42 protein-coding genes and 1 pseudogene are annotated in these 50,875 nt (G+C 38.7%); 15 read left to right on the top strand and 28 right to left on the bottom strand.

Annotated features, from left to right (window positions below; all coding sequences use genetic code 11):
* Positions 1-401 precede the first annotated feature (401 nt).
* A complete protein-coding gene (gene gghA, locus AC33VI_RS16875; protein ID WP_491783426.1) occupies positions 402-2,849 on the bottom strand; it encodes a glucosylglycerol hydrolase in 2,448 nt (815 codons plus the stop codon).
* Between the two features lie 528 nt (positions 2,850-3,377).
* Here gghA and ggpS point away from each other — a divergent pair.
* The gene (gene ggpS, locus AC33VI_RS16880) at positions 3,378-4,868 is read left to right on the top strand and encodes a glucosylglycerol-phosphate synthase (protein ID WP_491783427.1); all 1,491 of its coding nucleotides are present in this window, start codon (positions 3,378-3,380) and stop codon (positions 4,866-4,868) included.
* 197 nt (positions 4,869-5,065) lie between these two features.
* On the opposite strand, the gene AC33VI_RS16885 is transcribed toward ggpS, so the two are convergent.
* Both AC33VI_RS16885 and AC33VI_RS16890 read right to left on the bottom strand, forming a co-directional pair.
* Complete coding sequence (locus tag AC33VI_RS16885) at positions 5,066-6,121, bottom strand: RNA ligase family protein (RefSeq protein ID WP_491783428.1); 1,056 nt, start codon at positions 6,119-6,121, stop codon at positions 5,066-5,068.
* Positions 6,122-6,148: 27 nt separating this feature from the next.
* Complete coding sequence (locus AC33VI_RS16890) at positions 6,149-6,775, bottom strand: DUF6391 domain-containing protein (RefSeq protein ID WP_491783429.1); 627 nt, start codon at positions 6,773-6,775, stop codon at positions 6,149-6,151.
* 304 nt (positions 6,776-7,079) lie between these two features.
* Here AC33VI_RS16890 and AC33VI_RS16895 point away from each other — a divergent pair, with 304 nt between their 5' ends.
* Entirely contained in the window at positions 7,080-7,433 is a 354-nt protein-coding gene (locus tag AC33VI_RS16895; RefSeq protein WP_491783430.1) for a phenylpyruvate tautomerase MIF-related protein, read from the top strand.
* Between the two features lie 159 nt (positions 7,434-7,592).
* Here the strand turns inward: AC33VI_RS16895 and psaK are convergent, their stop codons facing one another.
* Positions 7,593-7,859, bottom strand: a complete 267-nt coding sequence (gene psaK, locus AC33VI_RS16900) for a photosystem I reaction center subunit PsaK (RefSeq protein WP_491783431.1) — start codon at positions 7,857-7,859, stop codon at positions 7,593-7,595.
* A gap of 694 nt (positions 7,860-8,553) precedes the next feature.
* On the opposite strand from psaK, the gene hemJ reads away from it, so the two are divergent.
* The gene (gene hemJ / locus AC33VI_RS16905) at positions 8,554-9,147 is read left to right on the top strand and encodes a protoporphyrinogen oxidase HemJ (protein WP_491783432.1); all 594 of its coding nucleotides are present in this window, start codon (positions 8,554-8,556) and stop codon (positions 9,145-9,147) included.
* 99 nt (positions 9,148-9,246) lie between these two features.
* Here the strand turns inward: hemJ and AC33VI_RS16910 are convergent, their stop codons facing one another.
* Positions 9,247-10,635, bottom strand: coding sequence for an aminopeptidase P family protein (locus AC33VI_RS16910; protein ID WP_491783433.1), 1,389 nt, complete (start codon positions 10,633-10,635; stop codon positions 9,247-9,249).
* Positions 10,636-10,688: 53 nt separating this feature from the next.
* On the opposite strand from AC33VI_RS16910, the gene AC33VI_RS16915 reads away from it, so the two are divergent.
* Positions 10,689-11,111: a DUF4332 domain-containing protein gene (locus tag AC33VI_RS16915; RefSeq protein WP_491783434.1), complete on the top strand. Its 423-nt coding sequence runs from the start codon at positions 10,689-10,691 to the stop codon at positions 11,109-11,111.
* A 29-nt stretch (positions 11,112-11,140) separates the two neighbouring features.
* Here AC33VI_RS16915 and rbp read toward each other — a convergent pair whose 3' ends face one another.
* Positions 11,141-11,443 (bottom strand): RNA-binding regulator, encoded by a 303-nt coding sequence (rbp, locus tag AC33VI_RS16920; protein ID WP_491783435.1) that lies wholly within the window; start codon positions 11,441-11,443, stop codon positions 11,141-11,143.
* A 302-nt stretch (positions 11,444-11,745) separates the two neighbouring features.
* Between rbp and mgtE the strand changes: the two genes are divergently transcribed.
* Positions 11,746-13,119 (top strand): magnesium transporter, encoded by a 1,374-nt coding sequence (mgtE, locus tag AC33VI_RS16925; protein WP_491783436.1) that lies wholly within the window; start codon positions 11,746-11,748, stop codon positions 13,117-13,119.
* Between the two features lie 189 nt (positions 13,120-13,308).
* On the opposite strand, the gene AC33VI_RS16930 is transcribed toward mgtE, so the two are convergent.
* The 3 genes from AC33VI_RS16930 to AC33VI_RS16940 form a co-directional block, all read right to left on the bottom strand.
* Positions 13,309-14,619, bottom strand: coding sequence for a Tic22 family protein (locus AC33VI_RS16930; RefSeq protein ID WP_491783437.1), 1,311 nt, complete (start codon positions 14,617-14,619; stop codon positions 13,309-13,311).
* A 67-nt stretch (positions 14,620-14,686) separates the two neighbouring features.
* On the bottom strand, positions 14,687-15,703 hold the full coding sequence (locus tag AC33VI_RS16935; protein ID WP_491783438.1) for an HD-GYP domain-containing protein: 1,017 nt from the start codon (positions 15,701-15,703) through the stop codon (positions 14,687-14,689).
* 299 nt (positions 15,704-16,002) lie between these two features.
* Positions 16,003-16,878 carry a tRNA (5-methylaminomethyl-2-thiouridine)(34)-methyltransferase MnmD gene (locus tag AC33VI_RS16940; protein ID WP_491783439.1) on the bottom strand — a complete coding sequence of 292 codons (876 nt, stop codon included), beginning with the start codon at positions 16,876-16,878 and terminating at the stop codon, positions 16,003-16,005.
* 63 nt (positions 16,879-16,941) lie between these two features.
* Between AC33VI_RS16940 and lgt the strand changes: the two genes are divergently transcribed.
* Together lgt and cobM are read left to right on the top strand one after the other, a co-directional pair.
* Positions 16,942-17,796: a prolipoprotein diacylglyceryl transferase gene (lgt, locus tag AC33VI_RS16945; protein WP_491783440.1), complete on the top strand. Its 855-nt coding sequence runs from the start codon at positions 16,942-16,944 to the stop codon at positions 17,794-17,796.
* 7 nt (positions 17,797-17,803) lie between these two features.
* Positions 17,804-18,625 carry a precorrin-4 C(11)-methyltransferase gene (gene cobM / locus AC33VI_RS16950; RefSeq protein WP_491783441.1) on the top strand — a complete coding sequence of 274 codons (822 nt, stop codon included), beginning with the start codon at positions 17,804-17,806 and terminating at the stop codon, positions 18,623-18,625.
* 4 nt (positions 18,626-18,629) lie between these two features.
* Here cobM and AC33VI_RS16955 read toward each other — a convergent pair whose 3' ends face one another.
* Complete coding sequence (locus AC33VI_RS16955) at positions 18,630-18,971, bottom strand: DUF4282 domain-containing protein (RefSeq protein WP_491783442.1); 342 nt, start codon at positions 18,969-18,971, stop codon at positions 18,630-18,632.
* A gap of 240 nt (positions 18,972-19,211) precedes the next feature.
* Between AC33VI_RS16955 and AC33VI_RS16960 the strand changes: the two genes are divergently transcribed.
* Entirely contained in the window at positions 19,212-20,105 is an 894-nt protein-coding gene (locus tag AC33VI_RS16960; protein WP_491783443.1) for a 3'(2'),5'-bisphosphate nucleotidase CysQ family protein, read from the top strand.
* 252 nt (positions 20,106-20,357) lie between these two features.
* Here the strand turns inward: AC33VI_RS16960 and AC33VI_RS16965 are convergent, their stop codons facing one another.
* Together AC33VI_RS16965 and AC33VI_RS16970 are read right to left on the bottom strand one after the other, a co-directional pair.
* Positions 20,358-22,115: a mechanosensitive ion channel family protein gene (locus AC33VI_RS16965; protein ID WP_491783444.1), complete on the bottom strand. Its 1,758-nt coding sequence runs from the start codon at positions 22,113-22,115 to the stop codon at positions 20,358-20,360.
* A gap of 22 nt (positions 22,116-22,137) precedes the next feature.
* Positions 22,138-23,055 carry an NAD(+) kinase gene (locus tag AC33VI_RS16970; RefSeq protein WP_491783445.1) on the bottom strand — a complete coding sequence of 306 codons (918 nt, stop codon included), beginning with the start codon at positions 23,053-23,055 and terminating at the stop codon, positions 22,138-22,140.
* Between the two features lie 184 nt (positions 23,056-23,239).
* On the opposite strand from AC33VI_RS16970, the gene AC33VI_RS16975 reads away from it, so the two are divergent.
* Entirely contained in the window at positions 23,240-23,755 is a 516-nt protein-coding gene (locus AC33VI_RS16975) for a hypothetical protein (RefSeq protein WP_491783446.1), read from the top strand.
* A gap of 61 nt (positions 23,756-23,816) precedes the next feature.
* Positions 23,817-25,730, top strand: coding sequence for a peptidoglycan D,D-transpeptidase FtsI family protein (locus tag AC33VI_RS16980; RefSeq protein ID WP_491783447.1), 1,914 nt, complete (start codon positions 23,817-23,819; stop codon positions 25,728-25,730).
* 302 nt (positions 25,731-26,032) lie between these two features.
* Here AC33VI_RS16980 and AC33VI_RS16985 read toward each other — a convergent pair whose 3' ends face one another.
* The gene (locus AC33VI_RS16985) at positions 26,033-27,808 is read right to left on the bottom strand and encodes a spondin domain-containing protein (protein ID WP_491783448.1); all 1,776 of its coding nucleotides are present in this window, start codon (positions 27,806-27,808) and stop codon (positions 26,033-26,035) included.
* A 172-nt stretch (positions 27,809-27,980) separates the two neighbouring features.
* On the opposite strand from AC33VI_RS16985, the gene AC33VI_RS16990 reads away from it, so the two are divergent.
* Positions 27,981-28,172 (top strand): hypothetical protein, encoded by a 192-nt coding sequence (locus tag AC33VI_RS16990; RefSeq protein ID WP_491783449.1) that lies wholly within the window; start codon positions 27,981-27,983, stop codon positions 28,170-28,172.
* 6 nt (positions 28,173-28,178) lie between these two features.
* On the opposite strand, the gene AC33VI_RS16995 is transcribed toward AC33VI_RS16990, so the two are convergent.
* Both AC33VI_RS16995 and AC33VI_RS17000 read right to left on the bottom strand, forming a co-directional pair.
* Entirely contained in the window at positions 28,179-28,634 is a 456-nt protein-coding gene (locus AC33VI_RS16995) for a DUF29 domain-containing protein (protein ID WP_491783450.1), read from the bottom strand.
* 247 nt (positions 28,635-28,881) lie between these two features.
* Positions 28,882-29,070, bottom strand: coding sequence for a hypothetical protein (locus tag AC33VI_RS17000; protein WP_491783451.1), 189 nt, complete (start codon positions 29,068-29,070; stop codon positions 28,882-28,884).
* Positions 29,071-29,467: 397 nt separating this feature from the next.
* Here AC33VI_RS17000 and AC33VI_RS17005 point away from each other — a divergent pair, with 397 nt between their 5' ends.
* On the top strand, positions 29,468-33,490 hold the full coding sequence (locus tag AC33VI_RS17005) for a DUF2157 domain-containing protein (protein WP_491783452.1): 4,023 nt from the start codon (positions 29,468-29,470) through the stop codon (positions 33,488-33,490).
* A gap of 78 nt (positions 33,491-33,568) precedes the next feature.
* Here AC33VI_RS17005 and AC33VI_RS17010 read toward each other — a convergent pair whose 3' ends face one another.
* The 5 genes from AC33VI_RS17010 to AC33VI_RS17030 form a co-directional block, all read right to left on the bottom strand.
* Positions 33,569-33,721: a QAALIT motif small membrane protein gene (locus AC33VI_RS17010; protein ID WP_491783453.1), complete on the bottom strand. Its 153-nt coding sequence runs from the start codon at positions 33,719-33,721 to the stop codon at positions 33,569-33,571.
* A gap of 225 nt (positions 33,722-33,946) precedes the next feature.
* Positions 33,947-34,735: a WecB/TagA/CpsF family glycosyltransferase gene (locus AC33VI_RS17015; RefSeq protein WP_491783454.1), complete on the bottom strand. Its 789-nt coding sequence runs from the start codon at positions 34,733-34,735 to the stop codon at positions 33,947-33,949.
* Between the two features lie 351 nt (positions 34,736-35,086).
* The gene (locus AC33VI_RS17020; RefSeq protein WP_491783455.1) at positions 35,087-36,700 is read right to left on the bottom strand and encodes an Hsp70 family protein; all 1,614 of its coding nucleotides are present in this window, start codon (positions 36,698-36,700) and stop codon (positions 35,087-35,089) included.
* 79 nt (positions 36,701-36,779) lie between these two features.
* Positions 36,780-38,024 (bottom strand): BaiN/RdsA family NAD(P)/FAD-dependent oxidoreductase, encoded by a 1,245-nt coding sequence (locus tag AC33VI_RS17025; RefSeq protein WP_491783456.1) that lies wholly within the window; start codon positions 38,022-38,024, stop codon positions 36,780-36,782.
* A gap of 35 nt (positions 38,025-38,059) precedes the next feature.
* Positions 38,060-38,227: a hypothetical protein gene (locus tag AC33VI_RS17030; RefSeq protein WP_491783457.1), complete on the bottom strand. Its 168-nt coding sequence runs from the start codon at positions 38,225-38,227 to the stop codon at positions 38,060-38,062.
* 252 nt (positions 38,228-38,479) lie between these two features.
* Here AC33VI_RS17030 and AC33VI_RS17035 point away from each other — a divergent pair, with 252 nt between their 5' ends.
* Positions 38,480-42,433: a PAS domain S-box protein gene (locus tag AC33VI_RS17035; protein WP_491783458.1), complete on the top strand. Its 3,954-nt coding sequence runs from the start codon at positions 38,480-38,482 to the stop codon at positions 42,431-42,433.
* Positions 42,434-42,492: 59 nt separating this feature from the next.
* A complete protein-coding gene (gene bcp, locus AC33VI_RS17040) occupies positions 42,493-42,975 on the top strand; it encodes a thioredoxin-dependent thiol peroxidase (RefSeq protein ID WP_491783459.1) in 483 nt (160 codons plus the stop codon).
* A 61-nt stretch (positions 42,976-43,036) separates the two neighbouring features.
* Here the strand turns inward: bcp and AC33VI_RS17045 are convergent, their stop codons facing one another.
* The 5 genes from AC33VI_RS17045 to AC33VI_RS17065 form a co-directional block, all read right to left on the bottom strand.
* Entirely contained in the window at positions 43,037-43,801 is a 765-nt protein-coding gene (locus tag AC33VI_RS17045; RefSeq protein ID WP_491783460.1) for an energy-coupling factor ABC transporter ATP-binding protein, read from the bottom strand.
* A 44-nt stretch (positions 43,802-43,845) separates the two neighbouring features.
* Positions 43,846-44,631: a cobalt ECF transporter T component CbiQ gene (cbiQ, locus tag AC33VI_RS17050; protein ID WP_491783461.1), complete on the bottom strand. Its 786-nt coding sequence runs from the start codon at positions 44,629-44,631 to the stop codon at positions 43,846-43,848.
* 128 nt (positions 44,632-44,759) lie between these two features.
* On the bottom strand, positions 44,760-45,398 hold the full coding sequence (gene cbiM / locus AC33VI_RS17055) for a cobalt transporter CbiM (RefSeq protein WP_491783462.1): 639 nt from the start codon (positions 45,396-45,398) through the stop codon (positions 44,760-44,762).
* A 22-nt stretch (positions 45,399-45,420) separates the two neighbouring features.
* Positions 45,421-45,885 (bottom strand): carboxypeptidase regulatory-like domain-containing protein, encoded by a 465-nt coding sequence (locus tag AC33VI_RS17060; protein WP_491783463.1) that lies wholly within the window; start codon positions 45,883-45,885, stop codon positions 45,421-45,423.
* A gap of 92 nt (positions 45,886-45,977) precedes the next feature.
* On the bottom strand, positions 45,978-46,814 hold the full coding sequence (locus AC33VI_RS17065) for a DUF4382 domain-containing protein (RefSeq protein ID WP_491783464.1): 837 nt from the start codon (positions 46,812-46,814) through the stop codon (positions 45,978-45,980).
* Between the two features lie 542 nt (positions 46,815-47,356).
* Here AC33VI_RS17065 and rpoD point away from each other — a divergent pair.
* Positions 47,357-48,478: an RNA polymerase sigma factor RpoD gene (gene rpoD / locus AC33VI_RS17070; protein ID WP_491783465.1), complete on the top strand. Its 1,122-nt coding sequence runs from the start codon at positions 47,357-47,359 to the stop codon at positions 48,476-48,478.
* A gap of 79 nt (positions 48,479-48,557) precedes the next feature.
* Here the strand turns inward: rpoD and AC33VI_RS17075 are convergent, their stop codons facing one another.
* From AC33VI_RS17075 to AC33VI_RS17085, 3 genes and pseudogenes are all read right to left on the bottom strand, one after another.
* Positions 48,558-49,049 (bottom strand): GNAT family N-acetyltransferase, encoded by a 492-nt coding sequence (locus AC33VI_RS17075; RefSeq protein WP_491783467.1) that lies wholly within the window; start codon positions 49,047-49,049, stop codon positions 48,558-48,560.
* A 176-nt stretch (positions 49,050-49,225) separates the two neighbouring features.
* Positions 49,226-50,002, bottom strand: coding sequence for a DUF928 domain-containing protein (locus tag AC33VI_RS17080; RefSeq protein WP_491783466.1), 777 nt, complete (start codon positions 50,000-50,002; stop codon positions 49,226-49,228).
* Positions 49,989-50,875, bottom strand: a pseudogene (locus AC33VI_RS17085) (CHASE2 domain-containing protein); the annotation flags it as partial. The pseudogene AC33VI_RS17085 and the gene AC33VI_RS17080, both read right to left, overlap by 14 nt.

The following is a 50,875-nucleotide window of genomic DNA, read 5'->3' on the forward strand; positions in this document are numbered from 1 at the left end:
ATCTCAGTAATTTGTTCGGGGGATTAGGGATTAGGGGTTAGGGATTAGGGAGCAATAATTAGTACATATTTTCGTATGGTTCTTATTAGGAATGACTATAGTAAATTTTCCCAGAGAGCTATTCAACTGAAAACGGCTGTAAATAACTTTTGAGGAAATATCTCTTTCAGAATAGTGTTTAACGATTTGAGCAACAAAAGTGCATACCAGATCGCAGTGGTATACACTCCAAAATGTTCTGCTCGCTCTTTGAGTTTGGCATCAGGTTAATCTTTAAGATGCTCTTCTAAAACCTTCCCATTTAGTTTGCGATCGCGGCGTTTGACTTGAGTAGGAGCTAAATTGTCTCACCTCAGTTCGGGATAATAAGACTTATCCATACCCGATTCTTGGGATTAGGTTTAGATTTTGGTCAACAAGATTCCCTGACTGTTACCGAGACTAACTTTGGGAAAGTTTTCTAGATTCAACCCTGGGGTGGCGACTGCCACCTGCCATACTTGAGGATCGATATCCAAGATTTCTGCTGCATCTAATTCGAGCGCATCTCCTTCAAAATTGGCTAAAATAGCCACTGCTGGTTGAAGATCGAGGTCGTGGCGGATACCGTGAATAATTGTTCTATCTGCTTCTGATATCTTGTCGAAACTATCTTGTTCGAGAATATTATTGGTTAGCCAAGAATATTGGTGGCGAAACTCTCTAGTGGCTAGATTAAATTTAGCTCTGGCAGGATCTACCTTATTTTGGTAATTAGTTACATTACATACCTGATAGCAATCTTCCATAAACATCAAAGCAAAGCTCTTCAAACGATCTTCATCTAGCTTTTTCAAAAAGCGCACCATACTTCCCCGCATCAGTTCCACCAAGGGTAACAAGTCTTCAATACAGTGGGTGTCGGGATTGGTACATCTTTGCAACACTTCTACCACTTCTGCCAAGTTATAATCCTGCTGCACCATTGCATGATGCAAAGCTTTGCCAAACTGTTTTACTTGCTTGAGTTGTTTAAAGCCCAAAGACTTTAAGCGAGGGAAACAATGGGGCTGGCGATATAAATCGGAATTAATTTGCCAGTCTAAAAAGCCTACCTCTTCAGAGACTACCTTTACTCCATACTGTTCGTCAGTATTGCGGAAAAAGAGCCAAGGAGCGTGCATGGTGGAATTAATAAAGTCCATTGGTAGCCCAGGACTAAAACAGTTGACCCACAAAGTGACTGCAGGATTGTCGTAGGCATTGTGCAATACTTCGGGGAGGGTTTTGCCTAAATGCCAGTTAATTGCTTCGCTCGAATCAATCTGATTGCCCCTGCGTACCGTATCGTGATTGCCACAACCTGTAATCCAATGGTCGCCGATGGTCATTACTTCCATAACGCGCCACCATTTTTTTTCCCAAAATCCTTTGATACTAGGAGTATTGTGGGCAAAGATTAAAGGTCCCCATTGGTAAGATTCTGGTTTGAGTTCGATTAATTCCCGATAGGTAGATTTTTCTTCCCAACCTTCTTCTGGCCAAGGGCGACCATCTTCAAAGATGGTAAACATCAACCGCTTGTGTCCTTGAATTTCCTGAACGATGTTGCTCATTTCCAAAAGATAAGCGTCATCTTGTTCTACTCTACCCGTCAAGGGATTAAAGAAGCGAAAATCTTGTCCCCCATCAATACGAATGCCATCTGCCCCAGTATCGAGTTTACGCCGCTGCATTTCTAGCAAAATTGCCCGAACCATTGGTAGTTGGTGGTTGAGGTCTTGACCGTACATATTCGGTCCTTTGAGGAATTCTCGGGCGATTAAAAGTTCGCTTTGGTTGTCAGCGTGTCCGTAAACTAGATCGTAAATTAGTTGAATGGGATGAGTGGGGAAATTATGGAGGGTGGCGATTAAATCGACTACTTCATGGGGACGTAGAGTTTCCAAAAGGGCGGGATTAGTAGTACTAGAGCCGAGTATTGGTACGTCATAACCCCAATCTTGGGTGTTGGGTTTGAAAAGTTCTATTTCAACGATGTCACTATCTTCGTCATTGTTGATAAAGGCGAAAAATTCGCTTTCTGGACTATATTCATCGCGATATTCGATTGTTGGTTCGGTGGGTAATAATTCGATCGCATCGTAGCCGATATAGTTTTGTTCGCTAGGAGTTAATTCTTGTCCTTGCTCGATTTTTTGAGCAATATCTTGATAAATGCGAGTCAACCCCGCTACCGTACCTTCACTAGAAGCAGTACCTACATGAATTTGTAAGATGTTGCGCGGATCTTTAACCCTGGGAATTTTAATTTTAGGGTTGTTGGATCTAGCAGTTTGTTCTAAATATGCTAAATCTGCCCGATTTGCCTGAAGGCTATCCATGTCGTAAAGCTCTGCGGGGGCAAAAATCCCGTAGGGTAAAGAATAGGGAACTAGATCGCGAATAGTTCTCAATTGTTCGGCGCGATCGATATAGCGCAACCAGTAAAAAGAACCCGCTCGATCGCGACTACCTGGTTTCATTCCCGCTACTACGCCCCAAATATATTCTCCTTGCTGTTCTAAGTGCAAGCGATCGCGTTTGAATTGGATAGTTTGCTCTTTTTCCTGCCAATCAATGGGGTCGAGGGGCGTAAATACTTCTAAATAGATTTCCCTTTCGTGCAGCACATCCCTAATCAGCCCTGGAACCCAAAAGCCTATTTCCGTCAAGCCATCGGGTCGATAATAAGCTCCCAGTTTGCGAGCTAAAGCTTTAGTTTGCTCTAGGTAGGTATTAGTAGTTCCTTCTAAACTAGATGCCCAAGCTAGTAATTTTCCTGTTGCTTCAGGGACTAATCTAACGGATGTATCTGCTGTTACTTTCACTCAATTATCTCTACTTAGTGGATGGTTGGCATTTTCCCTTGATCTATTCTGATCTATGTCAGAAAACGCTGCAACCCTTTGTTTTAAGTTTTTAAAGTTCTTTTAATTTTACGGAAAAGCTCTCATAATTCTTACCCCGCAAAACAGCAATCTATCTGCAGATATTTTTGTTCGGGCATTAATTAGTGTAGGATTCAAGTAGATCGGGCTTATTTGAGATCTTGCAAAAATAGCTTTTCTCGTTTCTCAATCTTACGATTTTTATCATTCAAGAGTTTAGTTATGGTTGAAGAAAATTAAATAGATAAATTTTGATAAACAATATAAGTTTAATAAAAGATTGAACCAGGTGTTTTGTCCATCCTTAATAGTTCTAGTTTAAATTATCAACCATTTCTGTTGTTAGAATTACTTTAATAGAAATAAACTCCCATAATTATTTTGAATTTAGTAATAAATTCAAGTTTTTTGGAATAATCAAAAAAAGTTTTTCATAGCTTCTACATTACCAAATAGTTACTAAAAATTATGAAATCATCTTTAGTTATCCTCTACCACCGCGAACCCCATGACGAAATAATCAAAGATGGCAAAATTCATTACGTACCGAAAAAAAGCCCCAACGGAATTGTGCCTACCCTAAAAAGTTTTTTTGCTGATGTTAATCAAGGTACTTGGATTGCTTGGAAACAAGTAGACGAATCACAAAGAAAAGACTTTGAAGAACGGGTAAATATTGAAGGGGAAGCTAACTACAACGTCAGACGTATTCCTCTCAATGACGAACAAGTAAAACAGTTTTATCACATTACTTCCAAAGAGGCTTTCTGGCCAATTCTTCATTCTTTTCCCTATCATTTCACTTCTGAAACCGCAGAGTGGGAAAACTTTAAAAATATCAATCGCTTATTTGCCGAAGCTGCTTGCGAAGAAGCCGCTGACGATGCTTTAATTTGGATTCACGATTACAATTTGTGGCTAGCACCGCAATACATTCGCGAACAGAAACCAGATGCTCGGATTGCGTTTTTTCACCATACTCCTTTCCCTTCAGTGGATGTTTTCAATATCTTACCCTGGCGAGATGCGATCGTTGAAAGTTTATTATGCTGCGATATCGTTGGTTTTCACGTACCTCGTTACTCAGAGAACTTCGTTAATGTGGTGCGCAGTCTCAAGCCCGTTGAAGTAACCAAGCAAGAAGCAGTGACAGGACATATGACTCCGACTGGGGTTGCTTTAGCCGAACCCGAAATGACTACCCAGTTGAAATATAAAGGACAACTAGTTAATATAGACGCTTTCCCCGTTGGCACGAATCCTCAATTTATTCAATCGATTTTAGAGAAGACAGAAACTAAAAATAGGCTCTATCAAATTAATGAAGAGTTAGCTGGTAAAAAACTAATCATTGCCGCAGGAAGAGTAGACTATGTTAAAGGTAATGAAGAAAAATTAGCAGCCTATAGCCGTTTGCTAGAGCGTCGCCCCGACTTGCACAAAAAAGTAAGCTTTGTGATGACTTGCGTGCAGCCAGCCCCAGGAATGCGGGTTTATAAAACAGCCCAAAGTACCATCGAGCAGTTGGTAGGTCAAATTAACGGTCGTTTTGGCACTCTAGATTGGATGCCCGTCAGACTATTTACTCAACCCATTCCTTTACCCCACCTAATGGCTTATTACAAAGCTGCAGATATTTGCTGGACTACTCCTCTGAGGGATGGTTTGAACTTGGTAGCCAAAGAATATATTGTGGCTCATGGAGGAGAAGACGGAGTATTAGTCTTGTCGGAATTTGTCGGTGCAGCAGTGGAGTTACCCGAAGCTATTTTAACTAACCCTTATTCTCTAGACGGTATGGATCGAGCTATTGAAAGAGCTTTAATTATGTCTGAGGGCGAACAAAAAGAAAGAATGTCTAAAATGTATGAGACTGTAACTACTTACGACGTTAAGTATTGGGCAGATCGTCTTTTAGGTAAGTTTAAAGAACTAAAACACGAAACTGTTGTCGCGTAGATAAGATTTGTATAAATTAAGAACAGTTGGGCAATTAAGATTGTCTGCTGTTCTTTTTTTTAATTAACCTCAGTACGGGTTAAGCTACTAACTATTAATTTAGTTACTAGTTATTAGTTAAAGCTTCTTTGCATTACAAGCAGCGACTAAAGACTAAATACTGTTCTCTTTGAGTAATTCTTTTTCTCGAACTCAAATTAAATTAGTGATTGCGTAATTAATAGTTTTACCTGTAGTTCTATCTCAGAAATGAGTTTTTCTTGAGTATTATTTTCAAGTTTGGCGAAGATAATATTCAGATTGTTTTCTAAATCTTCAATAATGTCTTTGATATAGAGTTCCATAATATAAGCTTGCTTTTTTTTACTTTTAAAAGCAGATTTACCTAATTTGGATCTCAGATTATTCAATCGATTGATAGTAATTAAGTTTTTTGCTTCTGCTATTAATAATTTATCTGTTATCTCTAGATGTTGCTGCTGTCTATATTGGTGATAATCCCATTTTTGTGCTTGATGGAAGCGTTTGTCTTCGACAAATTGAGGATTCTTAATTTTTAAAACAGGACGTAATTGACCTTTAATGGTTTCTAAAAATAAGTTACTGGCAGGCTTGATAACAATACCTTCAGCAATATTATCTATCTCTAAAGGAGGTAAATCGAATAATGGAGGAATAGTTGAGGTGAATTCGATTTTATAGGCGAGTGTATCTTGATATTTTCCGCGAAATAAAACGGGAATATAGCTTAAATTAGCATTGTGACAAAGATCGATAAAGCTATCTATATCTAGATAATTTCTTTCTTGTCGGCTATTAATATAAGCTACGTCGAAAGCCATAAATTCTAAATTGGGTGAATAATAGACACCTGTTTGAATTGCAGTTACTTGAGGGTTAGCTTTTACTTGTGGATGGGGATATTCTCCACCAAAAAGTTCTCCATAAATAGCAATTTGTCTGGTATCGGGATAAAGCTGTTTAATCCTGCTAAAAATAGCTAAAGCTTTTGGTGCGAGAAATTCTGTTAATAGTTGATAGCCAAAAAAATCATCTTCTGGAAGTAAAATTGCTTTTCTTTTAGCAAAATTAACCATATTACCATCTGAAATAAGACAAAAATTAGCTCCGTGAATTTTCTCTGTAACGATCCAATCAGTTTTTTGAAAAATACGATAATCTGCTTCTGTTAGCTGGTATTTATTAAAATTACTATAAATTTTTTCGTAGCTAACATGATTTAATTGTTTCAAGAGTCAGTGATAAATTATTAGTCGTTATTAAATCCAATCTAATTTGACAAAATAACTAGATTCCCCAGAAGAAGCAATAATCTTAGTGATTTTTTTCAGTTTCAAATTAAACGGAATAGAAGTTGTAACATATTTTTGAACGTAAATACCAAGATCGGGAGCGAGGTAATTAGCGGTTATGCTAGCCAAACCCATCCCCAGCAACTGATGAAACGGATCTTTAGGCAAGCTAAAATGTGCTGCCATAGCCATTCCCGTGGTGAGTAATATGGCTACAGAAGAATTAGTCCCGCAACGAGGGTGTAATGCTAAATTCCATTCTCCTTGTTGCAAGCGGAGTAATGCCGAACTGACTGCTCTTTTTAATCTTAAGGGATCGATATCGCCATAAAGATAAAAGCCATTTTCTGTAGAAAGTCCGCCGATGGTTTCATTGTCTGTAGATAAATAACTAGTAGATAATTTATTGTGGCTGATGTTGGTTGTGTCGCTCAACAACCAGACAGTAGCGTGTTCTAAGGCGTGTATCTGTCTGATAGTTAGAAATTCTTTCAAACCAGGAATAAAACCCAATTGCTCGATTATCTCGGAATCTCGACGAGGGTTATCATAAGAAAAATCAAGCCCAGAATTAGCATAAATAGCATCATTCATAATTCTTAAGAAGCGATCGCTTGTAAACAGTGAGGATAGGTAAGAGCAGAGAGGTCGGTTATAACAATTTAGCGTTTTTATTCTATCGTTTGTTTTGGGCGAAGAAATGGCAAGATAAACAGACAAAACCTTTATCCCATAGATATTAGGAGATTTTGTAGCTTACAACACAAAGTTTATTATTTTTTTGCGATTGGTTATAATATCGACCTCAGTTGTTGCGAGGCTTAACTCTCTTTACATATGCAAAAATTAAAAGCAAGCACTATCTGACCAATTTTTAAGTTAAACAAGTTTTTTAGTTATGCCTTTAATTAAAGTTCAATCTTCTATTTCCACTCCCAATCGCGATCGAGTAGAAACTTTGTTAAGCAGCTTGTCGGCAAAATTAGCAAAACATCTAGGGAAACCAGAATCTTATGTGATGACTGCTTTTGAATCTGATATTCCTATGACCTTCGGGGGTACTTTAGATCCCGTATGTTATGTAGAAATTAAAAATATCGGCACGATGAAACCAGAACAAACCAAAGCCATGAGTTCTGATTTTTGCCAGCAAATAGAATCGGAATTGGGAGTTCCAGCCAATCGCATTTACTTGGAATTTAATGACGCTCAAAGACATCTTTGGGGTTGGAATGGAAGTACTTTTGCCTAAGTAACCTGAGTTCGGGTTAAGCTACTGACCGAGCGTTCGTTCTAGTTATGAGTTATTAGTTTTTAGTTTAGGTCTAAATTTATCAAACAAAAAAGTTGGCACAAACGTGCCAACTTTTCATTATTGCGATCGATCTTATCTTGCTTATTTTTAGTTAACTTAAAGCGCGCCAGCGTTAGCCAAGCCCAAGATTACTCCTGCCCCTAAAAGATGACCCAAGCTAGTAGTACCTAACAAAGCAGGAAGCCCCATACCGCCAAATAATGCGGGAGAAGGCAAAGCAGGACCAGCAGATTGGTTTTTAATGGTAAATTTACCAAAAGCGATCGCCACAATATTGCAAACAATCATCACAATCGCTACTTTAGGATTCCAAGATACAGTGCTGGGAACAGTGGTAGCCGCTAATAAAGTTAAATAAGTCAAAATCAATTTCTCCTGTTTGTAAATGATGATTTATCTTCTTGAAATGATGATAGTTTTATTTCCTTAGATAACAGAACTATGAATCGATGTTGCAATATTTATTAATCTAGTAAAGTTTTATATCCAAAAAAAGCCTTGAATAGTTAAGCTTTTTATCTTAGGCTTATGCTTATATTTAACTAATATTAGTATATTTATAATATACATAGTATGTATGGGGCTGTGGCTCAGTAGGATAGAGCAAGCGCCTCCTGAAATATCGGGCATCATGAAGGAAACTTCATCGATGAATGCGGTCAAATTCAGGAAAGCCTAAAGTTGCCATTAGTAGCCAAGGTAATCGTGAGCCAAGCTCTATTTTTTCTGGTAGAGAAGGTGCAGAGACTAGTTGTAAGTCAAAAAACAGGAAAATAAACTCTTTTTGGGTTCAACGAATAGTTCGATTATACTTGCAACATAAAGGCTGCCACCTAAAGATAAATAACGATTTTATCTAAGGTGAAGAGATAGTCCAGAGAGTAGGGAAACCTACACCAATCTGAAGCGCTAGGTCGCCAGTTCAAATCTGGCCAGTCCCGCTATATTAATTCTTCTTTAAAATTTTATTGCGTACCATTACTTTATGGTGTCAGAAAAATATAGACTCACATAGATAGGAAATAATTTTTTAGAGCGAGATATAGAGATATTTTTTATGGCTTACTATTGGTTTAAAGCATTTCACTTGATTGGGATTGTCGTGTGGTTTGCAGGACTATTTTATTTGGTTAGATTGTTTGTTTATCACGCAGAAGCAGAACAAGAACCAGAACCCGCACGCAGCATCCTGAAAAAACAGTATGAAATTATGGAGAAACGTCTCTACGGAATTATCACAACTCCTGGGATGATTGTGGCGGTAGCCATGGCGATTGGTTTGATTTCTACCGAACCAGAAATTCTTAAATCCACTTGGCTGCATATTAAGTTAACCTTCGTAGTTTTACTGTTTGCTTATCATTATTTCTGTCAAAGAATTATGAAAAAATTAGCTGCTGGGGAATGTCAGTGGACGGGACAACAATTTAGAGCATTAAACGAAGCACCAACTATATTGTTAGTCTTAATTGTTTTGCTAGCAGTATTTAAAAATAATTTGCCTTTAGATCTGACTACTTGGCTGGTGGCAGCTTTAGTAATTACGATGGCAGCTAGCATTCAACTTTATGCTAAAAAGCGTCGTAGAGATAAAGAAAAACTAGCCGAAATAAATCGCGAACCCGAACTTGCTTCTTCGGTGGGAGAGTAGTTGTTAGGTATTGGGCAATGGTGACAAGTTAAGCTTAAAAGCCAGTTGTCAAGAGAAAAAAGGCTAAAAGTCTAGAGGCGGTTTTGCACGTTTGTTTTTCTAATAAATAACTAAATCTTCAATATCTTCGATCTCAGTAGGCAAATCTGCGGTTAAAACTTCCATACCATGACTGGTAACCAAAACATCATCCTCAATTCTGATTCCCTTGACATCAGAAAATTGTGCCAAACGTTCCCAATTAACTACATCTTGGTATCGATCGCGGAAATCGGAGTGATTTAAAATTGCAGGTACTTGATAGAAACCAGGCTCGATCGTGACTAGCATTCCTGTTTGAAGGGGGCGATTTAATCTCAGGTATCCCAAGCCAAAGCGATCGCTCCTAGTTCTTCCTGGGGCATATCCTGCAACATCTCCTAAATCTTCCATGTCATGAACGTCCAAACCTAATAAATGTCCCACACCATGAGGGAAAAATAGAGCGTGAGCGTCCATTGCCACCAAATCTTCAGGTTTACCTATTAAAATGCCTAAATCTACCAAACCTTCAGCGATAATTTTGGCTGCCAAGAGATGAATCGATTCGTATTCTATTCCTGGCTCGATCTCGGCAATACAGCGATCGTGGGCTGCTAGAACTACCTGATAGATATCCCTTTGAGTGCTAGAAAATTTGCCCGATACTGCCCAAGTACGAGTAATATCCGCAGCCCAGCCATTGAGAGTTTCCGCCCCCACATCTGCTAGTAATAAGTCTCCAGATTGTAATGGATTATAATAAGTTTCGTTATGCAAAACTTCTCCATGTACCGTCACTATGCTGTTATAGGCACAACACATATTATTGGCGATTATCGTTGCTTCCATTGCCGAACGTATTTCGGCTTCGCTTTTAGCTTGAAAAGTAGCAGCCATTCCTGCTTTGTGGGCTAGTATCGAAACAGTTGCAGCTTGTCTTAATTCTTGTAATGCCAAATCATCGTGCTGCGAGCGCAATTTTACTATTGCTTGGGCTAACTCTAAGTCTATACCCGTTGCTTCGTGGGAAAGGGATACAGGGCGATCCAGTAATGCAATTTGCTGTTGATAGGTCAGATTATCTTGAACGGCGATCGTCGCAGCATCATGGGTATTGGAAGATAATTCTGTCAGGGGATATACTTGATCCGCACCAATCAACGCGCCTATTTCTTCCCGATTTGGAGTCTCTCCATGCCATAAAGTAGCTGAGGTTGGAGGATTATCTAGATATAATTCTAGTCTTCCCTCTGATAAACGAATAGCTGCATTGGCTAAAGGTATACCTGCAAAATACAAAAAATGACTGCTAGGACGAAAGGGATATTTATTGGCAGAAAAGTTACGCCTTAAAGGACTGCCAGACCACAAGATAACGGGAAAACTAACTAATTCTGCCAGCTTTTCCCTTCTTTTTTTCAGTCCAATAGCAAGTTTGTTATCGTCTTTTACAGGGAGCAAAACCATTCCTTCAAACCAATAAACATAATTATTAATTATTAACTATTAATTTAAAAATTATGCAACCCAAATACTGGTCGATAGATAGCTTACCAGGAATAATGCGATCGCAAGTCGAATTATTAGAACAAAATCAGATAACCGACACCAAACAACTATTGCAACAAACTCGAACTACAGATGAAAAGAGAGCTTTAGCCAGCCGATTGCAGTTGCAGCAAAAATACGTTGATAAATGGACTGCTCTGGCAGATCTCGCCCGCATACCAACTGTAGGGGATAAATACTGCGGACTTTTATTACACGCAGGAATAATATCAGTTGCCCAACTCAGTCTGACTCCTTTTCATTCCTTGCATCGACAAATAGTTCGCTTGCAAGTAGCAACCCTACAGAGAAGAGATCTATCTCCATCCATAGACCAAGTTAAACAGTGGGTAGAATCAGCAAAAATTTTAAGCCAAACTACCCAAAAGTTTTAAACCACAAAAACTATTGCTTGAATATTTTTTTAAAAACTGCGAGAAGAATTTTCAACGCGACGACCACTACCACCGCCACCGCGATTATTTTCGCGAGGTCTAGCTTTATTGACTCTTATCTCTCTTCCCATCCATTCTGCACCATCCAAGCTTTCAATTGCTGCGGATTCTTCCGCTTCACTGCTCATTTCGACAAAACCAAACCCTCTGGGACGACCTGTTTCGCGATCGCTGGGTAGAGAAACTCTAGATACAGTACCGTATTCTTCAAAAACAGTCGTAAGATCTTCTTTAGTAACCTCGTAAGATAAATTACCGACGTAGATTGACATTGTTTGTCTCCTGATTAACAAATATTGTTCTGAGATAAATATTTCGGCAGAAAGCTTGTCAATCTATTGCGTAGCCTACAGGTTAGGACAAATTGAAACAGACAGGTTCGCCGAATTAAAATATCTATTTTTTAGTAGGTTAACACAGCTAGATTGAAAGGATTCATAGAAAGATTAAAAATAATGTTAAAAAATACCAAAATGTATTGAAGTTAATATTTTCTCTGTTTAATAGTTATACTTTTTGTTTTCAGAATAAAGATAAATAAATAATAATAAATTGATATTATTGGACGTGATGTATGATACCAAATGGAGTTAAACATAACGAGTTAAGACAGCTAGTCAGATCGCAACTAGAATTACTTTTAGAAAGTGGCAATTTAGAAGGGGCAAAGTCTTTACTAATTCCCGTACAACCAGTAGATATAGCCGAAGCTATCGAAGGCTTGCCAGAATCAAATCAGTTAATTGCCTTTCGTCTGCTCTCTAAGGGAGAAGCGATTGAAGTTTATGAGTATCTAAATACCGATGTCCAACAATCATTAATTCAAGAATTTAAACGCCAAGAAGTGTTAGACATTGTTGATAAAATGTCTCCTGACGATCGCGCCAAAATGTTTGACGAACTTCCTGCTAAAGTTGTACGTCGTTTACTTTCTCAGTTAAGCCCAAAAGAACGTCAAGCTACAGCTATTTTATTGGGTTATAAAGAATCGACTGCGGGGCGAATTATGACCCCCGAATATATTTCTTTAAAAGAGAATTTAACCGTCAGTCAAACTTTAGAAAGAATTAGGAGTTTATCTAATGCTTCAGAGGTAGTTTACTATCTTTATGTTACCGATTCATCTCGTCAATTAACGGGAATTGTTTCCTTAAGAGATTTAGTAATTGCTGCCCCCGATACTACTTTGGCAGAAATCATGACGCGGGATGTGGTATTTGTTCACACCGATACAGATCGCGAAGAAGTGGCTCGTACGATTCAACGCTACGATATTGTTGCCATTCCCGTAGTAGATAGCGAAGAGAGATTGGTAGGAGTAGTAACGGTAGATGACGTGATCGATATTATCGAACAAGAAGCCACAGAAGATATTTATGCTTTGGGTGGAGTGCAAGCTGATGGGGATAGTTATTTTCAAACCAATTTATTAACCGTCGCTCGTCGTCGGGTAGTTTGGTTATTTGTCTTGTTGTTAACTAACACGGTGACTGGGGCAATTATTCGTTCTCAAGAATCATTGTTACAAGAAGTAGTAATTTTAGCGGCATTTATTCCTCTGCTCACTGGTACGGGAGGTAATGTAGGAGCGCAATCTTCTACAGTAGTAATTCGGGGTTTAAATACCGAAGAGATTCAAAATATGGGAGCGGGGAAGGTAGTTTTTCGTGAAGCTGCTGCGGGCATCTTACTCGGATTAATTCTTGGCATTATGGCAACAGTTTGGGCTTATTTTCTTCAAGGCAGCATTAGAGTAGCTATTTCCGTAGGAATAAGTTTAGTGGCGATCGCACTACTAGCTTCTGTGGCTGGTTCGGCTTTACCCTTTTTATTCCGCTCTTTAAGCCTCGATCCCGCCCTAATGTCTGCCCCATTTATTACCACGGCGGTAGATGTTTTAGGCGTTTTAATCTATTTCAACATTGCCCGCTCTATCTTAGGTTTATAGTCATTTCAGTTAAGTTTGAGACAAGACATTCTTTCTCTGACAAGTCTTTAAAAAATAAAGTGTTTCATTTTTATCTGAAATGACTATATAAATTAGAACCTCCTGGATTAAATTCTTTGGCTACTTTTCTTACAAACAGTGATTAAAGACTAAAGACTATTCCCTTGGAGCAATTCTATGTAGATCGAGTTAAACTTCTACGGGATAGGCATAGTAAGCAATACCTTCATAGTTATAGTTAGGCAGATCGTTTTCTACTATTTCTCTTTCCGCTTCTGAAGGAGTATAAAAGTGAGCGTCTAACTGAGAATTATAAAAACGGTGTACGGGAATTGTTCCTTCTATCTGAGAAGTATAGGCAGCAAAAACTTCTCCTTCATACTCATAGTTGGTTAGGTTTTCAGCAATAAAATTACGTTCGACTTCATTAATTGTGTAAATATGTATTCCCGTGTCTTGATTGCGAAAACGATGAACTACATTCGCACCATTCATTCCCGTTAGAGGGTCTTCTACTTGGTAAGCAACTCCTTCTAGGTTGTAGTTAGGAAGATTTTCAACAATATTATCTTTTTCAACTTCCGAGGAGGTATAAAAATGAATTCCCGTTTCTTCGTCGAAAAAGCGATAAACATCTTGTCTGCCATCGTCAAGATCGCCAGTATTTCCAGTAGAGTCACCACCGCCATCTACGGATTGTAAAAATTGAATAGATTCTTCTGTGGGAACTAAAACAAGTCTTTCCAACAACTCATCATCGCTAGTTGCCAGGGTTTCGATTACCCCTTCTAAAGGAACTACTTCAATAGTTGTATTAGCAGCCAAGTCTGGACGTTCTTCTTCAAATCGAGCTACTAATTCTTCTAATTGCTCTAGATCGAAGAAAAAAGGAATAACTTGTTCGCCGTCTCTTTCAATTGTCAGAAAGCCATCGTCTTCACCACCTTTGGCTGCAAATAAAGGAACTCCTCCTTCATAGGGTTCTTGGTTGGCATCGCCAATAACTGTGGCGGAATCTACAGCTTCCTCTTCAGGAACATAAGCAAAATTTAAAGAATTTTCTTCATTTAACTGATAGATTTCCGCTAAAGAAACAGGAATTACATTAACTTGGCTGGCTAGTTCGGGATTTTCAGTTTCTAGTCGAGTAATAAATTGATTGGCATCTTCTTGACTAATAAAAACCCCCGCCACCCTATTTCCATCATCCCCCGTAGCCACTAAAGGCGCGCCTTCAGCATCGGCAATTGTAAACACAGGGATAGGGTTAAGTTTGGATACTACTAATTCTGTATTGATTTCGGGAGAGTCTTCTGGTGGAGGAGTCTCTGGAGGAGTATCTTCTGGATCGAAAACTGGTACGGAATCTGGTTCGTTAACGGGAGGATTTTCTAGTTCGGGATTAAAAGAGTCGGGGTCGAAATCATTGATAACTTCTTGGTTATTAACGACATCTCTAAACCGATCTCTAAAATCGCTGAATACATCTGTAAAATCCATGAAAGTAATATTTATTCGGCATAATACAACTCAGTTCATTCTAAGCTATTTATACTATGCCGTACTACTAAATTTGAGAGCGAATAAATGCCGTAAAAGCCTCGATTAACTTGGGATTGCGCCATCCTCTATTAGTTTCTTCCATAATAATTTTTAATGCTTCGGAAGGACTATAAGCTTTTTTATGGGGACGATCGCTTGTCAAAGCATCATAAATATCGATAATTTGAAATATTTGAGCTAAATAAGGAATTTTATCACCAGATAAACCATCGGGATATCCCGTACCGTCCCAGCGTTCGTGATGGTTGCGAATAATTGGTAATACTCCACCGCGATTGCGTAGGGGTTGACAAATTTCTTCCCCAATCAGTACGTGCTGTCTGATTAGATCTTTTTCTTCGGGAGTCAATTCTCCTTCCTTGAGCATTACTGCATCGGGAATTGCGATCGTACCAATGTCGTGAAGATGGGCAGCAAAAGTCAAATCGTCCGTTTCTTGGGGAGTCAAATTGAGATATCGAGCGAAGGACTTAACTAAGGAGGCTACGCGAAGATTGCCACCATTTTTGACCGAACGACTATCTACTGCTTTGGCGATATTAAATAATAGTTGTTCGGCTCGATCGAAACCATCATTCATCCGCCTGCGATCGAGGAGAGATTTAACTCTAGTAGATAATTCTATACGATTTAGAGGTTTGACTAAAATATCGTCTCCTCCAGATTCCATGACTTTGAGACGATATTCTCGATTATCTGTCAAGGTCGTCAAGACAATAGGAATATTAGAAGTACGGTAATCTTGTTTTAGTTGACGACATAATATAAAACTATCTATATCGCGCACCATCGCATCAAGAATAATCAAATCTGGCTGTTGCTCGATGATGCGATCAAATATTGCCGAGCGATTTTCTACTTCTAATACTTCGTAACCATCTAGTGACAAAAGATCCACTGCGGTCATCCGACTTAAAGGGTTATCGTCAACGATCGAAATTTTAGCGGTTGTAAGACTGGAATTGTTGTCCATTCTAAAACTCCCGATAGTCGCTAAAGGATACTCGTCAACTTCTTTCATTATTTTTGTTTGCGATTGAAGATTTTTAATAAAATAGCCGAAAAGCTATCATATCTAATTTTTGGATTTTCAACTAACTTTGAAGATCCTCACAAGATATATTAGCTGTCGATCCCAGCCTAGCTCGGATTATTAATTGGAATGGCAAATTGATATAAATTTTTTAAATTGCCACAGATAATATTATGAATGTTAATTTTTTCTTTGAGATCGGGCATAATACGGAGTTTGGGAGTTAATTTTACCGCTTACATCGGGTTGGGAAACTTCACCTAAATAAATATACGGCAATAGGGGGGCTAAATATTTGACCCCAACCAACGTTTGCGCCACTGAGATGTAGATTCCCAATGACTTTTTTGTTGTTCTTGCTGTCGTAGGCGAACTATTTCTGCTGCCGAGGAGGATAAATGGCGATCGCGATAGGGGATTGCTGCCTTGGTCTTTAGATGTTCTAACTCCTTTTGGGGGAGGCTTGGTAAACTTTTATACTCGAAACCAGCCAAAGTACCAGGAGACTTGCGACCGACTCCCGTAATAGAACTAATTTTTAAGTTGGCGGATAGTAAAGCACTACGCACTGCAGCCGAACAGGAATAAGTTGCTAATTTTCCTTTTGACTTCAGACAGTTTGCTACTAGCGCAATAAATTCGATTGTCCACAGTTGGGGACATTTAGGGGGTGAAAAAGGGTCGAGAAAAATGGCATCGGCTTGCCAATTCCTTTTTACTACCGATTGAATTGTCTGTCTGGCATCACCTAATAATAATTCTGCTTGTAAAAATTCTGTGCGAACTAAAGATTTTTTACTTAATTGGGCTAACCAGTAAGGTACGGGTGGTTTCCAGCAATCCAAAAGATTTTGAGCGATCGCGCTTCGGGGAACATCCGCCGTAATTTCTAAAGCAATTAATTCCACTTGGCATTGAGGATTGACCGACCAGATAGCATCCAAGGCTGCGGCACTGTTATAGCCCAAGCCATAACACACGTCTAGCAAATGAATTTTAGATTTTTCTGCTGCTAGCTGTTTAATTTGACAAGGTTCAATATATCTAACTTCTGCTTCTTGTTTTGCTCCAAAAGACGAATGAAAAGCTTCTTGAAACTCCTCAGAATAAAAAGTGTAAGAACCATCTCCTGTTTCTTGGCGGGTAAATTGACTATTCTTCATCCTTTTTGAAAAGTAGTGTCTTTTAAAGCAATAATTAACCATTAACTATTAACTATTAACAGTATGGTCTTTCTCGCTCAACTTCAATCTCCTGGTCCAATAATCTTTCAAATTGGTTCTTTTGCCTTGCGTTGGTATGGCTTGCTCATTGCTTCGGCGGTTTTAATCGGTTTAACTCTCTCCCAGTATTTAGCCCAGCGTCGTGGTGTCAACCCAGATTTATTAGGCGATTTGGCGATTTGGCTGGTGTTATTTGCCATTCCTAGTGCCAGAATTTATTATGTGTTGTTTGAGTGGCAGGAATATTCCCAGCGTCCAGAAGATATTATCGCCATCTGGAAAGGAGGTATTGCCATTCACGGGGCAATTATAGGGGGGACTTTAGGCACGATTATTTTTGCTCGTCTCAAGGGCGTTTCTGTTTGGCAGTTGCTAGATCTGGTCGCACCTTCGGTAATTTTAGGTCAAGCGATCGGTAGATGGGGTAATTTCTTTAATTCCGAAGCTTTTGGTAGACCGACGGATTTACCCTGGAAACTTTATATCGCTCCCGCTTATCGTCCCCTTGAGTTTTTAAATGATGAATATTTTCATCCTACTTTTCTCTACGAATCTCTCTGGAATTTAGGTATATTTATTATCTTGCTTTCGCTCTTTTTCTGGGGTCTGAAAAAACGTAATTCTCTTAAGGTGGGAACATTGCCTGGAATATATCTCATTGGCTACAGTTTGGGTCGAGTTTGGATCGAAGGCTTGCGTACTGACAGCTTGATGTTAGGACCGCTGCGTGTCGCTCAAGTAATTAGCTTAAGTGCGATCGCTCTAGGTGCATTAATCTTAGGCTGGCTGTATGTGGTCAAACGTCCCTTACCCGATGTTGTCCCCCCCCAACAACAATCGAAAATTAATAGTAAATAATAAAATCATGACTAGCTCTTTTTCTCTTCAACCTGCGGTTTATATTATTGGTGCTGGACCAGGAGATCCCGAACTATTAACTCTCAAAGCTTATAAAGTTATTACTCAAGCAGATGTCATTCTTTATGCCAATTCTCTCGTACCCACGCAAATCTTACAAGACGTGCGAGAAGATGCTGAATTAGTGCCGACGGGAAATAAAACCCTCGAAGATATTATCCCCTTAGCCATCGCTAGAGTCAGGGAAGGTAAATCTGTAGTGCGCCTTCATTCGGGAGATCTGACTCTGTACAGTGCGATTGGGGAACAAATACAAGCTTTTAAAGATGCTGATGTTCCTTTTGAACTGATTCCTGGAATAAGTGCTTTTCAAGCTGCTGCTGCCAAAATCAACACGGAATTAACTATCCCCGAATTAGTCCAGACAATTATTCTAACCAGAGTTAGCGGCGAGGCTTCTGCTGTCCCCGATGCCGAAGAATTATCATCTCTCGCTGCCCACAAAGCTAGTTTATGCTTGTATTTAGCTGCTCGTCACAGTTCAAAGGCTCAAAATAAACTTTTACAACATTACGCCCCAGATACCCCCGTAGCAGTCTGCTATCGTGTCGGTTGGCAAGACGAACGGATTTGGATCGTACCTTTAATCGAGATGGCAGCAGTAACTAAAGCCAACAACCTCATTCGCACGACTTTATATTTAATTAGTCCCGCACTACAATCGGCTGTAACCACGCGCTCGCGACTGTATCATCCCGAACATTCTCATCTATTTAGACCTAAATCTCAAACCGCAATTGGAACTGTTAGAAATAAGTCATCAAAATAAAATATCATCCGCCATTTTCATTATTTTCATTTCTAATTTGGCGGACGTATTCTCTAATCTCAGTGGTGTTTTTTGCCGTTACAATTCCCGCAGTTAAAGCTTCTAAACCCACGCGAATAAATAGTAAATAAACCGTGGCGGCAAGGGGTGTAATTATTACGGTAAATAAACCAGAGACAAAGTTTTCTTGAAACATCACAGTCAATCCAGCTATCATCCCTACCATTAATGCTAAAAGTACTCCTAGTATGGATAAACCATAAATTAAACCAACTATACGTGGTGTAATAAAATTAGAAAAAGAAAAATCAAATAGGGAAGCTAAAAAACCTTTATTAGTAGTCATAGTCTGAATTTATACCTATAAACCATAAAAATATGATTGTCGTTTATTAGGTTATACCTCAGAAAACTAAAGATAGTATCTTCTAAAAAGTAAAAATTAATTGACACTATCCTAATTATTGAAGAAAGTGTAAGAAACATTTCTATCTCGATACAATGCGATCGAGCGACAATTGCCAACGACAAAGAGTATTGTCCGTCACTAGCTTAGGATATAGTTGTTGGGTAGTATTGTGAAGAAATGACAAAATATTGGGAGATAGCTTTGGATAACAATCAAGCTCAAAAAATAGCAGATGCCCTAAAAGTAGCTCGTTCTGTAGCCTGGGGTGCTGCGGATATTCTTAGCTCTTTTTATCATCAAGACACTTCAGATTTAGATATAAAAGATAAAAAAGATGGCCCTGTTACCGAAGCGGATATGGCAGCCAATCACTATATTTTGGATCGCTTGCGTGGAGAATTGGGTACGGAAGAGTTTGGTTATTTATCTGAAGAAACTTTTGACGTTAAAAAAGCCGAGCCAGTAGACCACGACTGGGTTTGGATTATCGATCCTCTAGATGGAACTAGAGATTTTATTGATAAAACTGGAGAATATGGGATGCACATTGCCTTGGCTTATCAAGGTCGTCCTGTAATTGGCATTGTGGCTATTCCTGAAGCCCAAAAAGTCTATTTTGCTTCCAAAGATAATGGTACTTTTGTAGAAACTAAAGACGGTACGGTAACTCCAATAAAAGTTAGCGATCGCAACAAGATTGAAGACCTTTATTTAATTGTCAGTCGCTCTCACCGCGACGATCGTTTTCAAAAGTTAATCGATACTATGCCTTTTGCTGGTAAAAAATATATGGGTGGCGTTGGAGGTAAGATTTCTACTCTCCTCGAACAAGAATCTGATGTTTATATTTCTCTTTCGGGCAAATCTGCTGCTAAAGATTGGGACTTTGCTGCACCCGAATTGATTTTAACGGAAGCAGGGGGGAAGTTTACTTATGTCAACGGCGATCCTGTCTACTACAACCAAGGAGATGTCAAACGTTGGGGTTGTATTGTGGCGACTAACGGTCATTGTCACGAAGATATCTGTAGCAAAGCAGCAGCTACCATCGAAGCGATCGATAATGCTTAAGTAGTTATTTTTTTACTTTAATTTCAAAACACCATCAGTCGAGTCTTGCGATCGCAAGACTCGGCTTTTTTCTTGATGAGAAACGAGATACTTCGAGGGACTAATACCATTTCTCTTTAATGGGACTACAGATAACTTTAGGGCTGGGGGACTGGGAGACAAGGAGACAAGGGGACTGGGAGACAAGGAGACAAGGGGACTGGGAGAAATAAGCTATCTATTTGTAGCGATAATTTGGAGAATTGGTATAAATTAGTTTTTTCTCGTTCCCTGTCCCTGGGATTTATTGCCAGAATTATTAGTATATTGTTGAGAAACTAGGGCTTTAAGTAAATATAATAAATGTCCTTCTAGCTGTTGTGATAAGCGAATGGGCAAACCATCGGGGGCAATGTTGATATCTCTTTGAGGGAAGGGAATATCTATTTGTTGTTCGCGGAAAATCTCTTCAATACGAAAACAAAGATCGCTTTTTAAGGGTGCTTGGCGACTGGGATCGGATGTCCAAACTAACAATTCAAAATTAAGAGAACTATCGCCAAATTCAGTAAAGAATACTTGGGGAGGAGGATTGCGTAACACTTCTATGTGTTCTTCAGCAGCTTGGATCAGTGCTGATTTTACTCTAGCTACATCAGAACCATAAGCAACACCAATGGGAACGTGCAGCCGAGAAACACTACGACCATGATTCCAGTTAATTACTTCTTCACTGAGTAACCGAGAATTAGGTACGATGATCGAGATGCGATCGAGAGTTTTCAAGACAATACTGCGAGTGCGTACTTCTTCGACGACTCCCAAATGACTGCCTATTTGAATAAAATCTCCTACTTGAACCGTACGCTCGAAGAGCAATACGATACCACTGGCAAAATTTCGCGCAATATCTTGCAAACCAAAACCAATCCCAACCCCCAAAGCACTACCAATTAAGGCGATCGAACTGAGATTTAAGCCATAAGCTTGAAGCACAATTATTGTAGTCAGAGCAATTAAGCCATATTTGGTAACTGTAGAGATAATTTCTTGCGAACCTCTAGTCATTCTGGTGGCTTGTAAAATTCTCGTCCGTAGGAGGTTGGCAATATAATTGCTACCAATAATCGAACCAATCAGCAAACCAACAAAAACTAATAATTCGATAATCGAAAAATCATCCCCGCCAAATTTTAAAACGGACTTATTGAAGGTAAGTAATATTGCGCTATAGAGTACGTACAACCATTGCCTAGTCCAAGGAAATAGGCGCAGGATAATGAAAATTGTGGCGATCCAAAGGGCAAATTGAGCAAAGCCTAATTTTAGACGAAAAAGAGTAGTTAAATTAGAAGGCTGAGAGCTAGTATTACTAGGCAAACCAGGAATAACTCTTTGAATTGCTCGTCTGAAAGGATAGGTTTGAAGTTGCTCTAATAGTCTCGTTCCAAAAATGGCTAATACTATTAAGCCCGCTGTAATCAGTCCTTGACGTTGAAGATATGCCGAACTTCTTTCTCTTTTGCCTCTAACAATCGCTTGCTCTATTTCTTGTTGAAAATCAACCGCCGTTTCCCGATTAGATTTTTTACCAACAGTATCTTCTTTAGTAACAGTAAATAGATAGCGTCGATCTTCTGTTTCGATAGACTCGGATAATTCTCCCAAATCTTCGCGACGAGGTTTAGTGTATTCTGTATATAATACAGGGAGGCGTTCTTTTTCTCGGATAGTCACCTGAGAATAATTGCTACTGTTAATCGCGTTCAACAATTCTTCACGAATTAATTCGGCTCTTTCTCCTGCTGTATTGCCACCGACTTTGCCTACAGAAAATAGATCGTAGCCATCAATAACTACAGGAGCTTTGGGGATGTTGGGGTCTGTATAAATATTTAACTCTTCAAACTTAACGTCATAAGTAAAAGGATTAAAATCTGATTGCGTCCACCCAGGATTAGTGTTGACAATTAAAATTGTGACGGCAGTAATTATTGTTAGTGCTAATCGAGCCAGTTTTTTCCACCACATTGATAAAAATATAATTAATCTGCTAACTTTTGTCTTTGTCTTCATAATGTACTCTAGTCCCAGCCCACTGTAGCTTTTCTCTCAAGGTTTCGTAGAAAGAATAACTTTTACGTAAAATGATAAAGTGTGCTTGGCAATTTGCCATTTTGATCGATACAGTTTGACCAGGCCAAATAGTTGTTCCTAACGCTCCATCCGTCCAGAGTTTGGTGTTTACTTCATAATCGCGCAAGGGACGGACTCTGACAACGCTACCAGGAGGCAAAACTAAAGGACGACCAGAGAGACTTAGAGGGCAGATTGGCGTAACTGCGATCGCCCACATTCCAGGATGTAAAATAGGCCCATTAGCCGAAACAGTATAACCTGTAGAACCTGTAGGAGTAGAAACAATCAAACCATCTCCACTATATTGATCGATTATTTGTCCGTCTGCTTCTAACTCTAAAATAGAAGTAGGCATTCTATCTATACTGGCAGGTTTGATGCACATCTCGTTCAGACAATAATAATTATCTCCTACGGGTTTTAATTTTCCTGCTTCATCTTCGTAGAGTTGAGCTTGTAGCATCATGCGCTTTTGGACTGCATAGCGATCGCTACTCAAACGCTCCCAAATTGCTGGAGTATTCTTGAATAATTCAAAAGGTTCGGTCAAAAAACCCAAATGTCCCCCAACATTTACTGCCAAGATGGGTATTCCCTGAGGAGCTAAATTTCTCGATGCAGCTAAAATTGTGCCATCTCCTCCTAGAATTACGGCTAAGTCTATTTTGGTAGAGGAAGCGAGAAAAACGGGGTAGGGATTATCCTTTATGCCACTAGGTCCCATTAAAACATGACAGTTAATCCCTTCCAATTCTTGGGCGCATTTTTCAGCCCATTGTTTGCTAGTGTTATCTCCTGCTTTGTAGGCAATAATTGCGCGTTTTAATTCCACTATGTTTTTTAAAATACATAATATATGATTCTTTTTTATGCTACAAAAACATTGCAGTATCTTCTGTTAAAAAAATATAGTTTTTTGTAATTCAATATGAATATTTTCCCTAGACTCTTATCATTTTTTCAAATATAAGTTAGAATGCGCCCAACGACTTCGCGCTTAAATGGAGATAATTAATATGTCTGCTCTACGTCAACCTAATTTTGAAACTCAAGACTACTCTCCTAAACCTCAATTTAAGGCTAGAAAAAAAAGCGATCGCTCCTCAAATTTATCGCCACAAAAAAAAGTTAGAAAAGTAGTTAAAAGCCGTACTTTTCCTCAGCAAAGCAATCTACCAGCAAATTTAAAATTGCTTTCTTTATTACAAAAATGTTCTTTCGGTTTGGCTTTGGTTTCCATGACGGCAAGTGTTGGTTTCTATGGTGCTACGGTGCAGATTCCCCAATTATGGAGTCAAGAATATCGCAATTTAGAAAATCTACAACGCCAAGAAAGAGAGTTAATTGCGATTAATGAAAAAATTAAATATCAAATTGCTCGCGAGGCTAGCGAAGATAACCGTCTATCTATTTCCAAGCCAGAGTCGGCAGTGTTTATTTCTCCTGCAAAAGTAAATCTCAAAAGCGAATCGCAATTACCTCAAGAAGATGAAATTTTAGCAAATATTAAATACCATAATTTGGGATATTAATTAACCATTTATTATTTATCACTTATCATTTGTGAGGGCGATTTATGTTCGATAAATAATTATGACCAAATCTAGATTTAAACTTGACTGGCGAGCGAAGAATAGCAAATCTCAAGTAACTCCGAATAAAGCTCAGAATCGAAAATCTAGCTTAAAAAATAAATTTACTAATAAACAAAATTGGCAAAATCGCAGCGGTTTATTAATACGTTTATTTTTAGTTTGGGGATTTTTGGTCATAGGAACGGGGGGATTGGCTGCAAAATTGTACTATTTGCAAATAGTAGACCCAGTAATTGTTTATCCACAAGCTCCTCAAGGAAAAAGACTAACTCAAATAGCTCTAGATCAACAAACTACTAAGCTAAATTTTTATATTCCTCGCCGTCAGATAGTCGATCGCGATCGCAATGTTTTGGCTACAGATCGCATTACCTATACTCTCTACGTTCACCCTTTTCTATTTAAAAGAAATTCTCAGCCAGTACCAGCAACAGAGATCGCCGAACAACTGGCAACTATTTTAGGCAATAAAACCTCCGAACAATTGTTAGCAATTTTTCAGCAACAAGATTGGGGGATTCGTTTGGCGGGAGATTTACCAGAGTCGGTTAAAGAAAAAATTGTCGCCATGCAGATTGATGGTTTAGATCTCAAACAAAACTACAATCGTTTTTATCCCCATCGGGAAATGGCTGCGGAAGTAACGGGTTATGTCAATCTCGATAGCAGTCGCACTCCTCAAGCAGGGGTAGAATATACTCAAAATAGACTGTTAGAGCGAGAGCCAATTAGCTGGAAAATGAAACGCAGCTTTAGCAACAACCAAGCGGTATTTCATCCAGGAGATTTAGAGCGATCGCAACAGCTGTTTAATTTTGACGATCTGCGCTTGCAACTAACGATCGATCTGCGCTTGCAGCAAATTGCTCGTAACGCTCTTAACGAGCAGATGAAGGCTTATCAAGCCAAACGGGGTACGGTAATCGTCATGGATGTTAGGGATGGTGCGATCGCAGCTTTGGTTTCCGAGCCTACATACGATCCGAATACCTATTATAAATACAAAGATTTTAGCGTTTTTAAAAATTGGGCGGTTACCGATCTCTATGAACCTGGATCGACTTTTAAACCGATTAATATTGCTTTAGCTTTAGATGCGGGAGCAATTTCTCCTCACGATACTTTTAACGATACGGGAGAAATAGAAATCAAAGATGCGGTGGTACGCAACCATGACTTTCAGAAAAAAGGAGCTAGGGGCGAATTAACCCTGCCCCAGATTCTGCAATATTCTAGTAATGTGGGCATGATTAAGGTGATGCGTCGCATCGAACCTCTAGACTATTATCGAGATCTACAAAAACTCGGCATCGAAGATCCCTTAGATTTTGATATTCCTGGATACACAACAGGCAGACTCAAAAATGAAGTAGAATTCACCGTTAGAGCGATCGAACCCGCCACTACTGCCTTCGGTCAAGGATTTTCTCTAACTCCCCTAAAATTAATCCAAATTCATGCAGCTTTAGCCAATGGGGGAAAACTAATTACCCCTCACGTAGTTAAAGGTTTATCAGACTATAAAGGCTATCTGCACTATTCCTTACCACCCCACAGCAAACAAGTCTTTTCTCCCGAAACCGCTAAAACAGTACTAGAAATGATGGAAACTGTAGTGGAAGAAGGTAGTGGCTATGCAGCAAAGATTCCTGGGTATCGCATTGCGGGGAAAACAGGTACGTCGCAAAAAGCGATCGATCGTGGTGGTTATGATGAAAACGCCAAAATAACTAGTTTTGTGGCTGTATTTCCCGTAGAAGCACCTCGATACGCTGTATTAGCCGTAGTAGATGAGCCTGAAGGGGAATATACTTATGGTTCTACCGTAGCTGCACCCATTGTCGGATCGGTAATTCAAGGAATAATTAACATAGAAGGAATTCCTCCCAGCAAATCTCCAACATCCAGGTAAAGGATAGGTAGTAGTTAGTAGTTAGTAGTTAGTAGTTAGTAGTACCCCTATTAAGGTTAACCTTTGTACTATCTAGAACTTATCGGGGATTTAGAATGCGATCGCGATCGATGGCATCCTAAAAGAAATACAGCGTTTTTCAGTTTACTGAGGTACATCTAACTTCTGCCTCCTGCCCCCTGCCTCCTGCCTTAAAACGATCTATTCTGTACCTGACTTAGATGAAAACTGCTGTAAGATAATTGCAGACCTCTGATGTAACAGCTACAGCTACCTCGACCTTAACGGAGAACTCAATGAGATTAAATAGTATCGACATAAAAAGTAATTCCATCATTGCCTTCGGCAATAAAGATTTCATCTGCCAAATATTCTATCCTTTGAGTTTCCGAAGTAGTGTAGAAATGAACATCTAATTCCGTATTATAAAAACGATATAAAGGTTCTGTATTTTCTACCCTTTCATTGTAACCATAAAAAGCTATACCTTCAAAATTATAATTATCAAGTTCCATCACTGCTTCTTTTTCTATTTCTGAAGGAGTATACAGATGTTGACCAGTAACGCGATTAAAGAAGCGATAAATAGGATCTCCCGATGCTTCATCTCCTCCTAGAAAAGCGACGCCTTGAGATTCATACTGAGGTAAATTACCTAAAATATAGTCCCGTTCGATAATTGAAGTAGTATAAAATTGTCCGAAGGAGTTTGTATCCTGAAAACCATATACTTCCTCACGAATTGGCAAATCTTCGGTGGTAATAGTAATTTGAAGCAGATCGTAGTCTGGCTGGGTAAAATCAGCATTAGTAAAATCTTCTTGACTCAGAATGTTACCCCCCACTCTATAACCTGGGTGAGGGACGACTATTTTGCCTTCAGTTTCTCCTGTATTGGGAGTTGCTTGTCCTAACAAAGGAGTATTGGCAGCTAATTCGTCGTTGACTTCAGCTCCCGCATCAAGAACATTTGCCCCCCTAACTGTTAAATCTAAGCCGAGAAAATTACCATTGCGATCGAATATTTTATGAGTCGTACCATTTCCATTAGCAACAAAAGCATCATTGGAAGGTAAAACCATTGAGGCATAATTAAAGTAACGATTAGAAATTTGAGAACGGTCTACTGTTATGGTGTGAGTTACTGTTTCTTGGGGGTCTAAAATTTCAGCAGTTCCTTCATCGTTACTAATTACCCCTTGGATATCTCCCCATTCCCCTAGAGAGAATTCATCTTTTAAGATTGTAGTATCTCCATCTTCTGCCAAACTTGCTAAACCAGGAGAAGCAGGACGATTGATATCGTAAGTTTCATAACTACCGTCGCTAAAACCGTACCAAATAGGAGATAGAGAAGTTCCTCGTTCTGGTGACAAGTTAGTTACAGTAATAGTTAGCTCGACTAAATCTGGATTGCTGACTTCTCCACTACCATCATGTACGGTTAGTTTGGCAATTTCATAGTCAGAATTTGTCAGATTTTCCGAACCAGGATAAAGTTCCTCCAATCTACCTCCAGCAAGATATCCTGGGTGAAGATCTACTACTCCCCCTTCAGGTACGCCAGTATTAGGTTGCTCTTGTCCCCCAAAAGCAGTGCTTTCTCCATCTTCATTATTTCCTTCTGTTCCTGCATCCCACAATCGATTGCCATAAATAATATATTCTCTAGGAATAAGATTTCCATTAACATCGAATAAATCGATCGCCCTAGAGTTTTCATTGGCAATAAAAGCATCGTTAGAAGGAATTAACATCGAAGCATAGGAAAGATACTGTTGATTGGCATCGTCTGAATCTATTTCTATACTAATTTCTGCCTTTTCTCCAGGATCGATGAGGTTTTCCGTTCCTTCTCCTCCAACAATAAGACGATCCAAATCATTTCGATAGTTGAATTCTTGGCTCAAAATATCTGTATTTCCATCTTCTGCCAATCTTTCTAAACCCAGAGAGGCAGGGCGATAGCGATCGAATAAGTCGAATCTACCATCGTGTATGCCGATCCAAGTAGGTGTAAGAAAAGTTCCTGCTTCGGTGGATAGGTTTTCGATGGAAATATATACAGTTTCTGGCATTGGTTTTGCTTCAATCTAATTCAGCCATCTTATAATTCCCAAAAACTTTGTATCAATAGCTATTGTCAATAATTAGTCATAAGCACCACTAAGCAAAAATCCCAATAAACGTCTCAAACGAATCATTCAGTATTTTGATCGAGGGGGAACTGTTGGAGTAGAAAACAATATTTTGGCTGGGTTAAATACTTCTGGGAATTTCGATTTGGCTTCTTTGAATAATGCTAGTGTAGGGCGATCGACAATTCCCAATAAGACAATTAATATAAACCAAACGGTGGTTACGCCCGATGCTGATAGTTTTGGTCTTAATGCCGATCATCGGAATCAAGATTTAGTTGAAAGAATGAGAAGAGGGATTTAGCCTTCATTAGTTGAGAGGTTGAGACGGAGGTATAACGCCAAAATAATTTTCATCCATGGCGAATTCTAACGTGATTTTCGCGCCCTCTTTAATTTCAAATTCTGCTTTAGATGATTTAAGTACATCTTGAAATATCTCTGGATAGATTTCTTTCATATATTTATGAAAGCTTGGATTGCGCTTTAATAAACGATTGATGCGATTGCGGAAATTAATTACTTCAGCTTTCCAATGCCTATAATTTCGCTCCTTTTCCGATTCCCAATAACTAAGCTTGAGGAGATGAGCGATCAATTGTTCGAGATAACTTTCAAGCGATCGCTTTTCTGATTTCCCCATATCATCGATTTCGTCCAGCAAATTATCCCAATCCATATTTTCAAAATCACGGGTTAAAATCGCTTTTTTGGTTTCTTCAACCCACAGGTTAAAATCGCGATCGTGTAATTCTTTGATTGACATTCTTAGTTTTATTGCAAAAGCTCGGAATTATCTTTAATAACTGTGTAGAACTTGTTAAGGAATTTAGCTAGGTGAATTTATTCAATTCTATAAAGATTATGGTACAACAATTTGATGCGATCGCCTTTGAAACAAAGCGCGACGAGATTTACGAGCAAACCCATAGCCCACAGTTACATTATCTAAACAGAAATAATCAATATATTTAGGTATTGCAGGGATGGTTTAGAGTTGCTAAGATTTTAGCTTATCGCTCAAATAGTTCGATTTGTTTCCAATTATCCGAACCTTGAAGAGATAAATTTTTAATGGCTACCCGTTCTTTTGTTTCCAAAGCGATCGCACTGTAAGTAATTCCCGTTCCGCCCTCGCCAATAACTTGAAGAATCTTATATTTTTGGTTGAGAATGTCTCCAGTTTGGTGCCCTCGGTTCATGGGAAAATAGTATTTTTATGTTTTATTATTCAAACATAATTGAAATACTTGCACTTTTATAATTCTTTACTAATTCTTTAAAAGAATATTAATTAAGGAATAAGTAATGAGCTAATTATTTTAACTGCTGTAGCTCTAGGAATAAAAATATAATTATAAATAGTACCAACTTCTAAGAAAGCAAGATATAAAGAGAAAGATTTCATCTATTTACAAAATTTTGAAATTATCTCCCCCTAACTTTTCGCTCTATCCATTATCCTCAAATTTAGAATAGTAATCTCACTTTGAGTAAGGAAAGTCATTACTTTACCCACTACCGTAGGGGCGGTTCGGACGCGAAGCTAATCCTTTAGGGCGAACCGCCCCTACCTACTACCCACTACCCATTCAACATATGCCTCCAGACGATAACACTTGGCTGAATCTAGAATTTTATGTCAGATCTGACCATCCAGAATTACTTAATGGTTTAGATCTCTGGCTAGAGTTGGGTTTGGTTAATCCAAGGCAGGTGATGCAATTTTGTCGTCAGAATTTGAGTTGCCCTTTACCCGAAATAGAAGTAGTAAGGAAGATTCAAACCACAGAATTAACAGAAAACACAGCCAAATCAAAAGAATTAGTAGTTGCATCTAAGCCCAGTTTAATTAATCGTATTTGGCAAGGGTTTTTAGATGAATTAAGTATTCGTTGGTTGCTATTTTTGGGCATATTTTTAGTCGTTATTTCTTCAGGAGTTTTGGCAGCCAGTCAGTGGGATAATTTTCCTCATTTCGCTCAATATTTAATTTTATTAGTCTATACTTTAGGGTTTTGGGGGATTGGTTTTTGGTCGAGTCAGCAAGATAATTTAAAATTAACTTCCCAAACTTTAAGTGCGATCGCGATGTTATTAGTACCGATTAATTGTTGGGCGATCGGTCATTTTGGTTTGGGTAATTCTATTTGGGAATGGATTACTTTAATAGTTGCTTTGGCTGCCTTGGGCATGATTTTACTGTGTCAGCCTCAACTAAGTAAGAAATATAATAATAAATTTTTTCTGCCTTTATTTATCGGTTTGAGTGGGTTAAACCTTATTTGGCAGTTCGTTCCTTTTCCCGTAGTTATTCTTTATGGCAGTATTCTAACTATCAGTTCGATACATTATTTCTTTTTATTACCCAAACAAAAATATCCTTTTTTTAGTTTATTATTTTTATTATCGGCTTGGTCTTTATTATTAGTTAGAACTTTATTAAGTCCAGAAAGTCATTTAACCAATTTAGCGATCGCCATCTTTGGTTGGATTTTAGCCACCATATATTTAACCAAAGAAAAACAAGTAGTAGACTTCTTAGAGAAGTCAGGGCAAAGCAATCAAGCTAAACCAGAAAACGAGGGACAAAACACTATTACAGCAGATCTAGTAGCTAATGCTAATAATAGTGAAATCTCTCAGTCGGAAACCGAAAGATTGACGGATTCTTTTATTAGTAAAGTTTTACAAGTAATTAGTATTCTCTTATTTATTGGTACTTGGTTTGTATCCCTGATAGGAGGAATTTTTGACGACTCCTCTTTATTTTTCTGGCAAACTGTCGCCATCAGCTGTTTGGCAATTCATTTATACAGTCAAAGATTGACAATATATTGGCGCAAGCGAGATCTGACTGCAATATTTTTGATTGGTTTGCAAACTGTATATATCGCTAAAGAATTAATTCCTCCTAATATTCGTAGTGGTGCTTTAGATTTAGCAGTAAATATTAGTAAGACGGAATATCTCCCCGAATCGGTATTTGGAGTTACCCTGTTTCCCTACCTTATTTTATTTATCTTTATTGCTTCTTGGTTATATCGTCGAGAAAAAACAGAGTTAGCAAACTATACCGAAGGGCTAACTTTTCTTTTAGGAATAGGATTAACCTATCTCAGCTTATCAAATCCTACTTGGCGATCGCTCAATTTACTATTCTCAACGGCGACTTTGGGTTATGTGGCTTATATCCGCCAGCCTCTAAGAATCTTCTCGATTTATCTAACTCATCTATTGGGTTTGGTGACAATTGTTAATGGGATTGATGTAGTATTTCCCAATCTATCTAAATCTGTTTGGGGAGGTATTTTTATTCTCTTGATGGCGGGAGAATGGTCGATCTACAGTCGTCAACGAAGAAGAGAGCAAGAAAATTATTTATCGGTTTTCAAAGAAACTAGTTGGTATGCTGGCTTATTACTAGCAGGGATTAGTTATCTTTGTTTTTCCAACCAGATCGTCGATAATTATCCCCCAAAACTATTTACTGTTGCTTCGAGTTTAATCTGGTTGGCTGCACCAGGGATGCTTACCTGGGTGGCAAAGTATACTCCTAAAATTCAACGACGACGCACTGCTACTGCCCTTAGCTGTATCGCCTTAATCGCAGCTGAGATTTTATTTTTAAGCGATCCCATTGTGAGGTTAATCGGTTTGGGTTTTGCGATCGCCCTAATGTTTGTCAATGGGTTTAATTTCCGTCGCACTTGGGTTACCGCGCTTCATTGGGGTTTTGGTTTGAGTTTAACAGTTAGTTTGGCGGATAGTTTTGTCAGGGATGAAAACTGGTTAATATTATTTGGCTTATTAATCTTGGCGTTATACAAATTCTATTTTTATTTAACAGATATTATCAATACTCCTCGGTTTGACTATATCTCCCAGCGGAATGCTTACAGCACTCTGGGAGTAGGAGTAGAAGCCAAAAACTTTAAATTAATTAGAAAATATCTTAAATCTGCCGACTATTGGGCGATCGCTTTAACTACCATTGTTACCGCTAGTCTCAGCATTATTTATCTCGATTTAGCCAGGTTTAATATTTATCCCCAATACCTCATTACCGCAGTTTTAATCGTGGGGGGAATTATTTGGCGGTATCGACAGCAGCCCAATAACTGGGCTTTGTATAATCTTGCTTGGCTAATAGAATTAATCGCAGTCGGCACTGTATCTTTATTAGGAGGTAAAGATCTTAGCTTTGCCGTTAGCAATATTCTACTGGGTTTATCGGCTTGGCTGTTACTCCAGTCAACAAGCAAAAACAATTCCTCTTGGGCAAAACTCAATCTAAATTACATCCCTCTAATCTATGCAGCCTTAGCAATTCTCTGGCGATCGCATCTATATAATAGCTATACAGGAATTATCACTCTCGGCGCAGCTTTCCTACTCATTAATACTCCCCAAAAAAAACAACCATTAAACTTAATTACCAACTACCTGGGTTGTCTCGGTATTACTTGCGGTATCTACGAATTAGTCATTTATAAAATGCAGCAGTCATCGGGGGGTAGTGTAGCTGATGGCATGACTGTTTTAGCTTTAGTGGCTGCTGCGATCGCTTTTTCCTATCGCCTGACTGCTTGGTGGTGTCGCCAACGCCATCGTCAAACCATTTTTAATCTAAAGTTAGCCAAAGTTATTTTAGTGGCACATATCCACTGGGCGATTAGCAGTATTCTTAAAATTATCGCTGCCAGTATTGCGATCGAAAGCACCACTCCTCGACTCACTCCCCTGAGTATTGCCACTAGCTTCTGTTTAGGCGGTTATGCTGTTATTCAAGGCAAAGATCGCGATCGAGAAAGCAACAATAATAATAATGACTGGTGGGTATATGTTGGCTTAGTAGAAATTGTTGCCACTCTGGTTTATAGTCGCCTAATCATTAGCAAACTCAGTTTCTTCGATCCTTGGCGAGTGATTTTTACCTGTGCTATTGCTTTGCTTATCTACCAAATACCCTGGCAAAATTTCGGCTGGCGGGAAACCCCTTGGCAACGGATGGCAGTAATTACTCCCGCCCTCATGACTTTAGTTACTGCCGAAGACATATCTTATTTAAGTTTATTGGCTACCACTATTTTTTATCTACGCATCGCCTATTCACAAAAAAACCCCCGCTGGAGTTACCTCAGCCTGGGATTTATTAATTGGGCTATTCTAAGATTAATTTGGCAATTCAATACTGAAATAATTTGGCTGGCAGCAGTTATTAGTCTGTCGCTACTATATGTAGCCCAAATCGATTCTTACTTTATTGCCCAACGCCAACAACGTCACGTCTTGCGATCGATTGCTTGCAGTATTATCTCTATTGTCGCCCTTTTCTATCAAGATCCAGGGATAATTCCTGGTGCAATTAGTTTTAGTTTAATTTTTCTTGGTTTGGGTTTGAGAATTAGAGCTTTATTGTTTTCTGGCACTATTACCTTGATTCTAACCGTCTTCTATCAACTAGCCAGTTTAATTGCTACTTTTGCTTTTCTCAAATGGGTAGTTGGTTTGTTGGCGGGAATTTTTTCCATTGTCATAGCTGCTGGATTTGAAAAGAATCGCGATCGCTTCTCAGCCAAGTTTAAAAACTACTATCAACAATTACAAGATTGGCAATAAAAACACTATTGATTAATTCCCCACAAACCAAGATAGACTAATAAATTTTATTAATAAATATGATTAACCAAAACTAAACTACCATGCCAGAAAATTCGCCTGACTAAAAAACCTAGGAATCATCTTTTCTCCTGAATCTAAAGTAGGCGAATTAGATGGTTGTCCACCCAAATTGATAAATAAATAGATACAAACCGTAAAGATTGCAGCTAGCAGCATTTTTTCCAACATCGTTAATCCCTAATTCTAATCTCACATATCAATAGTATGTCTTATTACTAGGAATTAATCTAGATGTTTGTAACTAAATCTGTATCTCTCAGCCAAAACTTTAAATTTACTTTATGAGTTGTAAATATACAATAAAACTTCTGAAATATATTAATAACGATCGCCTTTCCCCATCAGCTTAAAATTACCGCTCGATCTTCTAAATTATTGTCGAGGGAGCAATTTTTATCTAGATTCAAATAGATTTTCTCGATGGGCAAAGTTTCTTTTACGAGCTAATCTCAACTTTTGACGCAAAATCAAGGCAAAAAAGACGGTATCTTCTAGCAAATATCTTTTCCAAAGTCTACCAGGTTCGGACAATAGTCTATAGAGCCATTCTAAACCAACCGAACTCATCCAGGCAGGAGATCTCTTTAAATTTCCCGCTTCAAAATCAATGGTAGCCCCAATGGCAAAAAAGGTTTTAATTGAAGTCAAGCGAGATCTATGACGGCAAATCCATTTTTCCTGTTTTGGCGCGCCTACTCCCACAGCCAATACCGTTGCACCAGAACTATTGATTAAATCGACGATTTTTTGACATTCTGCGGGATCGTTTTCAAATCCGAAGGGAGGAGAATAACTATCTATTACTATATTTCTACCAACTTTTTGATTGATGCGATAGCGAGCTTTTTCTGCTACTCCTGATAAACCGCCCAACAAAAAGATTTTGACATCTTCATCGTAAGCATAGCGTTGGTAAAACGCAGGAAATAAATCCGAGCCTGAAACTTTCTCTTTAAGAGGATGTCCTAAAAAACGAGAAGCATACATAACCAATTGACTGTCACATACTCGATAGTCAGCTTCTTGATAAACTCGATAAAATTGACGATCCTTTTGCAACTTGACTAAGTGATCGACATTAGGTGTAAATACTACCCCACCAAACTTGAGCCTTTCTAATAGCTCTTGCATACCTATATTATCAATGGAAACATTAAGTATATTTACTCTCTTCGCTTTCATAGCTTTCTAATATCTTTATATAACAGTTAGTGGATATTGATATGGTGCTGTAATACTTCTACGTTTAAATTTTTGATTTATGCCTATAGGTATTTATGACTAATTTGGCGTAATTAAAAGGTTAACATTAAGCTACAAATAAAATCTGACTACTCAGTACTAATATGTAAGTTTTCCAGATTTGACTGAGTCTAAAACCATAATCGTGGGTAGTTATTTCCTTCTAACTTTTCTTTCAATGAGCTCTTAAATCCTGTAATCAGCCAAAATTTGGCAAAAGTTTGCAAATCATAAATTATCTGTAATATTTACTAGTGGTATCTACCTATATACATATTACAGTATGAGTTCTTAGTTTAGCTGCACAACAATGTAATTATTCAGTAAAGTTTCCTGAGTTAATAAGTCTTCTACTGTAATACGTAAGTACCTTTGAGAGTCAATCTTAAATAACAATTTCAAGCGATCGCTCCCAGGATTACCGAGAGGATCTAACCGCGCAATTGTCCTCCCTCCCTCGCTATCGTTCAACGGCTGAACCTCAGTATTACCAGTATCTACAGTTTTAGCAACCAAGCGATCCCCTTCAAAATATACTTCCCTGCTAGCAGTCTGAGAAGCCAATTCGCCAATAATTAATTCCAAGCTAGTTTGATTGGGGGTAGAAGCCCCCAAAACCAGTTCTATCGGTCGATTGGTAGGATAAGGCTGTCCTTGTTGAATAATTGGATGCCAATCGTGTCTTTGAGTCTTGCGATTCCAATATCTAATACCGTAACTATGATAGAGAAAGTCTTGTATTTCAACGCTTTGGGCTACTTGTAATGCTCCTGTGGCGATCGCATCAAAGTGTCGTTGGTTCTTTACCAAAACTTCATCAAAATACTGTTTGACCCAGTTTTGAACTGCTGGTATTTTCACCGATCCGCCTACTAGAAGTATACTATCAATATCCGTATTTTCTACACCATTTCTTCTAGCTTGTTGCAAAACTTGACTCATTAGATCGTTAAGGCGAGCGAAAAACCCTTGTTCTTGCAGAATTTTTTCAAAACTATCTCTCTCCAAAGCCAATTCGTAGGTTTCTAAAGTTTCGTCATTAAAATAAACCTCTTCTGCCGATTCATTGTCTGACAGCTTAATTTTCAGTCTTTCTGCCAAACGAGTCGTCAAACTAGATTTAGGCATTCCTTGAGTGCGAGCAAAATAATCCACCAACCAGTTATCAATATCCGCCCCTCCCAGGTTAGCCCCCGCTTTAGCAATTACCTTCGCAATATTTTTCTTTTGGGCGGAATTTTCTCCCAACATTTTCTTACCCCACTTGAGGATAAAACCGCGAGTTTGAGGGCTAGCTGCCTGAGACAAACGAACTAAAGAAAGATCGATCGTTCCCCCGCCAAAATCCACTACCAGTAGCAGTTCTCCGTCTGCCACCCCATAGCCCAAAGCAGCAGCAGTTGGCTCGTCGAGAATTTTAATTTGTTCTACCGCCAAAGACTGACACACTCCCATTAACCAGTTGCGATAGGATTCAAAACTATCGACAGGCACGGTTAAAACCAAAGAATCTAAATTTTCTGCTGTTTCTCCTTGAAGAGATGCGATCGCCTGACGTAAAAATAATTCTCCAACGCGATCGAAAGAGATAGTTTCGCCGTCTAATTCTGGTAAAAAACCTTGAATATCCGTACCAATTCCCCGTTTAAAATTGCGAAAAAAACGCGGATTATTCGCAAAATCCAATCCGCGATCGCGCACCACCTGCCCTGCTAAGATTTTAGACTGTTGGGCATCTTCTATATATACCAAACTGGGAATTAGAGGCGGTAAACCACTAATCTGTTGCGAAAGATGGGGTAATCTGACTAACTCGGCTTGTTGCGTCGCGCTATTCCAGCGAGCGATCGCTGTATTGCTAGTACCAAAATCAATTGCGTAAGAGCTAGTAGAATTACTCACCATTACCAAATATTAGATCTAAAGTTTAATTAAAAAGGTTTATTTATTGCAGATTAGTCTATCGTAATTAGGGAGCTAAAAATTAATTAGAATGGCTATGATTGGCGATCGCATTACCTGCCAACCAAGCCGTAGTCCAAGCACTCTGGAAATTGAACCCTCCAGTCACCCCATCAATATCTAATACCTCCCCTGCAAAATATAAGCCAGGACATTTTTTGCTTTCCATAGTTTTAAAGTTAATTTCTTTGAGACTGACTCCCCCACAAGTAACAAATTCCTCTTTAAATACTCCCTTCCCTTTGATTTGATATTGTCCTTGAATTATTTCTGTGACTAATTTATTTAATTCCTTGTTACTAATTTCCAACCATAGTTTATCTGGATTAATAGAGGCATATTTGACGAAACTGTGCCACAATCTTTTGGGTAATTTAACAGGACAGTAATTAACAATTTTTTTCTTAGAATGAGTTTGCTTTATTGTCTTAAACTCTTGCTTTAAAGTTTCTTGATTGTATTCTGGTAGCCAATTAATTTGTAATTCAGAACTATATTTAAGTTCGTGTAAAAATCTTGCTCCCCAAGCAGATAATTTTAAAATTGCAGGGCCACTCAGTCCCCAATGGGTAATTAATAATGCTCCATTTTGTTCTAGTTTATTTTTACCTTTGCCCAAACGAACTGTGGCATTACTAACACTAACTCCCGCTAAATCTTGTAGGCGAGGATCTTTAAGATTAAAAGTAAATAAAGAAGGTACGGCAGATTCAATTTTGTGTCCTAAATTTTTTGCCCAACGATAACCTAGAGGATTGCTCCCCGTAGCGATTAAAAGGCGATCGCAGTGCAATATTTTTTCATTTTTTAATTCTACTTGGAAATAGCTTTTCTCTTCTCGATCCAAAAATTGCTTAACCGATTTAACCCCAACTCCCACTTGTAAATCTACCCCTGCTAGATCGGCAGCTTTCATTAAGCAATCAATAATTGTGGTCGAATTATCGGTAATGGGAAACATTCTACCATCAGCCTCGGTTTTTAACTTTACTCCCCGCGACTCGTACCACTTCACCGTATCTTGTGGCTGGAAACGAGTAAAAGCACCACGCAAAGCTTTACCGCCTCTGGGATAATTTTCTACCAAACGGGAAGGATCGAAACAGTGATGGGTCACATTACATCGACCACCACCAGATATACGGACTTTTGCTAAGGGTTTGCGTCCCGCTTCAATCAAAGTTACTTTAAGACTGGGGTTTGCTTCAGCACAAGCGATCGCACCAAAAAAACCCGCAGCACCACCGCCAACAACTATTACCTTCAACTTATAATCGCATTTTTGAAAATTACTAATTTAGTTTAATATCTTCTGGTCTTCAAAATTCCCCAAGTTAAACCAGAAATAACCGCAGTTATTAGCAAAGTAGTAATTACACCCCCTGAAATAAAGGTAATAAAACCGATACCTCGCAAGATATATAAAGAGAGAAAACCCATTAAAGAGATAAAAAATATATTGAGTATCATAGATTAAATTGGTGGTAATTCTAAGTTTTTTAATCTGTATCAAATAACTAAGTAAAATAGCGGTTCTATCTTATATTTTCTTGGATTTTGCCCAAAAAATTTATAAATTGGGAATTATAGGAGCATAACAATTAATGGCTAACTATGCCAGTTAATTGTTGTCCTTAAAAACAAAAGTCGAAGTAGGCAATTTAGAGCTTAATTGACAACACCAACTAAAATCCAATTTTATACTTAATAAAAAGATTATAGATGAATTCTCAACCTAAATATGACTTAGTTGAAGCGGAAAAAAACCGAGTTTTAGGTAACAACTTTGAAGCGTTAAATCTATACGATCGCGCCATTGCAGGAGCAAAAGAATCTGGATCGATCCAAGAAGAAGCTCTCGCCAACGAACTAGCAGCCAAATTTTATCTCGATTGGGGCAAAAAAAAGATTGCAGCAGTTTATCTGCAAGAAGCCTATTGTTGCTATGAGCGATGGAACGATCGAGCCACAATAGACCGTCTAGAGCGAAACTATCCAGAACTACTGCGCCCTATCCTGCAACAGAAAAACCAATCTTTTAATTATTTACTAACCCTTTCATCCTGTTCGACTTTAAATGATTCTAGCGATCGAACTTCCCAAAGTGGTTTTAGTTCTAATCATGTTCTCGACTTAGCAAATATCCTCAAATCTGCGCGAACTCTCACAGAAACTTTAGAACTGGATAAATTACTCAAAAAACTGAGTCAAATTATTCTGCAACACTCAGGATGCGATCGCCCGATTATTGCTTTACTAGATAATATTGGCAAGTGGGAAATTTATGTTAACGGGGATTCGCGAAATTTAGAAGCAATAGATCGTTCATCCGAAATTAATCTTTATGCTCCTGAAAAACTAATTAACTATATCAAAAACACTCAAGAAATAGTCTCGATTGATGACTTAGAAACTGACTTACCTGTTATTGATGACTATTTAAGGGAACAGAAACCTCAAGGTATTTTGGCGTTACCTCTAAAATATCAAGAAAATTTTTTAGGAGTTGTATATCTACATTCTTCTAAGACTAAAAACTTCTTCAGTCGTGAAAAAACTATTATTATAGAATTCCTCTGTTCTCAAGCTGCCATTTCCCTTCAAAATGCTTATTTATTCGATCGAAATCAAAAGGCAAACAAAGAACTATTACATAAAAATATATTTTTAAACAGACAACAAGAATCTTCTCCCGATGGCATACTCGCAGTAGATGGGAATCGCCAGGTTATTTTTTATAATCAGCGTTTTATCGAACTTTGGAATATTCCCGAAACCGTTATAGCCACCCAAGACGATCGACAACTTTTAAACTTTGTTTTAGCTCAACTAGAAAACCCAAGGGAGTTTTTGGCTAAAGTTGAATATCTTTATTCCCATTTCCAAGAAAGTAGCTGTGATGAAATTGCTCTCCAAGACGGACGCTTTCTAGAGCGATATTCTTATCCAGTAAAATTTTTTCCCTTAGATCGATCTGATAGTCGTATTTGGTATTTTCGCGATATTAGCGATCGCAAAGCTGCTGAATTAGCTTTAAAATTAAACGAAGCAAGAGCCAAAGGAGCATTTGAACAGGCGGCAATCGGTATTGCTGAGATAGATTATCGAACTGGTCGTTTGACTAAAATAAACAATTATTTCTGCCAGATGATTGGCTACAATCGTTCGGAGTTATTAAAACTTCCCATCAAACAGTTAACCCATCCTGACGATTTCGTAGAATGCCAAAAATATCTTCAAAAACTTTTTCGGGGAGAAATTGACAACTTCACCCTGGAAAAACGCTACATTCGCCAAGATGGTTTGGTTTTTTGGGCAGCTACAACTATTTCGATCGTCGATCTTCCAGGGGAAAAAGCTCAAAGAGCTTTAGCAATGATTAAAGATATTAGCGATCGCAAACGAGCCGAACAAAAACTTAAATTTACCCAGTTTGCTTTAGATAATTTTGCAGACCATGTTTTGATCTTGAAAATGAATGGTCAGATAGTAGACGCTAATCCTGCTTGCTGCCAAAGCTTGGGCTACTCCCATCAAGAGTTATCTAGTCTAACGCTATTGGATATTTCCCCCCATGCCAAACTAATTTGGGAAATCCTCAAAGAAGTAATTAAAGAAAATCGCAATATGTGTTGGGGATCTATTTATCAAAGAAAGTCGGGGGAAATATTTCCCGTCGAAGTTTCTGCTAATTATCTCGAATATGAAGGTGAAGAATATATAGTCAGCATCGTTAGAGACATAACAGAACGAAAAGCCAAAGCAAAATCTCTGAGCTTGACTAAATTTGCCTTAGAAAATACAGCAATGGCAATTTTTTGGATCGATCGCCAGGGAAAAATTATTGATGCCAATCAATCTGCTTGTAACAATCTTGGCTACGAATTTGAAGAACTGCGACAACTGCACTTTTGGGAATTTACTCCCAGTTTCCCTGTTGATTTTCCTCAAGAAGCTTGGACTGCCCATTGGCAACAAACCAAACAAAATACTTATCAAAGATTTGAAGCAGAACATCAAACTAAGCAGGGCAAGATTTTTCCTGTAGAGATTACCAGCAACTATCTAGAATATGAGGAAGAAGGCTTTATTTTTGCTCAAGCCCAAGATATTAGCGATCGCAAACTAGCAGAACAAAGATTAGAGCAAGCCAATCAAAGACTTGAAGAGTATTCTCGTACTCTCAAGCAAAAAGTTGAAGAACGGACAATAGCTTTAACCAAATCAAATCAACAATTAGAACAAGCAAAAGAAAAAGCAGAAGTTGCCAATCAAGCAAAAAGTGCCTTTTTAGCCAATATGAGTCACGAATTGCGCACTCCGATGAACTCTATTCTGGGTTTTACTCAACTTTTATTGCGAGACAATACTGTAGAATGTGTAGAATGCGATCGACAGGTGAAACTCAGAACCATACAGCGTAATGGCGAACATTTATTGGCATTAATTAATGATATTCTCGATATGTCAAAAATTGAAGCTGGTCGCATGAGTTTGAATCTAACTTGCTTTAATCTCTGGCAAATGCTCGACCGCATTAAAAATATGTTGTTATTCAAAGCCCGACAAAAAAATCTTAACTTATGCTTTGAATTAGCCTCTAACTTACCGCAATTTGTGGTCGCCGACGAACAAAAGCTATGTCAAGTGTTGATCAATTTATTAACTAATGGCATCAAATTTACTACCAAAGGAACAGTTTATTTGACTGTTAAACCCGACCCAGATCGGGAAAATCTTTTACTGTTTGAAGTTCGAGACACGGGTAAAGGAATTGACCCAGAGGACTTAGAAACCCTGTTCCAACCATTTGTTCAAACTAGATCGGGAAAATTTCAAGAAGGAACTGGTCTAGGTTTAGCCATTAGTCAAAAATTCGTGCAAGTCATGGGAGGTAATCTTACCGTCAATAGTAAATTAAATATTGGTTCTGTTTTTCAATTTCAAATTGTTGTTGAAACAATCGTTCAAACCAAGCCAAATTCTCTACCTTCAGAACCAAAAAAAGTAGTTGCTTTGGCTGCCAATCAAAGAACATATCGTATTTTAATTGTGGACGATCTGGTTGAGAATAGAGTAATAGTGAAAGAATTATTGGCAAAGTTCGGCTTTGAAATAAGAGAAGCTGTTAATGGTGCAGAGGCTCTAAAAATAATCGAATTATGGCAACCAGATTTAATTTTGATGGATATACGTATGCCTGTGATGGATGGTATTGAAGCTACTCAAAGCCTTAAGTCTAATCCTCTAACTGAGAAAATCAAGATCGTTGCTCTCACTGCATCTAGCTTTGAAGAAGAGCGAATCAAAATCTTGGCTTCTGGCTGCGATGATTTTATAGCCAAGCCTTTTCGAGAATCAGATTTATTAGAGAAACTCGCCTATCATTTAGAAATTGACTATATTTACGAACTCGTTCTCGATCCAGAACAACAAGCAGATAATTCTGTCGTCGATTTACAATCGGCGTTCGACCCTAATATATTGCAAGAGATACCTGATAATTGGTTTGAACGAGTCAATAAAGCTGCCATAGCTCTTGATGAAGACCGACTTTACCAATTACTTGAAGAAATTCGAGAAAAACATACTTCTCTAGCTAAGATAATCGAGCAGAAAATTGATAATTTTGCCATGGATGAAATTTTGGTGATGTTTGATGCTTATAAGAGTTAGTGATATTTTTTCTCTCCTTTTTTTGATGTATTAATTAAATTATAGTTCAGGCAATAACCATGACTCAGATACCAGAAATAGGACAAGTCGCTCCCAATTTTTCTGCTAAAGATAAAGAAGATAATATTGTTAGTTTGGAAGCAAAAAAAGGTAGTTGGATAGTATTGTATTTTTATCCTAAAGATAATACTCCTGGCTGTACCACAGAGGCTAAAGACTTTACTGAATATACGGAACAATTTCAAGAATTAGGAGCAGAAATTATTGGGGTAAGTCCTGATTCGGCTAAATCCCATGCTAAGTTTATTGACAAACATAATTTATCTATCACACTATTAACAGATCCCGAGCGCGAAATCATTGAAGCTTATGGTGCTTGGCGATTAAAAAAATTTATGGGTAAAGAATATATGGGAGTGGTGCGATCGACTTTTTTGATTTCTCCCAATGGTAAAATTGCCCAAGTTTGGGATAAGGTTCGAGTTAAAGGTCACGTAGAGAAAGTTTTGGCAGAATTAACAGCAAAGATCCCCAATCAATAAATAAATAATTAATTTGAACTCAGGTTAACTAGCCACCCACTTACCCCGTGTTTCCTATCAGTTAATGAAAATGAGTTAGAGAATGAGGTACTTCTAAACCATTAGCTTCCATCAAAGCTTTATCTTGCATAATTTCTCTAGGATTACCATCAGCCATAACTCTACCGCCATCGAGCAAGATGACGCGATCGCATACTTCCAAAATCAATTCTAAATCGTGAGCGGAAACCATAATTGTTTCGCCAGAAGTTTGGAGAAACTTGATCAATCTGCGTCTGGCACGTAAGTCGAGATTGGCACTAGGTTCGTCGTAAAGGACTATTTGAGGTAGCATGGCTAATACTGCTGCGATCGCCACCATACATTTTTCTCCCCCTGAAAGCTGATGGGGAATGCGATCGATTAAATGGGTAACTCCCGTTAACGATAAAGCGGCGTTGACTCTAGTTTCAATTTCTTCGACAGAGAGTCCGATATTTTCCAAACCAAAAGCAATATCATCCCGCACTGTTGGACAAAATAACTGATCGTTGGGGTTTTGAAATACCAAACCAATTTCGGGGTTAAACTCTCCTGCTTGGATCGGGCGATCAAAAAGCCTAATTTCACCATAGGTAGGTCGTAGAATACCGCACATAGTCAAGAATAGACTTGTTTTCCCCGCACCATTTGCACCAATCAAGCCGACTGTTTCCCCAGCGTTAATTTCTAAATTAATATCGGTCAGAATAGATCTTTCATCGCTGTAACTAAAACATAAATTACGTAGAGAAATTGCTTTAGTTTTTAAGGATAGGTTCTTGGCAGTTTTTACTAAGTCGTTCATTAGTTTGTTCTAATACAATAAATCGTCCTACTGGGGTATCCAGTTTAAAAACTCGGCAATAATAGCTGTAAAGCTATCAAAACCATGGCTGTGGTGCAGGTAATTAAAGTTGCCATAATACTATATTTATCCTTAGTCATAAAATTAGCTTGAGGTTTGCAGTTAGAACTTACTTTGCTTCCGTAGCCTCTAAGGATCATGGCTTGATAAATTCTTAAAGAACGTTCGTAACTTCTAATTAAAATGCTACCAGTTAGCCGAGCAAAAACCCGAAGATTGCGACGACTGATATTTTTAGGCTGAAATCCTCTCAATTTAATCGCTCGCTGCATGGTAGTCAGCATTTCTCCCAATTCCTCTAGATAGCGATAGGACAAGAGAGTCATATCGACCATCGCCCTAGGCATACCGAGCGATCGCATGGCTTTAATACTATTTAAAAAAGGCGCAGTGCCAAACAAAACCAAACTAGAAGTTAAAATACAAAAGAAACGTACGGAAACTAATAAGGCTTGCCAACAACCTTCTTCTTTAATAGTTAAATATCCCCATTCAACTAAAGGGGTTTCTCCCGATACAAAAGGCAACAAAATAATTACTGCCAAAATAAACCAACTGGGATAGCGCAAACGCGAGAGCAAAAAAGAAACGGGAATTTGAGAAAGAATGAATAAAATTCCCGTAATGGTCACTACCAAAGGCAGTAACCAGATATTTTGTACAAAAGCAAAAGCAAAAATTAAACTCAATAAGCCAATTAATTTATATCCTTGTTGCCAACGATGCAAAGGAGAATCTAAATAGGCATAACGATCTAGTGCTAATTTCATTACATGGTTTGTTAGTTAATAGTTAATAGTTATTAGTTATTAGTAGTTAATTTCTAGTCACCCAGTCACCTTGTCACCCCCTTGCACAAGTCGCTATAGGTTATGGGTTATAGGTTATGGGTTATAGGTTATTGTTGTATGAGTTCTGGTTTTACTTGTTCGAGGAAAGAAACCAACATCACACAAAATACCCCTTCAATGGCAGCTTGGATGGTATAACTGCCTAAAGATATTAAAATAGCCGTTCTTTCGGCGTTGACATCCATATCTGGGGAAATATGAGTCACCAATAAAACGGCAAACATCGATGCAGATAGTAATAATGCTCCCATTCCAGCCACAAAAGAGAGAACTTTGGTTACAACGGACTTTTTCCCCCCCAAACGATTGCGCTGTCTAAAAATGAGATGAGCCACGATCGCAGGTAAGCCCAAGATAATTGCATTTACTCCTAGAGTGGACATTCCACCATGTTGAAACATGACTGCTTGAAAAAATAAACCAATTAAAATAGCGGGAAAAGCATAAAACCCCAAGATTACGCCCATTAAACCATTAAAAATTAAATGAACGCTAGTGGGGGGAATCGGAATATGAATCAGAGAAGCTACAAAAAAAGCCGCTGTTAATAAAGAAGCCTTAGGAATGTTTGCCTGAAGAGAACGATCGCGATCTATTTCTCGTAGAGAGTACCATGTAACTCCACCAGTTAAAGCATAACCAGCAAGACATACATTCGGGGGGAGAAAACCGTCAGGAATGTGCATTAATCAACCTAGATGTAATTATTTAGCGAGATTTAGAACGAGAAAAGAACAATGCCGTGCCGACAAATCCCCACCCCACCGCAGCAGCCATCATTAGTTTTTGTGATGGACTATAACCTTTCCCCATTGGAGGGGAGGTCATTTGGTTCGCTGCTAGTTTGTCATTTTGAATAGGAATGCTGGTAATGCTACCATGTCCTGACTGACGTACTTTTACATCCCAATTACCAAGATTGCTAGAGTCGCGATCGGGAACAAAAGTAAATTTACCAGATTCATCGGTCGTACCTTGCATCCAGGGAGTGGCGCGATCGCTAGGTGCGTAAATAACTACTTGAGCCTGTTTCATGGGCGTACCATCATCATATTTAGCTTGGATGGTAATGGCAGAAGTTGTTTGATATTCAATATTTGCACCGTGGGCTAAAACTTGCTTTGGGGTTGTAACCGCGATCGCCAAAGCCAGAAAAAAGTAAAACCTATTCATAGAATTAACGTAGGGTTTCTAATAAGGAAATTGTAAGATTTTTTGACAAAGCTCTCAAATTTTCCCCTATTTTTCTCCATAATTGCCATCTGCTAATTGCTAATAACACAATGTCCTTCTCCTACATGACCCAAATTAGCGATCGCTTTATTGAGTTTTTGATAGTCTTCATCGGATAGTCGATCGGCTAACTCCACATCGTTTAAATCAACACTATTATTACTAGCTAATTGAGCTATGGGTTCAAATCCCAAAGCATCTTGATTGAGAGCATCTTCTGAAGGGCTATCGGCATCCCCAAAAATATGATCGAAATGAAAAGTAGCTTCTACTTCTCCCGAACTATCTGAGGCGACTATTCCCTTGCGTTCGTCTCCAATAAATTCACCACAAACATATTCCATTGGTTGGTTAAAACCTAAATTAAAATCGATAGTTTGTCCTTCTTTTTGAGCCGTACCAATTAAAGCAATAGTTTGTCCCGAGATCGGACTATCTGCCCCTGCGGTATTTAATTTCCAACTTAAGGCATTATAAAATCCTTGAGGAACTTCAATTTGCTCGATTAATATTGGTTCGGCTACTTCATCTCCTGCTGCCAAATCCATAGTTTTAGCTTGTTCTAAGAAATCTATTTTTTGTTGATACTTAATACTTTTTTTCGTATCTCCCTTATGAGGTTCAAAACCAGATTCTGTTGCATAGGTAGTTGCCTCAGAAATATTTACATAGGCGTGATCGAAATTGATTTGCCACCCATCTTTACTGGTAAAGCCCTGTCTGACAAAATCTTCACCATTAGCTACTAGTGCTAAGTTGCTGTCTTGGCTAGTATTAGCGATAGCGCGATTTTTATTGTTACTACTGTTATTAGTTAAAATTACCGAACTGAAAGCAATTCCACAAAATAGTAGAGAAATTTTATTCATTAATAAAGATTCAGATCCTAGATTTTTTGTCTGTCTTTAGTAATAATGAATTCTGTCACCTTGTTTCAATCCCCCTATAGGGCATTAAACCTGGTTTTTTAGCTAGATTTAAGCATTGAGTTGATGATGTTAAAAAAGGATATTGTTTGTAACAAAAAATTAATTAGTGTCATTTTTCTTCAAATTGCTTACAATGCCATAGGGGCGAAAAATAAGGGAAACTTTGTCACTTCTTTATATTTACTAAGGATTTTTTCTTTAATCCAAGTCCAATCTTCACCTAAGTTGCCAAAATCAAGGCTAAAATCAAAAAGCAATTATCAATTTCTAGTTGATAACACTCACTCACAAATCTGTCTTAGTTAAGACTAAGCAATTACAATGTAATTGAGATCGTTGTTTGCTCTCCTGAAATTAAACAGTGAGACAAAGAGTAAACTTGAGGTGTAATTAGACACACTCTTAAAATAGAAGTCCCCCACCAAACCATTAACTAAACAAATATCATTAATTTTTCACTGAAGGAGCAAGAGGAAAACGGCATGACCCAAGCTAATCAAGTTCTAGCAACTATCGCCAATCCTGCAAATGATTGGGAAGTACTAATCGAAGAAGATACTCAAAAAGACCGAGAAGATGTCGATTTGAAAGTAGCAGCTAAGGGGAAAAAGAAAAAAGCCAGTACAACTCGCCGTGCCGAACGTGGTCGCAAAAAGCCTTATACAGAAGATTCTATTCGTATTTACCTCCAAGAAATCGGTCGCATTCGACTGTTAAGAGCAGAAGAAGAAATTGAACTGGCTCGTCAAATTGCCGATCTATTGGAACTAGAAAGACTTAAAGACAGTCTGGAAGATGGTTTGGGTAGAGAAGCTACCGACGAAGAATGGGCCAGAGAAGTGGATATGGAATATCGCAAATTCCGCCGCCGCCTCTTTATTGGCAGACGCGCTAAAGACAAAATGGTGCAATCTAACCTCCGTTTAGTAGTGTCGATCGCCAAAAAATACATGAATCGCGGTTTATCTTTCCAAGACTTAATTCAAGAAGGATCTTTAGGTCTAATCAGGGCAGCTGAAAAGTTCGACCACGAAAAAGGCTATAAATTTTCTACCTATGCAACTTGGTGGATCAGACAGGCAATTACCAGAGCGATCGCCGATCAATCTCGTACTATTCGCCTTCCCGTTCACCTTTACGAAACTATTTCTCGCATTAAAAAAACTACTAAACTACTTTCTCAAGAACAAGGACGCAAACCTACCGAAGAAGAGATTGCAACTCGCATGGAAATGACCATTGAGAAGCTCAGATTTATCGCTAAATCGGCTCAATTACCAATTTCCTTAGAAACCCCCATCGGTAAGGAAGAAGACTCTCGTTTGGGCGATTTTATTGAGGCTGATGGCGAGACTCCTGAAGACGAAGTATCTAAAAGTCTGCTCCGAGAAGATCTAGAAAGCGTACTAGATACTTTAAGCCCCCGCGAACGCGACGTTTTACGCTTGCGTTATGGTCTGGATGACGGACGCATGAAAACATTAGAAGAAATCGGACAAATTTTTAATGTTACTCGCGAGCGCATCCGTCAAATCGAAGCAAAAGCTTTACGTAAGCTGCGCCATCCCAACCGCAATAGTATATTAAAAGAATACATTCGTTAGATTTGGAAATAATCTAACTAGAGATAGATAAATGGGTTGGATAAGTAGGGGCTGTTCGCGAACAGCCCCTACTGCTGTTTTAACTGTTTAAAGATAAGCCGAGAATGAGCAAGCTGCGTTGAAAATCGTCTAAAATTGCAATATTGGGCAAGTAACCCCATTGTTGAAAACCATAACGGGTTAGTAATTTAATGCTGGGTTGATTGTGGGCGAAAACAAAACCTAGAAGGGTTGTTATTTCCAATTCTGAACAGGATGCGATCGCTTTTTCCATAAGCTTACTTGCTACTCCTTGACGATGGTATTTTGTTCCTACGTAAATACTAATTTCCGCAGTGTGGAGATAGGCAGGACGACCGTAAAAGTTTTGAAAACTCAGCCATCCTAATATTTCTGTTTCTTGTACTGCTACCCAAATTGGTCGATTGGGCGATCGCTTGCTATACCAATCTCGTTTACTTTCTACCGTAACTGCTTCGGTATCTGCGGTTGCCAAACGACTGGGGATACTTTGATTGTAAATATTAACAATGGCTGGCAAATCTGCTTCTTGGGCAGGGCGAATGTTTATCATTGAGCATTGGACATTAGTCAATCTAATTATTTGTAGGATGCGTAGAGCGATAGCGAAACCCATCAATCTGTTGCTGCTGTTGGGTTTCATTCTTCAACCCAACCTACTAGCTGCAATTTCTTGTTTCAGTCAGGCGATCGCCTGAATTATTGGTACAAGCGATCGCCCTTCATCTAGTCGCAAAAATAAGTTAGGGTATCGCGAGCGTTACGAATAAAATCATCAGAAGGATTTGGGGTTGAATAAATTTGCTGTAAAGCATCTGACCAAAGACCTTTTTTGGCAAAATAATTAGCTTTTTCTAAAGCAATTTTCTCTTGACTAACACCTGCTAGGGTAACCTGAGTTTCTAATGCCATTAGCTCAGCAGCGATTAGCTCTCTTGTTTCAGATGCCATAACCCGAAAAGTATAGCGATCGCGACGGTCAGTGACAATTTCCCAATCATAGCTTTTACCTGGTTTTAAGGCTTCTCCCGTATAAGCAAGATAATTAAATTTACCGACGGGAGATTGAGGGGTAAAAGTTTGACTCCATAATAGTTGTGATTCGCGATCGGGATCAAAAGAATCATAAAGATAGATCGTGATTGGGGATACATCACCTTGCCAAATAAACGTAGGGCGATCGCTCCAGATGACATTTTTAGCTTCTATTAAACCTGGCGTAATCGGGCAGAGTTCTCTGCGGGAAGCTAAAGTAGGCTCTTGACGTTTTTTTAAGAGTTCCCAAATAGCTGACCAAATAGATTTACGTGCGCCAGAGCTATTGGGCGTTAAGGACTCAGGGACAGTTGTTGAATCCCTCGGTTTAGTTTTGGGATCAAATTCAGAGTTTGGTTGAGCTAGGACTGAAGATTTAATTAGAATTGCGATTAGAATTAGGAAGAACCAAGACACAATTCTCTGGGTGTTTCGGTGGGTTTTAGGGGAACACTTAATCCGCTTCATGAGATTGCCTCCTCAAAGTAGGCGTAAGATAAATCCAAAAAACTGCTGAGGGTAAAAATACAGGCAGTAATACCGAGACAGAGAGATAAACTTGCAGGGCAATTAAGACATAAGCCCCCGTACAGCTAGCCAGTCCCAAAGTCCACTTAGATCCCTGACCAGAATGCAAATTCAACCGCAAAGTAATTCCCTGAGCTAATAAGCCCGCGATCGCGATCGTCCAAAGTTCGGGAATATTAACTACCAGACGCTGTGTCAGTAACTGATAAATCATATAAGCCAGAAACTCAGAACCAGTAAAGTTACCCGAACTAATGGGTGCATTACCATAACGTGACCGCCAGTATTTCACTGCCCAGGGTAGGGGAAAATTGTCAGCACCAGGTTTGACACCAGCTTCTTCGTATCCTCCAGGAGCAATGATGACTATTTGTCGCTCGAACCAATGGTCTGCTAAAGAATTTTCGCTAGTACTGTCGAGTAATTGCCAGGCAGGAAGATGATTATATACACGATGGGGAGGAAGGGAAAAATCGTTGATTGGTCGTAACCAATGCAGACCGAAATTGGCAGTAAAGTTAGTCAGAGGATGAAGTTTTACTTGCTTTAAGAAATTAACCGTATCATTGTGGTGTTCTGGTTGGTGGAGATAGTCCAACAATTGAGTCCGACAATCTTGTTGATTAGTTAATTGTGGCTGTAGCATCTCGGCGGTAGAGGATTCCTGATTTAGAGCATAAACTACTGAGAGCAGATAAGCAAAAGGACAAGCTTGGGCGCAATCAGTTTCAGGGGAGGGAATTTTGACATATTCAGGTAGGGCATTGGTATAGCCTTGCAGACTCCAGTTCGGACTAGTAATACAACTTTCAG

The sequence above is a fragment of the Waterburya sp. genome, from assembly GCF_058530065.1.

Coding starts and splice junctions, on each gene's coding strand:
- ggpS (WP_491783427.1), top strand. CDS start 3,378: ATGAAATCATCTTTAGTTATCCTCTACCACCGCGAACCCCATGACGAA.
- AC33VI_RS16890 (WP_491783429.1), bottom strand. CDS start 6,775: ATGAATGATGCTATTTATGCTAATTCTGGGCTTGATTTTTCTTATGAT.
- AC33VI_RS16895 (WP_491783430.1), top strand. CDS start 7,080: ATGCCTTTAATTAAAGTTCAATCTTCTATTTCCACTCCCAATCGCGAT.
- hemJ (WP_491783432.1), top strand. CDS start 8,554: ATGGCTTACTATTGGTTTAAAGCATTTCACTTGATTGGGATTGTCGTG.
- AC33VI_RS16910 (WP_491783433.1), bottom strand. CDS start 10,635: ATGGTTTTGCTCCCTGTAAAAGACGATAACAAACTTGCTATTGGACTG.
- AC33VI_RS16915 (WP_491783434.1), top strand. CDS start 10,689: ATGCAACCCAAATACTGGTCGATAGATAGCTTACCAGGAATAATGCGA.
- rbp (WP_491783435.1), bottom strand. CDS start 11,443: ATGTCAATCTACGTCGGTAATTTATCTTACGAGGTTACTAAAGAAGAT.
- mgtE (WP_491783436.1), top strand. CDS start 11,746: ATGATACCAAATGGAGTTAAACATAACGAGTTAAGACAGCTAGTCAGA.
- AC33VI_RS16930 (WP_491783437.1), bottom strand. CDS start 14,619: ATGGATTTTACAGATGTATTCAGCGATTTTAGAGATCGGTTTAGAGAT.
- AC33VI_RS16935 (WP_491783438.1), bottom strand. CDS start 15,703: ATGAAAGAAGTTGACGAGTATCCTTTAGCGACTATCGGGAGTTTTAGA.
- AC33VI_RS16940 (WP_491783439.1), bottom strand. CDS start 16,878: ATGAAGAATAGTCAATTTACCCGCCAAGAAACAGGAGATGGTTCTTAC.
- lgt (WP_491783440.1), top strand. CDS start 16,942: ATGGTCTTTCTCGCTCAACTTCAATCTCCTGGTCCAATAATCTTTCAA.
- cobM (WP_491783441.1), top strand. CDS start 17,804: ATGACTAGCTCTTTTTCTCTTCAACCTGCGGTTTATATTATTGGTGCT.
- AC33VI_RS16955 (WP_491783442.1), bottom strand. CDS start 18,971: ATGACTACTAATAAAGGTTTTTTAGCTTCCCTATTTGATTTTTCTTTT.
- AC33VI_RS16960 (WP_491783443.1), top strand. CDS start 19,212: ATGACAAAATATTGGGAGATAGCTTTGGATAACAATCAAGCTCAAAAA.
- AC33VI_RS16965 (WP_491783444.1), bottom strand. CDS start 22,115: ATGTGGTGGAAAAAACTGGCTCGATTAGCACTAACAATAATTACTGCC.
- AC33VI_RS16975 (WP_491783446.1), top strand. CDS start 23,240: ATGTCTGCTCTACGTCAACCTAATTTTGAAACTCAAGACTACTCTCCT.
- AC33VI_RS16980 (WP_491783447.1), top strand. CDS start 23,817: ATGACCAAATCTAGATTTAAACTTGACTGGCGAGCGAAGAATAGCAAA.
- AC33VI_RS16985 (WP_491783448.1), bottom strand. CDS start 27,808: ATGCCAGAAACTGTATATATTTCCATCGAAAACCTATCCACCGAAGCA.
- AC33VI_RS16995 (WP_491783450.1), bottom strand. CDS start 28,634: ATGTCAATCAAAGAATTACACGATCGCGATTTTAACCTGTGGGTTGAA.
- AC33VI_RS17000 (WP_491783451.1), bottom strand. CDS start 29,070: ATGAACCGAGGGCACCAAACTGGAGACATTCTCAACCAAAAATATAAG.
- AC33VI_RS17005 (WP_491783452.1), top strand. CDS start 29,468: ATGCCTCCAGACGATAACACTTGGCTGAATCTAGAATTTTATGTCAGA.
- AC33VI_RS17010 (WP_491783453.1), bottom strand. CDS start 33,721: ATGTTGGAAAAAATGCTGCTAGCTGCAATCTTTACGGTTTGTATCTAT.
- AC33VI_RS17015 (WP_491783454.1), bottom strand. CDS start 34,735: ATGAAAGCGAAGAGAGTAAATATACTTAATGTTTCCATTGATAATATA.
- AC33VI_RS17020 (WP_491783455.1), bottom strand. CDS start 36,700: ATGGTGAGTAATTCTACTAGCTCTTACGCAATTGATTTTGGTACTAGC.
- AC33VI_RS17030 (WP_491783457.1), bottom strand. CDS start 38,227: ATGATACTCAATATATTTTTTATCTCTTTAATGGGTTTTCTCTCTTTA.
- AC33VI_RS17035 (WP_491783458.1), top strand. CDS start 38,480: ATGAATTCTCAACCTAAATATGACTTAGTTGAAGCGGAAAAAAACCGA.
- bcp (WP_491783459.1), top strand. CDS start 42,493: ATGACTCAGATACCAGAAATAGGACAAGTCGCTCCCAATTTTTCTGCT.
- AC33VI_RS17045 (WP_491783460.1), bottom strand. CDS start 43,801: ATGAACGACTTAGTAAAAACTGCCAAGAACCTATCCTTAAAAACTAAA.
- cbiQ (WP_491783461.1), bottom strand. CDS start 44,631: ATGAAATTAGCACTAGATCGTTATGCCTATTTAGATTCTCCTTTGCAT.
- cbiM (WP_491783462.1), bottom strand. CDS start 45,398: ATGCACATTCCTGACGGTTTTCTCCCCCCGAATGTATGTCTTGCTGGT.
- AC33VI_RS17060 (WP_491783463.1), bottom strand. CDS start 45,885: ATGAATAGGTTTTACTTTTTTCTGGCTTTGGCGATCGCGGTTACAACC.
- AC33VI_RS17065 (WP_491783464.1), bottom strand. CDS start 46,814: ATGAATAAAATTTCTCTACTATTTTGTGGAATTGCTTTCAGTTCGGTA.
- rpoD (WP_491783465.1), top strand. CDS start 47,357: ATGACCCAAGCTAATCAAGTTCTAGCAACTATCGCCAATCCTGCAAAT.
- AC33VI_RS17080 (WP_491783466.1), bottom strand. CDS start 50,002: ATGAAGCGGATTAAGTGTTCCCCTAAAACCCACCGAAACACCCAGAGA.